Annotated in this window: 53 protein-coding genes (2 of these 53 running past the window's edge); 26 read left to right on the top strand and 27 right to left on the bottom strand. The window is 71.7% G+C overall.

Going from position 1 to position 57671, the window contains the following annotated elements:
* From QSK31_RS00995 to QSK31_RS00980, 4 genes are all read right to left on the bottom strand, one after another.
* Positions 1-697, bottom strand: partial view of an FIST N-terminal domain-containing protein gene (locus tag QSK31_RS00995; protein ID WP_285680057.1) — the 5' portion only. The gene continues 398 nt to the left of window position 1, outside the view; 697 of the gene's 1095 nt are visible here — the first part of the coding sequence; it begins with the start codon at positions 695-697; its stop codon lies beyond the left edge, outside the window.
* 123 nt (positions 698-820) lie between these two features.
* Positions 821-2503 (bottom strand): peptidase M16 family protein, encoded by a 1683-nt coding sequence (locus tag QSK31_RS00990; protein WP_285680055.1) that lies wholly within the window; start codon positions 2501-2503, stop codon positions 821-823.
* On the bottom strand, positions 2503-3429 hold the full coding sequence (locus tag QSK31_RS00985) for a hypothetical protein (protein ID WP_285680053.1): 927 nt from the start codon (positions 3427-3429) through the stop codon (positions 2503-2505). Before QSK31_RS00985 ends, QSK31_RS00990 begins: the two co-directional genes overlap by 1 nt.
* Before the next feature lie 44 nt (positions 3430-3473).
* The gene (locus tag QSK31_RS00980; RefSeq protein ID WP_285680051.1) at positions 3474-4754 is read right to left on the bottom strand and encodes an alpha-amylase family glycosyl hydrolase; all 1281 of its coding nucleotides are present in this window, start codon (positions 4752-4754) and stop codon (positions 3474-3476) included.
* Between the two features lie 98 nt (positions 4755-4852).
* On the opposite strand from QSK31_RS00980, the gene QSK31_RS00975 reads away from it, so the two are divergent.
* Entirely contained in the window at positions 4853-5881 is a 1029-nt protein-coding gene (locus tag QSK31_RS00975; RefSeq protein WP_285680049.1) for a hypothetical protein, read from the top strand.
* 7 nt (positions 5882-5888) lie between these two features.
* Here the strand turns inward: QSK31_RS00975 and QSK31_RS00970 are convergent, their stop codons facing one another.
* Complete coding sequence (locus QSK31_RS00970) at positions 5889-6278, bottom strand: SRPBCC family protein (RefSeq protein WP_285680047.1); 390 nt, start codon at positions 6276-6278, stop codon at positions 5889-5891.
* 34 nt (positions 6279-6312) lie between these two features.
* Positions 6313-7188 (bottom strand): Sco1979 family transcriptional regulator, encoded by an 876-nt coding sequence (locus QSK31_RS00965; RefSeq protein ID WP_502872882.1) that lies wholly within the window; start codon positions 7186-7188, stop codon positions 6313-6315.
* Positions 7189-7360: 172 nt separating this feature from the next.
* On the opposite strand from QSK31_RS00965, the gene QSK31_RS00960 reads away from it, so the two are divergent.
* The gene (locus QSK31_RS00960; protein WP_285680043.1) at positions 7361-8245 is read left to right on the top strand and encodes a hypothetical protein; all 885 of its coding nucleotides are present in this window, start codon (positions 7361-7363) and stop codon (positions 8243-8245) included.
* Here QSK31_RS00960 and QSK31_RS00955 read toward each other — a convergent pair.
* Entirely contained in the window at positions 8223-9167 is a 945-nt protein-coding gene (locus tag QSK31_RS00955; protein WP_285680041.1) for a trypsin-like peptidase domain-containing protein, read from the bottom strand. The genes QSK31_RS00960 and QSK31_RS00955 overlap by 23 nt on opposite strands.
* On the opposite strand from QSK31_RS00955, the gene QSK31_RS00950 reads away from it, so the two are divergent.
* Genes QSK31_RS00950 through QSK31_RS00935 form a run of 4 tightly spaced genes read left to right on the top strand, consistent with a single transcriptional unit; the run spans position 9098 to position 15336 of the window.
* Complete coding sequence (locus QSK31_RS00950) at positions 9098-10168, top strand: effector-associated domain EAD1-containing protein (RefSeq protein ID WP_285680039.1); 1071 nt, start codon at positions 9098-9100, stop codon at positions 10166-10168. The genes QSK31_RS00955 and QSK31_RS00950 overlap by 70 nt on opposite strands.
* Position 10169: 1 nt before the next feature.
* Positions 10170-11117: an AAA family ATPase gene (locus QSK31_RS00945; protein WP_285680036.1), complete on the top strand. Its 948-nt coding sequence runs from the start codon at positions 10170-10172 to the stop codon at positions 11115-11117.
* Positions 11114-12271: a VWA domain-containing protein gene (locus QSK31_RS00940; protein WP_285680034.1), complete on the top strand. Its 1158-nt coding sequence runs from the start codon at positions 11114-11116 to the stop codon at positions 12269-12271. Before QSK31_RS00945 ends, QSK31_RS00940 begins: the two co-directional genes overlap by 4 nt.
* A complete protein-coding gene (locus tag QSK31_RS00935; RefSeq protein ID WP_285680032.1) occupies positions 12268-15336 on the top strand; it encodes an FtsK/SpoIIIE domain-containing protein in 3069 nt (1022 codons plus the stop codon). The genes QSK31_RS00940 and QSK31_RS00935 overlap by 4 nt, the downstream gene beginning before the upstream one ends.
* Here QSK31_RS00935 and QSK31_RS00930 read toward each other — a convergent pair.
* The 8 genes from QSK31_RS00930 to QSK31_RS00895 all read right to left on the bottom strand — a co-directional run bounded on the left by QSK31_RS00930 (position 15312) and on the right by QSK31_RS00895 (position 23473).
* A complete protein-coding gene (locus QSK31_RS00930) occupies positions 15312-15821 on the bottom strand; it encodes a DUF402 domain-containing protein (RefSeq protein WP_285680030.1) in 510 nt (169 codons plus the stop codon). The two genes, QSK31_RS00935 and QSK31_RS00930, sit on opposite strands and share 25 nt — an antisense overlap.
* Positions 15822-15885: 64 nt before the next feature.
* Positions 15886-17895, bottom strand: coding sequence for a PQQ-dependent sugar dehydrogenase (locus QSK31_RS00925; protein ID WP_285680028.1), 2010 nt, complete (start codon positions 17893-17895; stop codon positions 15886-15888).
* Positions 17896-17952: 57 nt separating this feature from the next.
* Positions 17953-18879 carry a LamG-like jellyroll fold domain-containing protein gene (locus tag QSK31_RS00920; RefSeq protein ID WP_285680026.1) on the bottom strand — a complete coding sequence of 309 codons (927 nt, stop codon included), beginning with the start codon at positions 18877-18879 and terminating at the stop codon, positions 17953-17955.
* Positions 18879-19622 carry an ABC transporter ATP-binding protein gene (locus QSK31_RS00915; protein ID WP_285680024.1) on the bottom strand — a complete coding sequence of 248 codons (744 nt, stop codon included), beginning with the start codon at positions 19620-19622 and terminating at the stop codon, positions 18879-18881. Before QSK31_RS00915 ends, QSK31_RS00920 begins: the two co-directional genes overlap by 1 nt.
* Positions 19612-20346, bottom strand: a complete 735-nt coding sequence (locus QSK31_RS00910; RefSeq protein ID WP_285680022.1) for an ABC transporter ATP-binding protein — start codon at positions 20344-20346, stop codon at positions 19612-19614. The genes QSK31_RS00915 and QSK31_RS00910 overlap by 11 nt, the downstream gene beginning before the upstream one ends.
* Positions 20343-21380: a branched-chain amino acid ABC transporter permease gene (locus tag QSK31_RS00905; RefSeq protein ID WP_285680020.1), complete on the bottom strand. Its 1038-nt coding sequence runs from the start codon at positions 21378-21380 to the stop codon at positions 20343-20345. Before QSK31_RS00905 ends, QSK31_RS00910 begins: the two co-directional genes overlap by 4 nt.
* Positions 21364-22248, bottom strand: a complete 885-nt coding sequence (locus tag QSK31_RS00900) for a branched-chain amino acid ABC transporter permease (RefSeq protein ID WP_285680018.1) — start codon at positions 22246-22248, stop codon at positions 21364-21366. Before QSK31_RS00900 ends, QSK31_RS00905 begins: the two co-directional genes overlap by 17 nt.
* 4 nt (positions 22249-22252) lie before the next feature.
* The gene (locus QSK31_RS00895; RefSeq protein ID WP_285680016.1) at positions 22253-23473 is read right to left on the bottom strand and encodes an amino acid ABC transporter substrate-binding protein; all 1221 of its coding nucleotides are present in this window, start codon (positions 23471-23473) and stop codon (positions 22253-22255) included.
* A gap of 117 nt (positions 23474-23590) precedes the next feature.
* Between QSK31_RS00895 and QSK31_RS00890 the strand changes: the two genes are divergently transcribed.
* The 6 genes from QSK31_RS00890 to QSK31_RS00865 all read left to right on the top strand — a co-directional run bounded on the left by QSK31_RS00890 (position 23591) and on the right by QSK31_RS00865 (position 28124).
* Positions 23591-24646, top strand: coding sequence for a LacI family DNA-binding transcriptional regulator (locus QSK31_RS00890; protein ID WP_285680014.1), 1056 nt, complete (start codon positions 23591-23593; stop codon positions 24644-24646).
* 74 nt (positions 24647-24720) lie between these two features.
* On the top strand, positions 24721-25239 hold the full coding sequence (locus tag QSK31_RS00885; protein ID WP_285680012.1) for a SigE family RNA polymerase sigma factor: 519 nt from the start codon (positions 24721-24723) through the stop codon (positions 25237-25239).
* Positions 25236-25898 (top strand): hypothetical protein, encoded by a 663-nt coding sequence (locus QSK31_RS00880; RefSeq protein ID WP_285680011.1) that lies wholly within the window; start codon positions 25236-25238, stop codon positions 25896-25898. Before QSK31_RS00885 ends, QSK31_RS00880 begins: the two co-directional genes overlap by 4 nt.
* A complete protein-coding gene (locus QSK31_RS00875) occupies positions 25895-26959 on the top strand; it encodes an amidoligase family protein (RefSeq protein WP_285680009.1) in 1065 nt (354 codons plus the stop codon). The genes QSK31_RS00880 and QSK31_RS00875 overlap by 4 nt, the downstream gene beginning before the upstream one ends.
* 17 nt (positions 26960-26976) lie before the next feature.
* On the top strand, positions 26977-27471 hold the full coding sequence (locus QSK31_RS00870) for a DUF1877 family protein (RefSeq protein ID WP_285680455.1): 495 nt from the start codon (positions 26977-26979) through the stop codon (positions 27469-27471).
* Positions 27472-27536: 65 nt separating this feature from the next.
* Positions 27537-28124 (top strand): hypothetical protein, encoded by a 588-nt coding sequence (locus tag QSK31_RS00865; RefSeq protein WP_285680007.1) that lies wholly within the window; start codon positions 27537-27539, stop codon positions 28122-28124.
* Positions 28125-28222: 98 nt separating this feature from the next.
* On the opposite strand, the gene QSK31_RS00860 is transcribed toward QSK31_RS00865, so the two are convergent.
* The 3 genes from QSK31_RS00860 to QSK31_RS00850 are packed head-to-tail and all read right to left on the bottom strand — an operon-like array spanning position 28223 to position 31322.
* Positions 28223-29029 (bottom strand): sugar phosphate isomerase/epimerase family protein, encoded by an 807-nt coding sequence (locus tag QSK31_RS00860; protein ID WP_285680005.1) that lies wholly within the window; start codon positions 29027-29029, stop codon positions 28223-28225.
* Positions 29026-30177 carry a dihydrodipicolinate synthase family protein gene (locus tag QSK31_RS00855; RefSeq protein ID WP_285680003.1) on the bottom strand — a complete coding sequence of 384 codons (1152 nt, stop codon included), beginning with the start codon at positions 30175-30177 and terminating at the stop codon, positions 29026-29028. Before QSK31_RS00855 ends, QSK31_RS00860 begins: the two co-directional genes overlap by 4 nt.
* On the bottom strand, positions 30174-31322 hold the full coding sequence (locus QSK31_RS00850) for a Gfo/Idh/MocA family protein (protein WP_285680001.1): 1149 nt from the start codon (positions 31320-31322) through the stop codon (positions 30174-30176). The genes QSK31_RS00855 and QSK31_RS00850 overlap by 4 nt, the downstream gene beginning before the upstream one ends.
* Before the next feature lie 74 nt (positions 31323-31396).
* Here QSK31_RS00850 and QSK31_RS00845 point away from each other — a divergent pair, with 74 nt between their 5' ends.
* From QSK31_RS00845 to QSK31_RS00795, 11 genes are all read left to right on the top strand, one after another.
* The gene (locus tag QSK31_RS00845) at positions 31397-32419 is read left to right on the top strand and encodes a LacI family DNA-binding transcriptional regulator (RefSeq protein WP_285680000.1); all 1023 of its coding nucleotides are present in this window, start codon (positions 31397-31399) and stop codon (positions 32417-32419) included.
* A 31-nt stretch (positions 32420-32450) separates the two neighbouring features.
* Positions 32451-32765 carry a PadR family transcriptional regulator gene (locus tag QSK31_RS00840; RefSeq protein ID WP_285679999.1) on the top strand — a complete coding sequence of 105 codons (315 nt, stop codon included), beginning with the start codon at positions 32451-32453 and terminating at the stop codon, positions 32763-32765.
* The gene (locus QSK31_RS00835; RefSeq protein ID WP_285679997.1) at positions 32762-33712 is read left to right on the top strand and encodes a hypothetical protein; all 951 of its coding nucleotides are present in this window, start codon (positions 32762-32764) and stop codon (positions 33710-33712) included. Before QSK31_RS00840 ends, QSK31_RS00835 begins: the two co-directional genes overlap by 4 nt.
* Positions 33713-34174: 462 nt before the next feature.
* A complete protein-coding gene (locus tag QSK31_RS00830) occupies positions 34175-34948 on the top strand; it encodes an alpha/beta hydrolase (RefSeq protein WP_285679995.1) in 774 nt (257 codons plus the stop codon).
* Positions 34948-35154 carry a hypothetical protein gene (locus QSK31_RS00825; protein ID WP_285679994.1) on the top strand — a complete coding sequence of 69 codons (207 nt, stop codon included), beginning with the start codon at positions 34948-34950 and terminating at the stop codon, positions 35152-35154. Before QSK31_RS00830 ends, QSK31_RS00825 begins: the two co-directional genes overlap by 1 nt.
* Positions 35155-35264: 110 nt before the next feature.
* Positions 35265-35813, top strand: a complete 549-nt coding sequence (locus QSK31_RS00820) for an RNA polymerase sigma factor (protein WP_285679993.1) — start codon at positions 35265-35267, stop codon at positions 35811-35813.
* Positions 35810-36604 carry a cupin domain-containing protein gene (locus QSK31_RS00815; RefSeq protein WP_285679992.1) on the top strand — a complete coding sequence of 265 codons (795 nt, stop codon included), beginning with the start codon at positions 35810-35812 and terminating at the stop codon, positions 36602-36604. Before QSK31_RS00820 ends, QSK31_RS00815 begins: the two co-directional genes overlap by 4 nt.
* Positions 36605-36646: 42 nt before the next feature.
* Positions 36647-37444: an ATP-binding cassette domain-containing protein gene (locus QSK31_RS00810; RefSeq protein ID WP_285679991.1), complete on the top strand. Its 798-nt coding sequence runs from the start codon at positions 36647-36649 to the stop codon at positions 37442-37444.
* Positions 37441-38817, top strand: coding sequence for a hypothetical protein (locus tag QSK31_RS00805; protein ID WP_285679989.1), 1377 nt, complete (start codon positions 37441-37443; stop codon positions 38815-38817). Before QSK31_RS00810 ends, QSK31_RS00805 begins: the two co-directional genes overlap by 4 nt.
* Positions 38814-39431 (top strand): hypothetical protein, encoded by a 618-nt coding sequence (locus QSK31_RS00800; protein ID WP_285679987.1) that lies wholly within the window; start codon positions 38814-38816, stop codon positions 39429-39431. Before QSK31_RS00805 ends, QSK31_RS00800 begins: the two co-directional genes overlap by 4 nt.
* Positions 39432-39500: 69 nt before the next feature.
* Entirely contained in the window at positions 39501-39881 is a 381-nt protein-coding gene (locus QSK31_RS00795) for a multicopper oxidase domain-containing protein (RefSeq protein WP_285680453.1), read from the top strand.
* Between the two features lie 3 nt (positions 39882-39884).
* On the opposite strand, the gene QSK31_RS00790 is transcribed toward QSK31_RS00795, so the two are convergent.
* The 6 genes from QSK31_RS00790 to QSK31_RS00765 all read right to left on the bottom strand — a co-directional run bounded on the left by QSK31_RS00790 (position 39885) and on the right by QSK31_RS00765 (position 48880).
* Positions 39885-40658, bottom strand: a complete 774-nt coding sequence (locus QSK31_RS00790; protein WP_285679986.1) for an SAM-dependent methyltransferase — start codon at positions 40656-40658, stop codon at positions 39885-39887.
* A gap of 237 nt (positions 40659-40895) precedes the next feature.
* Complete coding sequence (locus tag QSK31_RS00785) at positions 40896-44519, bottom strand: DUF4132 domain-containing protein (protein WP_285679985.1); 3624 nt, start codon at positions 44517-44519, stop codon at positions 40896-40898.
* Positions 44520-44710: 191 nt separating this feature from the next.
* Complete coding sequence (locus tag QSK31_RS00780; protein WP_352244334.1) at positions 44711-45526, bottom strand: ABC transporter permease; 816 nt, start codon at positions 45524-45526, stop codon at positions 44711-44713.
* A 70-nt stretch (positions 45527-45596) separates the two neighbouring features.
* Complete coding sequence (locus tag QSK31_RS00775) at positions 45597-46508, bottom strand: ABC transporter ATP-binding protein (RefSeq protein WP_285679982.1); 912 nt, start codon at positions 46506-46508, stop codon at positions 45597-45599.
* Positions 46505-47623, bottom strand: coding sequence for a hypothetical protein (locus tag QSK31_RS00770; RefSeq protein ID WP_285679980.1), 1119 nt, complete (start codon positions 47621-47623; stop codon positions 46505-46507). The genes QSK31_RS00775 and QSK31_RS00770 overlap by 4 nt, the downstream gene beginning before the upstream one ends.
* Before the next feature lie 36 nt (positions 47624-47659).
* Positions 47660-48880 carry a serpin family protein gene (locus QSK31_RS00765; RefSeq protein WP_285679979.1) on the bottom strand — a complete coding sequence of 407 codons (1221 nt, stop codon included), beginning with the start codon at positions 48878-48880 and terminating at the stop codon, positions 47660-47662.
* Between the two features lie 168 nt (positions 48881-49048).
* Here QSK31_RS00765 and QSK31_RS00760 point away from each other — a divergent pair, with 168 nt between their 5' ends.
* The 3 genes from QSK31_RS00760 (at position 49049) to QSK31_RS00750 (ending at position 53910) form a co-directional block, all read left to right on the top strand.
* Complete coding sequence (locus QSK31_RS00760; protein WP_285679977.1) at positions 49049-50191, top strand: hypothetical protein; 1143 nt, start codon at positions 49049-49051, stop codon at positions 50189-50191.
* Positions 50192-50431: 240 nt separating this feature from the next.
* Positions 50432-52630 (top strand): glycoside hydrolase family 3 protein, encoded by a 2199-nt coding sequence (locus QSK31_RS00755; RefSeq protein WP_285679976.1) that lies wholly within the window; start codon positions 50432-50434, stop codon positions 52628-52630.
* Positions 52627-53910, top strand: a complete 1284-nt coding sequence (locus tag QSK31_RS00750; RefSeq protein WP_285679974.1) for a ricin-type beta-trefoil lectin domain protein — start codon at positions 52627-52629, stop codon at positions 53908-53910. Before QSK31_RS00755 ends, QSK31_RS00750 begins: the two co-directional genes overlap by 4 nt.
* 160 nt (positions 53911-54070) lie before the next feature.
* Here the strand turns inward: QSK31_RS00750 and QSK31_RS00745 are convergent, their stop codons facing one another.
* From QSK31_RS00745 to QSK31_RS00735, 3 genes are all read right to left on the bottom strand, one after another.
* Positions 54071-56104 carry a DUF7933 domain-containing protein gene (locus QSK31_RS00745; RefSeq protein WP_285679972.1) on the bottom strand — a complete coding sequence of 678 codons (2034 nt, stop codon included), beginning with the start codon at positions 56102-56104 and terminating at the stop codon, positions 54071-54073.
* A gap of 182 nt (positions 56105-56286) precedes the next feature.
* Positions 56287-56994, bottom strand: a complete 708-nt coding sequence (locus QSK31_RS00740) for an alpha/beta hydrolase family protein (protein WP_285679971.1) — start codon at positions 56992-56994, stop codon at positions 56287-56289.
* A 110-nt stretch (positions 56995-57104) separates the two neighbouring features.
* Positions 57105-57671, bottom strand: the 3' portion of a protein-coding gene (locus QSK31_RS00735; RefSeq protein ID WP_285679970.1) for a P1 family peptidase. Its footprint extends 270 nt past the window's final position; 567 of the gene's 837 nt are visible here — the last part of the coding sequence; its start codon lies beyond the right edge, outside the window; its stop codon occupies positions 57105-57107.

Below are 57671 nucleotides of genomic sequence, written 5' to 3'. Positions count from 1 at the left end.
GGTCGGCCCCCACTGCCTCCGCGTACGCCGAGGCCGCCGGCCTGCCGTTGAACGTCCGGATGATCCGCCGCTCGGGCTCGACGTCGGTGGCCACCAGAACCGTGTCGCCGGCCTCGTGATGCTGGAGCCGCAGGAGTTGGAACGGCGCGTCCAGCCGGACGACCGTCACCGTCGCGTAGTTCGGGTGGAAGGCGCCGTCGTGATAGACGGCGGCGCTCCGGAACTCCAGGCCGTCGCCGGCCGACCCGCCGATGACCGGCACGTCGCCGAGAGTGGCCATCAGGCTGGCCGCGAGCAGATCCTCATTACGGGCGAGACCGTCGGTCAGCAGGATGGCGAATCCGTCATGGCCGTCGAGTCCTGCCCGGAGCGCAGCCAGTCGCCCACTCGCCTCGTCGACCGCGGCGGGCGCGTCATCGAGGGGTCCGACGACGGTCGTCCGGGCCTCCAGCCCGCCACCGGTCAGGGCGAGGGCCGTGATGCCGCGGCCGTCGTAGCCGTACGCGCAGATGTTACCCGAACTGGTACATCCGATCACCCGATCGCCGAAATGCTCCCTGAGCGCGGACCCCAGTGTGGTGAGCTCGTATCCCGGGGCCACGAACACGGCATACAGATCGGCGTGCGGGCCCAGCGCCGTGGCCAGGTCCGCGACGGCGGCCGCCGGCTCGGCGCGGTGCGACACCGCTGAGGCCACGGCAACACGGCGACCGCTCCGGACCTCTGACAACATCGACATGCCACCCGCCCCCACATCTCGGGTTCCCATCTCCCCGTTCGACCTGTCCCGAGTCGAATTGAGGGCGCGGCGGCGCCTATTTCAGCCGGTCCGGGGCCCGCGCAGTCCCTGGACGCCCCAGCGGACCAGGAAGCCGGCGCCCGCCGTTGCGCCCAGGCAGATCAGCAGCAGGACGATCAGGATCGCCGTCTCCTCGCCGCTCGCCACGGCGACCACCACGATCAGGTCGAGGATCAGCAGGCCGAGCGCCGCCGGGATGCCCAGCACCAAGGCGATGATCCGGCCGGGCGACGACGTGGCCGGCGTGGCTGCCCGCTTCTCCGGGACCGGGATGGACTGCGGGTCGCGGGGCCGCTGGTACACCCGGGCGGCCGGGTGGACACGGGCGTCGATGGCCGGGATCGCGGCGGCCGACCCGGCGTAGAGGGTGGGCTCCACCCGCACCGAGATGCCGTCCGCGCCGATCAGCAGGCGGCCTCCGTCCGGCCAGGCGAGCATCGCGGCGATGGTGTCGAAGCGGACCGTGGCGACGTCGGTGTCCTCCACGACGCTGACGCCCTCCTCGCCGACGATCAGCCGGGCGGCCGGCGTTTCCAGGCTGCGGTGGGTATGGCCCTGGACGGCGGCGTGCGAGCCGGTCGGAGCCGGTGCCAGGCCGGTCCAGTCCGCGGAGCGGCCGGCGGGGGTCATCAGCAGGCCGGTCGACCACGCCTCGGCGGCCACCTCGGTCAGGGCGTCGGGGGTGACCGCCCGGATGCCGGCGACGATCTCGTCCAGGGTCTCGATCGGGCGACCGGACACCAGGTTGAGCGCCTGACCGGGCAGCCGGCCGCCACGCTCCTCGGCCTGGGTGAGCTCGTCGCAGCGGTGGCCGATGACGGTGGCGACGTCCTTCTCGTCCACCCGGCCGTATCGTAGTGCCGCCAATCCGTCGACGAATCCGCCGAGCACGGCGCCGCGTTTCTCCGGCAACGCGTCGGCCGCCGCGGTGATCAGGGCGCTGCCGTCCGTACGCGGGTCGTAGTCGGTGTTGACCGAGTAGGAGAGGCCCTGCTCCTGGCGCAGCGACCGCATCAGCGCGCGTTCCAGCACGCCGGTGAACACGCCGCTGGCCGCCGCGCGGGGCACGACCGCGTCCCAGACCACGGAGCCGGCCGAGCCGCGGAACCACGCCGGGGTCCGGGGCAGCGCCGACGACGGCCGGGGCACCGGGCGGCGCGGGCCGTCCGGCAGGTCCAGTCGCAGGCCGGGCGGGATCTCGTCGGCGGCGATCCAGAGGGCGGCGTTGCCTCGGGTGAAGTAGGTGGCGACCCAGGCACGCAGTTCCTCCGGGCCGATCGCGGGCAGGCCGAACTCCGGGTAGGCGGTCAGGCCGAAGTCGCGGGCGCCGTACCGCCACAGCGCCATCGAGTCGGCCAGGCCGCTCTGCCGGCCGCCGTACTCCGTACGCAACAGCTCTTTCTCCACCTCGAGCCGGTGCATCGGCAGGTCGCGGAGCGACGCGCACACCCCGGTCAGGAAGACGGCGATCTCCTCGGCGGTGCCCTGCGTGTGGAAGTAGGTGAATTCTGGTGTGGTGGTGCCGTTGTAGTGGTGGTCGGCCACCCCGAAGGAGTGCAGTGCCAGGTGCTCGACGAGGTGCGTGACGCCGCGCCGGGCCAGCGTCTCGTCGGCCTGCCCGACCCGGAAGACCAGCCCGGCGTGCATCGGCCCGGCGCCGGCACCGATCATCGCGGGCACGCCGTCGACCTCGACCTGCCGCATCACTTCTCCCCCGCCCAGATCCGTGCCGCGTGCAGCGCCGTCGAGCCGCCGTCGAAATACATGTCCCACGGGTCCAGGGCGGCGCGCCTGCCCATCACGCCGAAGACCCGAGCCGTGAACTCCCGGTCGCCGAACCGGCGGAAGATCGCCGCGAAGTCGCCCAGCGCCAGGTCGGCCGTGTAGTCGCCGGCGACGAAGGCCGGGTGCAGCACCGACCGCTCGGCGGCCGCCCGCAGGTCGGGCAGCGCGTGCTCGAGGTACTGCCGCTGCTCGCCGCCGCTCAGCTCCATCGCATGCTCGATGTGCGCCTCGGCCACCAGCACTCCCTGCGGGGCGCCGGGCGGCGCGGCGAGCATCCGCTCCCGGGCGAACGCGTGCGCCGCCTCGAAGGTGCCGCTCCACTTCGGAAGTAGCTGCTGGAGGTGCTGGACCTGGGCCGGCAGGTGGTGCTCGTCGATCTGGGCCAGGCGGGCGTACCGGCGGGTCTCCTCGTCGAGCCCGAGCGAGATGCCGCGGGCGGAGAGCAGCCGAGCGGTCCAGACGGCCGGGTCGGACGGGTGCCGCGCGGCGCCCTCGATGAGCACCTGCTCGGCGAGGTTGAGCCAGTGGTAGAAGGCGCGCCACTGCTCCTTGCTCACGTGCTGGGCGCGGGCGGCCGTGCGGATGTTCCAGCCGGTGGTGATCAGGAACCGGCCGAGCAGGGCGAACGCCGCCGGGTCGCCGGGGTTCTGGCGGACGAGGCCCCGCAGGAAGTCCTCCGGCACGCGCTCCTCGGCCCCGTAGGAGATCAGCCTGGTCCGATCGGGCGCCGCGGCGACGTCGAGCACGGCGTGGCAGGCCGACCAGTCCAGCCGGCGCAGGGCGTCGCGGAAGGCGGCCCACTGCGGCCAGAGCGCGGCCTTGTCGGTCTCGAACGTGAGTGGCACCGCAGCATCGTAGTGACCGGGCGATCATCCTGTATGGATGGGGTTTACCCGAGGACCGCCCAGTCGGAGAACAGGCACTCGTCCTGGCCCAAGAGGTCGGCGTGGCCGGCGAGCACCTCGCTCGCGCCGGGCGCGGGCACGGTCACCGGGGTGCCGGCGGTGGAAAGCGCCACGAGCAGGCGGTGGTCGCCGTCGGTCTGCTCGTAGACGAGCGTCTCGTTGGCCACGTGGTGCACCGTGGTGCGGGCGCGGTGCAGCCAGGAGTGCCGGCGGCGCAGGGCCAGGAGTTCCTGGTGCAGGTGGAAGGTGGGCAGGCCCAAGGGCGACAGATCCTCGGGTAGGGGCGGGAACGGCGGCCGTACCTCGTCGTCGCCGCCGGCCCGGTCCTCCTTGACGCCGCGGAAGGCGTGCTCGTCGCCGTAGTACACCGCCGGGGTGCCGCCGACCGTCGCCAGCACCGCCACGGCCAGGGCCAGGTGCCTCTCGTCGGTCAGCTTGCTGGCGATCCGGGTGACGTCGTGGTTGCCGAGGAAGGTCCACGGCGCGAAGTGCTCGACGAAGCCGTCGTGCCGGCCCAGGGCGTGGGCCAGCTCGAAGAGGTTGCCGTCGTTGAGGGACGACCAGATCGCCTTCCACAGCTCGTACTGGGTGACCGAGTCCAGGTGGGCGTCGGCGACGAACGCGGTGTAGTCGCCGTGGATGACCTCGCCCATCAGGTACGCGCCGGGATGCGCGGCACGGACCCGGTCGGCGACCCGTGCCCAGAACGCGGCCGGGACGGCGTACGCGGCATCGAGCCGGAAGCCCGCGGCCCCGCGGCCGAGCCAGTGTTCGATCACCTCGGCGACGTGGTCGGCGACCGCCGGGTTGTCGTGGTCGAGCGCGACCAGGTCGTGGTGGCCCTCGAAGTCGTCGTACTCCGGTTCCGGGCCGCCGGTCCAGCGCAGCCGGAACCAGCCGGCGTACGGCGACGACGCGCCGTTGCGCAGCACGTCCTGGAAGGCCCAGTGATCCCGGCCCACGTGGTTGAAGACGCCGTCGAGCAGGATCCGCACCCCGCGCTCCCCGGCCGCGCTGACCAGCGCCGCGAAGTCCTCGTCGTCGCCGAGACGCGGGTCGACCCGGAAGTGGTCGATGGTGTCGTACCCGTGCGTGCTCGACGCGAAGATCGGGCCGAGCGCCAGTCCGTTCGCGCCCAGGGCGAGCAGGTGGTCCAGCCACGGGTGCAACCGCCCCAGCCGATGAGGCGCTCCCTCTTCCTTCAGCGCCCCGGTGAAGCCGAGCGGGTAGACGTGCCACCAGATCGCGTGCTCTCGCCAGTCCACCGGGCGACTCTATCCCTGTCGCGATCTGTGTACCCGGCGGTAGCCAACCGGCCATCCGAACCGCTTAAATTCACATCGGTCTATCGATGGAGGAACAGATGCGAGGTCGCAGCAGAATCGCCCTGGTCGTCGCCGGGGTGCTGGTGGGCGCGTTCGCCGCGGCGCCGGCCCAGGCGGCGGTCAGCCGGGAGCAGCTGGCGCTGCGCTGGGCGCCGATCCACTACCAGGACGTGGACGCCACCGGCGACCACGCCGTGGGTGGCAAGTCCGACTACATCACCGCGTACGACTTCGACGGCGACCTGGACGGCCGGAACAACTGGGACCGGACCGGCACCGGGTCGATGGCCGCCACCGCCTACTACTCGGTGGTGGAGACGAGCAGCCACTGGTACCTCACCTACTTCTTCTTCCACCCGCGGGACTGGGTGGACCACCCGTTCTTCGAGACCGAGCACGAGAACGACGGCGAGGGCCTGCTGCTCGCGGTCGAGCGGGACGGCTCGGACTACGGGGTGCTGCGCTCGGCCGTGACGGTGGCGCACACCGACTTCTACTCGTACACGCCGGCCGGCAGCACCTGGACGAGCGGGCGCGAGTCGGTGGACGGGACGCTGCAGCTGCAGAGCTCGCCGCACGACTCCTTCCAGCACCCGGTGACCGCGCAGGAGGCCAAGGGGCACGGGCTGAAGGCGTTCCCGCAGTACAACATCGTGGGCGACGGCATCGTCTACTACCCGTCGTCGGTCGCCGAGACGCCCGCGAACGGCGACGACCGGGATGTGCGGTACAAGCTGGTGGACATCTTCGCGGCCGGTGGCCTGTGGGCGGAGCGCGGCAACGCGAACCTCTTCGCCGCGCTGGGCACCTTCGCCGGCGACACCAGCGGCGGCTGCGGGCAGGGCACCTACTCCTGCGGCACCAACTCGGCGAACGCGCCGTGGGGCTGGGACGACGGCAACGACGTCCCGGCGCGCGGTGAGCTGGCGTCGGACCCGGCGAGGCTGGTCACCGAGTACTTCGCGATCCCGGTGGCGGTGTCCCGGACCTACACCTACAACCCGTACCGCAGTGAGCTGGCCGAGCTGGCCCGCCTGCACAAGGTCGCGCCGCGCCCGGTCGACTGACCCACGACTAGCCCTCGACGATGCGTTTGATGGCGACGAGGTCCTCGAGCACGGCTTTCCAGTCGCGTTCGAAGTCCTCGTCGCTCATCTCCGGCCGGCGGCGGACCGTGAAGACGAGCTCACACCCGTCGCCGTCCGGGATCACCCGCATCGGGTTGTGGAAGGTCTCCCCCGACGCCGTGGTGACGTCGTGGTCGAGGACGCCGTACTCGTTGCGCGGCGTGAAGACGAGCTCGATCCGCCCCATCGGCGACTCCGCGACCCAGTGGTCGCCGTCCCGCTCGATCGAGCTCAGCAGGCCCGGCGCCCACGCCGGCAGGTTCGCCGGGTCCGACGCGTACTCGTAGACCGCCTCCAGCGGACGGTCGATGTGGGTGCTGACGTGCTTGGATTCCATGCCCGCGACGCTATCCGACCGACCAGACCGGCCCTCACTCGTCGGTCAGGTCGGCCAGCACCTGGCGAAGGATCTCCGGGGTGCGCTGCGGGGGCTCCGCCTCGATGGACAGCCGGCCCATCGCCTCGGCGTACTGGTCGACGTCCTCCCGCTTGTCCAGGTAGAGGCCGCTGGTCAGGTGCTCGATGTACACCACGTCCGGCACGTCGGAGTGACCGAAACGCAGGATGGAGAATGCACCGCCCGCGGCCGCGTGGCCCCCCGAGGCAAAGGGCATGACCTGCAGGCGTACGTTGCGGAGCTTGCTGACCTCGAGAAGGTATTCGACCTGCTCGCGCAGCACCGCAACCCCGCCGATCGGGCGGCGCAGCACGGCCTCGTCGAGCACCGCCCACACCCGCGGCGGATCCGGCCGGGTGAGCAGCTGCTTGCGGGCCATCCGGAACTCGGCGCGGCGGGCGATCTCGGCCTGCGCCTTGCTGCCGTGGCCGAGCATGATGACGGCCCGGGCGTACGCGTCGGTCTGCAGCAGGCCCGGCACGAACTGGATCTCGTAGGTGCGGATCAGCTCGGCGGCCTGCTCCAGGTCGAGGTAGTTCTGGAACCAGGTGGTGAGCACGTCGCCGTACGCGTGCCACCAGCCCGGGGTGTTCGCCTCCCGGGCGAGCGCCAGCAGCCGGGCGTGCTCGCTCTCGTCCTCGATGCCGTAGAGCCGCAGCAGGTCGGTGACGTCCCGTTCCTTGAACGCGACCCGGCCGAGCTCCATCCGGCTGATCTTCGACTCCGAGCCGCGGATGGCCCAGCCGGCCTGGTCCCGGGTGATCCCCTTGGCCTGGCGCAGGCTACGCAGGCGGGCGCCCAGCTGCATCCGCCGGACGGTGGGCCCGCCGTTCTGTTGTGTACCTGTCACGTCAGCCCTAACGTCCGCCCAGGCGGAGGTGGTCCACCATGGATGGCAGGTCCACCTCTGGACCATGCAAGGAGGCGTCGGCCACGGCAGCATCCCTCGATCGGGTGAAGAGAAGATCGCGGCAAGCATAGACCGGTCAACCGTGCAAGTTGCACCGGCCGGAGGGGGAGACATGACCGACCAGGTGTACCAGGTATCCAGCGCACAGCTCGCGCGGTGGGGCGGGCAGCGTTCGGGCTCCACGTTGCGGCTGGCGGGCCCCTGCCCGGCCTGCGGACGCGACACCACGGCCGTCGTCTCGGGCAGCATCGACGGCCTGGAGACCCTGGACTCCTCCGCGCCGGAGAGCCTGACCGTGTCGATCGCCTGCTCAGCGGGGTGCGGGCGGCGCTGGACGGCGATGGCCGAGATCGACGCCGACGGCCGCGCCCGGCTCGTCCCGTCGGCCGACACGCGGCTGGAGGCGGCGGCCGAGGCGTGGCGGGTCGCCGACACCGAGCAGGAGAGCCGGTTGCGGACCGCGGCGGAGAAGTGGATCGCGGGGATCGCCGCTCTGCTCGGCATACTCACGGTGGCCGGTCTCGGGCTGGCCGCGGAACCGATGCGCAAGCTCGCGCTCGGCGGACGGATCGCGGTGGCGGTCGTGGTCGCGGTGGCGGTGATCGCGGCCGGGCGGGCGATCGTGCTGGCCTACCGCGCCGCGTACGGCTGGCCGGTCTCCCGGTCCGGAGAAGATGATGCCGCCCTGCTGGAGTGGGACGCGGCCCGGCGAAAACTGCCCGGCCGGATCGCCGGCCGGCTGCGGAGAGCGGCGACGTCGGCCGGGGTCGCGCTCGGGGCCCTGGTGGTGGCGGCCGCCATGACCTGGTTCCTGCCCGCCGCGAAGCCACCGGCGCCCTTGGTCAGGGCCACGATGCGGGACGACACGACGGTGTGCGGGACACTGCTCGCCACGAGCACGGACGGCTCGTTGCGGCTGCGCCGGGCCGACGACGGCGAGGTCGCGGTGCTGTCCGGCGCCCTCCTGCGGCGGCTCAGCCCCGTGGAACGCTGCTGATCGGGATCGCCCGGTTGTGCTCCGGCCGCCGCCACGACTCGTGCACCGGCTCGCCACCTTGATGGATGCCCACGAGCGTCCAGTCCAGCGTGAAGCAGGGCGACCCCGAGGAGCCTGCCTCGGTGTCCGCGGTGTGCCGCAGCAGCCCGTCGACCAGTCCCGCCACCTGCCCGAAGCGCATCTGCACCGGCCCACCGGCGAGATGCTGAAGCACCACGAGGTGGTCCCCTTGCACGGCCGCGGCCGGCTTGACCTCGATCCAGCCCCTGGTCGCGGCGGACGGCTCTCCCACCTCGCCGATCGGCTCCTCCCCGACCGGCCGGTCCAACCGGAACAGGGCGACGTCGTCCGCCACCTGCTCGAAGGCGACCACGCGCACCGTGACCCCGGCGAAGACCGCCAGGCCGGTGGCGTCCGCCCGGTAGTCCAGCCGCAGCCGGGCGTCCTCGGGCGCGACCCGCCGGATCACATGGTGGCAGGTCAGGCCGAGGTCCGGCCCGATCAGGAAGCCGGTGCCGAGCGGCCGGCCGCCGGTCTCCAGCCGGCCGACCTGTCCCTCGAGCTCGCCGAGGCGGGCACGCCACCGGACCGGGTGAATGTCGGGCATCCGATCGCTGAGGATGCTCTCCAGACCGCCGGGCTCGGCCCCCACGAGCTCGCGACCGGACGCGACCGCCCGCAGACCGTCGTGAGCGGGCCGGGACTGGCGGGCGGCGACGATCAGGCGGTCCAGCCAGCCCTCACTGTCGGCCGCCCTGATCAGGTCGAACACGATCGACTCGTAGTTGCCGGCCATGGTGATCCGGGCCCGGTCCTTGGACAGCCGGTAGAACAGCAATTCGTCCAGCCGCTGTGGACCGAAGGCGTCCAGCAGAGCATCACTCAGCCGTTTCGCCGTACGCCCGTCGAGCACGCGGCCCATCCTCCCATCGCGACCCTCTGTTCTATAGTCGGGACCCTGAGTGGAGGAGGAGTCCGATCACGCTGACCGGCCCACAGCTGCGCGGCCTGGCCGACGCCCTGCTGGACGCCTACTCCCAGCGTGAGGACCTGGAGCACCTGTTCTTCTACGAACTCGATCTGCGGCTCAACGACTACGTCGGCGACGAGGGCATGCGCGTCGTGGTGATGCGCGTCCTCCAGGCCGCCCATGACGAGGCCTGGCTGGACCGCTTCGTCGACGCGGCGCTGGCGGACCGGCAGGACAACCCCGGGTTGCGCCGCTGGGCACGGGCGAGCGGATGGACCGCCGGCCCCGAGCCTGAGCCACCGGCCGATCAGCGGATGCTCGACAGCAAGTTCTTCGACCTGCGTGAACTGCGACAGAGCATCCGCGAGGCGCACGGGCGAGCCACCGGCGGCGTGCTCGCCCTCGGCCTGCCGGACGCCGAGGCGATCGTGATCCGCAAGATCTGCGACTGGCTGCCGTACTGCCTCGGCGAGGTCGTGGTGAAGGACGCGCTCGCCCTGCGACCCGACCTGGGCTCGGTGGACGCCCGGATCAAGCAGGCGTTGTGGTACCTGCCGGAGCTCGACGACGTCAACGTCGTCTGTCCGATCCAGACCCAGGGCGTCGCCGCGTCCGTGGTCGGGGCGTTCTGGGACGGGCTCCGGCAACAGCTCGGCGCCCACCGCCGGCTCTTCGTGGCGATTTTCTCCGGCGGCCCCGAGCTGCCGACCGGCGTCACCCCGCTCCCGTCGCCGGTGCCCCGCCACCACGACGTGGCCGAGTGGACCGAGCAGATGGTCGACCGGCTGAGCTGGGATCCACCGCTCGCCGCACGGTGGAGCAACCGGATCCTGGTCGACTGCGGCGGCGAGCCGATCGACACCCGCCGCATGTTCGAGGTGATGGACCGATCCATCCGCGACGTGCTGCACGAACGAGAGGCGTTCCGGCGCCGGCTGGAGGAATCGATCTAGCGTGCAGACCCGACATCACGTCGACACGTCCACCTGGTACGACGCGTTCGCCGAACAGCCCCCCAGCCGGCGGATCGAGGACCCGAGGGCCGACATCACCCCGTCGCCTCCGCTGCGGACGCTCGGGCCCGAGCCCTATCGAGCCACCGAGGGCCTTCAGTCGGCGGTCAACCTGGCCATCGGCCTCGGACGGCCGCTGCTGCTGCAGGGCGACCCCGGCGTCGGCAAGACGCGGCTGGCGCACGCCGTGGCGTACGCGCTGGGTCTGCCGTTGGAGATCGCCCCGATCAAGTCGACGAGCCGCGGACGGGACCTGCTCTACACCTACGACGCGGTGCGCCGGCTGCACGACGCGCAACTCCGCCGCCGTGCCCACGACGAGGACGTGCGGCGCTATATCCGGCTGGGCCCGCTCGGCCGGGTGATCGCGCGCGCCGAGCAGGGCCGGCGCTCGGTGCTGCTGATCGACGAGATCGACAAGGCCGATCTGGATTTCCCGAACGACCTGCTGCACGAGCTGGATTCGCTGGCCTTCACCATCGACGAGCTCCCCGACGGTGAGCACCGGGTGCCGGCCGACCGCCCGGATCTGCGGCCGATCATCGTGGTCACCAACAACGAGGAGAAGGCGTTGCCCGGCGCCTTCCTGCGGCGCTGCATCTTCCACTACATCGAGTTCCCGGGCTCGCGCGCCGACCTGGACGAGATTCTCACCATGCACGGCGTCGCCCGGCCCGAGCTGCGCGCCGCGGTGATCGACATGATCGGCCGGCTACGTGAGCTCGACCTGGCCAAGAAGCCCGGCGTGAGCGAACTGCTCGACTGGGCCGGCTTCCTGCAGGCCGTCGACACTCCGCCGGACCAGGTCGCGACGCTGCCCTATCCCGAGGCGTTGCTCAAGCAGCGCGGCGACCAGCAGCGCGCCGTGGATCGGCTCGCCCGCCCGTGACCGGCACCCCGGCCTTCGTGTACGACCTGGTGGAGCGCCTGCGCCGCCGGGGACTGCCGATCGGGGTGGACGACTGCGCGACCTTACGCTCGGCGCTCGGCGCGGGGTTCGGGCTGGGCTCGTCGAACGACTTGCGTGACCTGTGCGTCGCGCTCTGGGCGACCTCGGTGGCCGAGCAGGAGATGATCGCCGCGGCTTTCGCCTCGGAGGCCCCCGACTGGCACGCGGCGCCGGCCGCGCCGGCCGCCGAGACGCCTCCGACGCCGGAGGAGGAGGCACGTACCCCGGCGGATCCGATCCCCGCCGCAGTCCCACCTCTGCCGTCGTCCCCGCCGCCCCCGCCGCCCTCGGTCCGCGCGTACACCGCCGTCACCGGCCAGCCGCCCGCCACCGGTGAGTGGGACCCGGCCCTGGTGCTGGCGCCGCAGCATCCGCTGACGGCGCGAGAAATCGCCCAGGCCTGGCGACGCCTCCGCCGCCCGGTCCGCCACGGCCCACCGTCCGAGCTGGACGTCGGCGCCACCATCGACCGGTACGCCCGCAGCGGCGTCGCGTCCGGGCCGGTACTGCTCCCACCACGGCGCAACACCGCACGGCTACTCCTCCTGGTCGACCGGCAGGGGTCGATGACGCCCTACCACGCGTTCACCGACCATCTGCTCCGCGAGATCCGCAACGCCGCGCGGCTGGAGGCGATCCGGGTCGCGTACTTCCGCAATCTCCCCGGCCGAGCCGAGGACGCGCTGGCCGACCGCCCCGACCCGTTCTCGCCGGAGATCGACGCCGTACTCAGCCGGATCCGCCCGCTGACAGGCGGCCGGTTCTACGCCGATCCCGCCCTGACCGAGCCGCTCACCGCGGTCCTGGACCGCACCTCGCCCGGCACGGCCGCCGCGATCATCAGCGATGCCGGAGCCACCCGCGGCACCTTCCAGGCAGGCCGCCTGACGAGCACGATCGCCCTGGTCAAGGCGCTGCTCACCGCCGGCTGCACGGTGGCGTGGCTCAACCCGGCCCCACCGGAACGCTGGCCCGGCACCACGGCGGCCCAGATCGCCCGCCACGTGCCGATGTTCCCGCTGACCGCCGAGGGCATGTACCGCGCGGTCGACGTCCTCCGCGGCCGTCCCCGCGACACGGAGCGCCCGGCATGACAACGCCCGGTGTGACCCCCCTCGGCGTCCTGCACGAGGCCCGGTTGTACCTGCCCGCCGGCTCGGTCGAGCTGGCCTGCCACGCCGCCGTGCCGGTGGCGCTCGACACCGGTTTCCTGCACCTGCTGCGGATCAACTTCTTCCAGGACCCGCCCGAGGTCCTTCCGTACGAGGCCGAGGCCGCCCTTCTGACGTCGCCTCTCTTCCAGGAACTGGGCGACGGTCTCTTCGAGGTCGATCCGGTACTGCGCGACCGTCTGCTCGCCGGTTTGACGGCGGCCTACGGTCACGACCGGCTGACCGGGGTCGCGGTGCTCCTGGAGCAGTACACCAACCGCGCCGACCCGTGGCCGCTGCGGGAGCTCGACCACGCCCAGCGCCTGACCGCCCTGAGCGTCGTCCACCCCGACCGTGCGGCCACCTGGCTCGCCGAGGCCGCCTCCACGTCGGCCGCGGCCACGGATCCACTGGCCAAGGAATGGTTCGTCGCAATGCAGGCCCGCCTCGAGCGCCGGCCGCCCGATCTGGAAGCCGAGATCCGGCCGCTGCTCGACGCCAACGATCCCCGGCAGCTCGGCGAGCTGGCCATGGTCCCAGGTGCGGACGTGCTTGCCATCGCCCGGCACCTCGAGGCCCGCAGCTTCCGCAGCGAGGCCGCCGAGGTGCTGCGCCAGGTCCTCGCCGCGGTCCCGCCGCCGCGCAGCGTCCGGCACGACCCGGTCCCGCAGCACCTGCCGCTGCTGCGCATGCTGAACGCCCACGACCTCGGCGACGCCGACCTGGCTCAGCTCCGCGAACGGACCGGACGCGACGAACTGCGCGTCCCGATCGGCATCGACCGCGGATCGCTCGTGGAACTCGACATCAAAGAGCCCGCGCAGGGCGGCATGGGTCCGCACGGCATGCTCATCGGCGCCACCGGCTCGGGAAAGACCGAGCTGCTGCGGACCCTGGTACTGGCCCTGGCCATCACGCATCCCCCGGCGACTCTGACGTTCGCATTCGTTGACATCATGGGTGGCAGCGGTTTCCGAACCTTCGACCGGCTCCCGCACACGGTGGCCCTGATGACCGGGTTGAACGTTCCGGACCCCGGCTACCTGGTCCGGTCGGTCCTCACGGCCGAGATCACCCGCCGACAGGGGGTGCTGGCCCGGTCCCGCCAGGCCACCCAGCGCGAGCACCAGCGTGTCGCCAGGGCGGACCCCACGCTGGAGCCGCTGCCGACTCTGCTGATCGTCATCGACGAGTACGCCGAACTGCTCACGGCCATGCCCGACTTCGTCAACATGCTCGTCTCGATCGGCCGCGTCGGGCGTTCTCTCGGTGTGCATCTGCTGCTCAGCGGCCAGCGCCTCGACGCGGGCCGGTTGCGTGGACTGGACACCTACCTCTCCTACCGCATCGCGTTGCGGATGTTCAGCGCGGAGGAGTCCCGGACCTTCCTCGGCGACGGCCGCGCCGCCGAGCTGCCCGCCGAGCCGGGGCACGGCATCCTTCGCGTGTCGTGGAACAACCAGATCCCGTTCCGGGCGGCTTATATCTCCGCTCCACGCGGCCCGGGTCCGACCTGGGACGAGTTGCTGGAGCACACGCCCAGGGAGACGGAAGCGGAGTGGGTGGTGGACCGGCTGACCGCTCACGACCGGCCCGCACCCCGCATCCACCCTCTGCCGACCTCGATGCCGAATTCCCTCGGCGACGTCCTGGGCCCCGCCGGCCGGGTGGACGAGCGCGGCTTCCAGCTCCTCGACCATCACCTGTGGCGGATCAACGAGCTTCCCGTCGCGGTCTCAAAGCATGACCGGTCACCGGCTGAGGCGGTACGCCGGGTACGAACCGACAGTAGCGCCGCGATCGTCGGGCCACCGTCGAGCGGCCGGCGGACCGCGTTGCAGACCCTGGTGTGCGGGCTGGCCCTGACCCGCACTCCGGACGAGGCCGAGATCCACCTCATCGACCTGAACGACACCGGGTTGACCACCCTGGGAGGTCTACCGCACGTCCGCACCGCCGCCCGGAAGATGGACGTGGTCGCCATCTATCGCGCTTTCGCCGAGATCGACGCGCTCATGGGGCGGCGAAGCCAGCTGGAGAGCCGGACGCGAAGCCGCACCTATCTGGTGATCAGCGGCGTGCACGAACTGCACAGCCGCTTCCCGGATCTCAGTCTCGTCCTCAACGAGATTCAGTCTTCTCGGTCGGGCGGCGTCCACACCATCACCACCTACGAGGACAGGCTTCCCGTCGGCAGGGGCTTCCCCGCCGGGGCGAACTCGATCAGGCTCACCGGCGAGCAACTCGTCGGCCTGGACGAGGTCGTACCCCTCCTGCCGCAGGTCACGACGTCGGCCGGCCCGACCAGCATCGGTACCGTACGTATATCCGAACTGGCGCGGCAGCACTGGCGGGGTTCGGTGGCCCCGGCGCCGCGCATGCCCCCCGAGATCGTCGACTACGAGAGCGTCACCGCGGAACCCGGTGAGGGCCTGAACATCCCGGTCGGCCTGGACCTCCTCGACCCCGACCTCGCCGTCGCGTCGGTGGCGCTCGACAAGGGGCCGGGTTTGGTGATCTCGGGTGACCGCGGCAGTGGACGGACCTCGTTGCTCCGATCGCTGATGAAGACGATCGACCAGCGCTTCACCGCCGCGACGGCCGTCACCTACACGCTCGGCAAGCACGGCGTCTTCAAGGATGTCCGGGACACCATCCGTCGATTCGACCGGTCCCCCGGTCGGCAGATCTTCATTGTCGCGGACGACTATGCCGACGACGAGGCGGGCGGCCTGATGCAATTCCTCGAGCTCCTCCCCCGAGCGGCCGAGCTCCACTTTCGCCTCGTCATTACACGCGGCGCAGGGGAACCAGTGGGCCCGGTGATCGGCGCGATGAAGGAGTTGCGCTGCGCCCAGATGGTGATGTCGGGCAGCCGGTCCGGCGGCCTCACACCAGTGACCCTGCCGTCTGGTGTCGGCCGGTTGTTGCAGGCCGACCCGCGCGGCGTCGGCCCGAGGCCGGTGCGAACCCTTCAGCTCGGTTATCTGCCTGCGGCGGAGGCGTAGCGGGCGAGCCACGCCCGGCCGACCTCGCCGAACGGCTCGGCGCCGGCCGTCACCTCGGCCATCAGGCGGTCCGCCTCCGTCTGCGCCGCCGCGATGACGTGCGCGGGGTAGGCGTAGAGGACCTGGTGCTCGGCGAACTCGTCCTCGTCGTCGAGGATGATCCGGCCGTCGCGGGCTCGGATCACGTCGAGGTCGAGGTCGACGGCCTCGATCAGGGCGCCGCTGATGGTCGGCGGGGTGCTGATGTCGATGTAGAGCTCCGCGCCGTGGTCGCTCTCGCCGTTGAAGGAGGCCACGTACCAGCCGTCGGCCGGGACCAGGGTGACGAAGTCGTGGGGCTGTACCACCGGCGGCTCGTCGCCGCGCTGCATGGCGACGCCGGCGCGGGTGCCGAACCAGGTGCCCCACTCGTCGACGCCGAGCGGTTCCAGCGGGTAGTGCCAGTGGAGGCGGCCGCCCCACTTGGTGAAACGGAACTCGGCCATCAGGTCAAGCTAACGGGAGGGGCGGCGTCCGGCGCGACGCCACCCCTCCGGGGTGGAAGGAAAATCAGGCGGCGGGCGTGCCGGTCACCTGGAAGGAGTTCGTCCGGCCGACGTTGTCGAACGAGCCGAAGCCGACCCGTCCGGAACCGAACGTGGTGTCGCGGGCCGTCATCAGCGGGTCCTTGGAACCGTCCAGGTAGACGGCGATCTCGCCGGTGGCGGGCAGATGCTTGACCCGGACCTGGTGGTAGTCGCTGTCGGTGATGGCGGGGTTGGCGCCCCGGCTGCGGCCGTTCCACTGGTAGTCGAGGCGTTCCCGGTCGGCGTTGTTGACCTTGAAGATGCCGTTGTGCGGGAGGATCGTGTTGTCGGTCGAGACGTGCGCGTAGTAGAACTCCGTGTCCGAGCGGTAGCCGAACACGATGATCACGTCACGGTTGGTGATCTCGACCGGGGTGTCCAGGCGTACGTTCGCCTTGATCTCCACCGACGACAGCACCGGGCCGGCGGTCAGGATGGCGTACTCGAACGGGCGCCGCGGGCCGGGACGCTCGACGCCGGCCTCGGCCAGGATGACCTCGCGGCCGGTGAACTGCCACTTCGACGGCGTGACCGGGCGCCAGTTGGTGGGCCGCAGGGTGTCCTTGCCCCTGGTCGTGCCGACCGGGCCGGCGGCGAACGTCCGGGTGCCGGTGACCTTCCAGATCCTGCCGTTCGCCTTGGCGAGGATGTAGAGCTCGCCTGAGCGGTCGGTGCCGAACCGCAGGTCGACCCGGTTGGGGTCGCCGACCGAGCCGGGGCCGGAGATGTCCTGCATCCGGATCGGCGTGCCGGGCGCGGTGAACAGGTTGAGGCGGTGGATGGTGGCTGGCGCCTGGCCGCGCTTCATCTCGGACGCCTCGGTGTAGAAGACCCAGCCGCTGACCAGGTCGCCGAAGATGTACTTGCCCTTCAGGGCGGGAATGGCGCTGCCGCGGTAGACGAAGCCACCGGCGACGGCCACGCCGACGTCCGACGTGCAGTTCCAGCCGGGCGCCGGGTTGTGGTCGTACTCGGCGACCGGGTACTGGTAGCCGGCGTCGTCGGCGGGCAGCGGGAAGAGCCGGTCGCACGGGGTGGCCGGCGTTCGGTCGAAGACGTACCGGCCTTCGCGGTCGCTCCAGCCGAAGTTGTCGCCGGGGCGCACCTCGTAGATCGACTCGACCGCGTGCTCGCCGATGTGGCCCAGGTAGAGCGCGCCGGTCGCCTTGTCCCAGCTGAACCGGTGCGGGTCGCGGAAGCCGTACGCGTAGATCTCGCCCCGCTTGCCGGCCTGCCCGACGAACGGGTTGCCGACCGGGATGCCGTACTTGCCGTTCGGGGCGTTGGTGCCGCGCGGGTCGATGCGCAGGAGTTTGCCGTGCGGGATGGCGAGGTTCTGCGGGTCGGTGTTGCCCACGCCGACGCCACCGTCGCCGACGGCGAGGTAGAGCAGGCCGTAGTCGGCGTCGCCGCGCTTGGCGTACGGGTTGAAGTTGATTTCCTGGATGCCGTGGATCCGGCCGCCGAAGCCGATGCGGAGGATCTCCCGGTGGGTGCCGCTGAACGTGCCGGCGGCCGGGTCGGTGGCCGTCCATTCGTTGATGACGCCGTGGTACTGCACGTTGGGCTGGGCGTAGTCGGGGACGGCGCCGGTCAGCAGCGGGTCCTCGGTGTGGATCGTGTAGAAGACGCCGTTGCGCTTGAAGTCCGGGTGGAAGGTGACGTACCCGAAGCCCTGGCCGAGTCCCTTGCCGGAGAAGAACGGAGCGCCGAAGGTCGCGCGCACGTCGAGGTAGACGTGCGGGACGCCGTTCTCGACGAGGTAGAGGTTGCCGTTCAGATCAGGAACGGCCCGGCGCCCGGAGCCGTCGGGCAGTTCCATGATCGTGTTGATCCGGGCGATCCGGTTGAGCCGCTGGTCCTCCAGCGGCGGCTGGGTGAACGACTGCGGGAACCGCGCGTACTCCGACAGCACGAGGCCGAGCTTGGACGCGACCGGCTCGGTGGGAACCGGGTCGTAGACGGCGCCGTCCGCGGCCTGCGCGGCGGGCACACCAACCAGTGTGGACAAAAGGAGCGTGGCTGCGAGAGCGACTAGGCGGCGCACGGTTTACCCCCGGATCATGTAGCGGTATTGGTTCGCGACCTCACGCGAGGACAGCGATCGGTCGAGGAACATGAGCGCGTCCATCCGGCAGTCGCACGGATTGCGGTCCGCGGAGCCCTGCCACGGGAAGCTGCCGCCGATCTTGATCCCGCGCGGATCGGTGGCCGTGGTGACGTGCGGGCCCGGGCCGTCGACCAGCCACGGGTCGTCGTTGCGGGTGTAGGCGCCCGGCACCGGCTGCCCGTTGCGGTAGAGCGCCATGGTGCCGTTGGAGAAGTCGAACGTGGCGCTCAGGTGCACCCACTCACCCTTGGGCAGCAGGGTGCGCCAGTCCTCGGTCGCGGCGAAGGTCTGCGAGTTGCCGCCGTCGAGTCGCCGGCCGAGCGCGACCAGCCGCAGCGTGCCGTTGACGTCGATCAGCTCGAGCAGCGCGCGGACGGCGTGCCCGTCGGAGTCGCCGGTGAGCACGCCGGTCAGCCCGATCGCGTTGAACCCGGCGGCCGGGCCGTCCGTCTCGCGCTTGAACCAGCCCATCGTGGTGGCGCCCGCGGCCGCGTTGTAGGCGCGGAGGGTGCGCACGCCGCTGGCCGACCAGATGCCGGCCTTCCAGTCGTCGGTCCCGCCAGGGACGCCCGGGTTGATCTGGCCGGTCTGCAGGACCTTTCGACCACCGGGGTACGCGCGGTCGGCGACGCGCTGCGCCACGCCCCCGTTGATCAGTTCGATCTCGGTGCCGGAGCGTCCCTGGTCGCGTTCCAGGGCCGGGTCGCCGGGCACGGGATGGTCGAAGTCGTAGAAGGCGACAAGGTCACCCCGTAAGGACGGATGGACGTCGCTGGGCCCCGTGGGATCAGCGTTGACGGGTGCCGCAGCGCCGGTGACCGCGAGGACCGCGGCGACGGCGACTACGACACGTCCGGCTCTGTTCATCAGTGAGACTCCTTAGTGGTGGGACGGCCACCCAGGTAGAGCTCCCCCAACTGCGGGTCGGCGAGAAGATCAGCGGCAGGACCCGAGATGTGTACGCGGCCCAGGTCCAGCACACAGCCCAGGTCGGCGGTCTCCAGCGCGCGCCGGGCGTTCTGCTCGACCAGCAGCACCGCGGTGCCGGCGTCGCGCATCCGCACGACCTGCTCGAAGACGGTGCTGGTGGCCTTGGGGTCGAGGCCCATGGACGGCTCGTCGAGCAGCACCACGGACGGGTCGACCATCAGCGAGCGGGCGAACTCGACCTGTTTCTGCTGGCCGCCGGAGAGCAGCCCGGCCAGCGCGCCCCAGCGGTCGGCGACCACCGGGAAGATCTCCTTGACGAAGGCGACCCGCTCGGCGATCTTCGCCTTGTCGGTGATGGTGTACGCGCCCAGGCGCACGTTCTCCTCCACGGTCATCTCGCGGAAGACGCTGTGCCCCTGCAGCACCAGCGACACGCCGGAGGAGAGCATCCGCTGCGGGCCCAGGCCGGTGACGTCCTCGCCGTTGATCAGCACCCGGCCCTCACGCGGCTCGAGCAGCCCGCTGGCGATCTTGAGCACGGTGGACTTGCCGGCGCCGTTCGGCCCGACCAGGCAGACGATGGATCCGGCGGGCACCGACACGCTGAACCCGCGGAGCACCGGCGCCGCCCGGCCGTAACCGGCGACGACACCGTCCAGGGTGAAGAGGTCAGACGCCAAGGTAGGCCCCCAGCACGCGCTCGTCGGACCGGATGGCGGCCGGCGTCCCCTCGGCGATCGGGCGGCCGCGGTCGAACACCACGATGTGGTCGCTGATGCTCATCACGAGGTCCATGTTGTGTTCGACGATGACGAAGGTCCGTCCTTCGGCGTTGAGCTCACGAACCAGGGAGCCGATCCGGTCGAGCAGCGCCGGGTTGACGCCGCCGGCCGGCTCGTCGAGCAGGATCGTCTCCGGCCCGGCGTTGAGCACCCCGGCGAGTTCGAGCAGTTTCTGCTGGCCCCAGGACATGTTCCGGGCCTCGACGCCGGCCAGGTGCTCGATGCCGAGCCGGGTCAGCCAGCTCCGCGCCCGGTCCACCTCGGAGGGGTGCCGGGCGCCGAGCAGCGCCCGGGTGATGCCGCCCGGCCGGACCGCGGCGAGCACGTTGTCCAGCGCGGTCATCCGCGGGAACACCCGGCACAGCTGGAACGTGCGCCCGATGCCGGCCCGGACGATCGCGTGCGGCGTCTTCCGGGTGATGTCCTGACCCTGGTAGGTCGTCGTTCCGCTGTCCGGCCGGATCATCCCCGTCACGCAGTTGAAGAACGTGGTCTTGCCGGAGCCGTTCGGCCCGATCAGCGCGTTGACGCGGCCGTGCCGGAATTTCACGGTCGCGCCGTCCAGGGCGGTCACGCCCCCGAACGTCTTCCGCAGCTCGTGGGTCTCCAGGCTCTTCGTCATCGCTTGTCCCCCGCATTGGCGAGCCGCCGATCGCGCAGCTCCTCAGCCGTCTCCTCGCGGATGGTCGCGCTGTCGTCCGGCCGCAGCCGCTTGACCAGCGCGGCGAGCGCGGGCAGCACACCGTCCGGCATGAACATCACGACCAGCCCGAGCAGCACGCCGGTCGCGACCAGGTGCAGCTGGGTGTCGCCGAAGGACACCTTGAAGTACTCCAGCGCCACCCCGACCACGACCGCGCCGACGACCGGCCCGAACAGGTTGCGCACCCCGCCGAGCAGCGCCATCAGCACCAGGTAGGAGCCGCTCAGGATGGAGAACTGGAACACCGGGTCCAGGTCGCCGAACCACAGCGCGTAAAGGCCACCGCCCAGCGCCGTGAAGAAGGCCGAGACCACGAAGACGATCATCTTGTACGCGAAGGTGGGCGTACCCAATGCCTCTGCCTTGTCCTCGTCCTCCCGGACGGCCTTCAGGCCCAGCCCGAAGCGGGACCGGTCGACCAGCCACCAGGCGAGCAGGGCGAGCGCCAGCAGACCGGAGTAGAGGTACCAGAACGCGCGGTGGTGCTCGGGGCGGGACAGGTCGGGGAACGGCCGCGGGACCACCAGGCCACGCGAGCCGCCGGTGAACGAGGCCCAGCTCTGGAACACCAGCAGCAGGATCAGCACGATCGCGATGGAGACGATCACGAAGGACGCCCCGCGTACCCGCAACGCGGCGAAGCCGACCGGCACCGCGACCAACCCGACCAGCACGGCCGCGGCGAAGAGCGCGAGGAACGAGCTCAGACCGGCCTTGACCACCAGCAGGCCGGTGGCGTAGCCGCCGAGGCCGGCCAGCGCGCCGTGGCCGAGCGAGATGTAGCCGGTGAAGCCGCCGACGAAGTTCCACGACGTGGAGAGCACCGCGTAGTTGAGGACGACGATGCCTGCCGACAGGACATACGGGTTCGGCGCCACCGACGGGAACAGCAGAAGCGCCGCAACGAGCAGAACAGCGCCGCCTGAGGTCGCCCACCTAGAAACGTTGCGCAAGGCGGCCTCCGAAGAATCCCTGCGGCCGGAAGGCCAGCGTGGCGAAGAGCGCCAGGTAGAACACGGTCTGCGCCCAGGTGGTGCCCATCGGGATCTGGAGCACGCTCTGCGCCAGGCCGAGGATCAGCGCCGCCGCCGCAGCGCCCGGCACGCTGCCCAGCCCGCCGACCACGATGATCGCCATCAGCGGGCCGATCCAGTGCCAGTGCAGCGACGGGTAGATGGTGGTGTCCAGCGACAGCGCGGTGCCGCCGACCGCCGCGGTGGCCAGGCCCAGCCCGAACCCGTACCCGGCGATCCTGGCGGTGTCGATGCCGACCAGCCGCGCCGCGTCCTGGTGCTGGATCGTGGCCCGCAGCGCCCAGCCGAACCGGGTCCGCTTCATCAGCAGGTAGAGCCCGCCGAGCGCGACCGCGGCCAGGCCGAACGCGATCAGTTTGACCACCGCGATCCGGGCGCCGAAGAGCCCGAAGCTGGCTGAGCCGTAGCCGAGCTGGATGCGCCGCTGGGTGCCGGTGAACGCGTACCCGAGCAGGCCCTCGATGGTCACCGCGATGGCGAAGGTGAGCAGCACCGACATCATCGTCAGCGTCATCGGGCGCAGCCGGGACAGCAGGCCGCGCTGCAGCAGCACCCCGGCCCCGAAGAACAGCGGGACCGTGACGATCATCGACAGCAGCGGGTCGATGCCCAGCTCGGTGTGCGTCCACCAGGCCAGGTACGCGGCCAGGATGAGGAACGCCGAGTGGGCGATCATGACGACCCGCATGATGCCGAAGTAGAGCGTCAGGCCGGCCGCCAGGAGCGCGTAGAGCCCGCCCAGCAGCAGGCCGAGCACGACGCTCTGGAACAGCAGCGCGCCATCCATCAGGTCACCAGGCCGGCTTCGGGTAGCTGAAGTCGGCTTCCTTCGTCTCGGCCGGCAGCACGATCTTGATCTCGCCGCCGACCCACTGCTGGATCATGTGGGCGCCCTGCGGCTTGCCGGTCGCGTCCCAGGTGAGCGGGCCGACCACCGTCTCGATCTTGTTCTTGCGGACGAAGTCGACCAGTTTCTTCTGGCACTCGCCCTGCTCGGCGCAGTTCGCCGCCTTGACCGCCGCCTCGACGACCTGGCCGGTGGTGTACGCGTTGGCCTGGTCCTCCTCCGGGTCCTTGCCGAACTGTGCCTTGAACTTCTCGACGAACTCCTTGTTACTGGCGTACGGCGCGTCCTGGCTGTACCCGGTCGGCGAGAGCACGCCCTCGGTCTTGTTGCCGATGGCCTTGGCGAACTCGGGCTCGGTCGGCGCGGTGGAGAAGGCGGCCAGTTTCGGCTGGTACCGCAGCTGCTGCAGGGCGATGATCAGGTTCACGCCGTCCTGGTACTGCGAGCCGCCGATCAGGACGTCCGCCTTGGTCGCCGCGATCTTCGCCGCGATCTGGCTGAAGTCGGTGGTGTTCGGCGGGTAGACCTCGTCGGCCACGATGCTCAGGCCACCGGCCTTCAGCTTGTCGCGCAGGCCGTACGCGGTGCCCTGGGCGAACGGGTCGTCCATCGAGGCCACCGCGACCGTCTTGGGCCGCTTGTCGGCGGGCATCGCGAGGATCGCGTCGGCCAGGTGGTTGTAGTGGTCGTCGGCGACCGCGGGAGCGGCGTAGAACAGGTTCTTGAAGCCCTGCTCGAAGACCGCCTTGGCGGCGCCGGCAGGCTCGACGAAGAGCATGTCGTACTCCTCGGCGACCCGCGCGGCGGGCACCACCAGGCGGGTGGAGAACGGGCCGACCACCAGGTCGACCTGGTCCTTGCCGATGAGCTGCTCGTAGTCGGCGACGACCCGGTCGGCGTTGGACTGGTCGTCCAGGATCTTCAGCTCGACCTGGCGGCCGAGCAGCCCGCCCTTGTCGTTCACGATCTTGGCCCAGGCCTGGTAGCCCTGCTGGACGCCCTTGCCCGGCTCGGAGAAGTCGCCGGTCAGCGGCAGCGAGATGCCGACGACGATCTTTTTTGACGAGGCGTCGCCTCCGCCGTCGTCGCCCCCGCTTGAACAGCCACTGATCAGAACTATGGAGGCGGCACCAACCGCTGCTGCCTGCCTAAAAGTCTTGTACATCCTCGAACGCTCCTCGTGTCCCGGGAACGAAAGCGCTTACGAAAGCGCTTTCGCAATCTATGCTGTGCGGTGCGTGACTGGCAATAGGCGTACAGCGATGTTTCCGGGGAGTGAACGATGCCCAAGCCCGGCCCGAGGTTGCGGCTCGTTGACGTGGCCGAACGCGCCGGCGTCTCGCTGGCCACCGCGTCCCGCGCGCTGGCCGGCCGGGACGGCGTGAGCGAGGAGGTGGCCGACCGCGTCCGCCAGGTGTCCCGCGAGTTGGGATACGTGGCGAACCCGTTCGCCCGGACCCTGGCCGGCGGCGCCAGCACCACCGTGGGACTGGTCGTGCACCAGGTGGACGACCCGTACTTCTCGGAGATCGCCGGCGGTGTCATCCAGCTCGCCGACCAGCAGAACCTGCTCGTGCAGATCTGCCACTCCGGCCGCGACCCCGACCACGAGCTGCGGCAGATCCGGCACCTCATCGCCCAGCGGGTCGGGATCATCATCATCGCCGGGTCCGGATACAGCGACCCCCGGCTGGAGGCCGAGGCGAAGGCGGAGCTCGGCGCCTACCAGCAGGCGGGCGGGCGGGTCGCGGTCATCGGGCGGCACTCGCTCGGCGCCGACGCGGTGCTGCCCGACAACGAGGCCGGCGGCCTGGCGCTGGGCTCGCACCTGCTGCAGCTGGGACACACCCGGATCGCGGTCGTCGCCGGCACCGAGGCGCTCACCACGGTCGCCGACCGGCTGGCCGGGGTGGCCGCCGCGCTGCACGGGCACGGGCTCTCCCTGGCCGGCCTGCCGGTGGTGCACACCGACTTCATCCGGGAGGGCGGGCGGGAGGCGGCCGAGCGGATCCTGCGCGACCACCCGGACACCACGGCGATCATCGCGCTGAACGACGCCATGGCGATGGGCGTACTGTCGGTGCTGCGCGAACGGCGGATCCCGGTGCCGGGCCGGATGTCGGTGGTCGGCTTCGACGACGTGTCCGTGGCCGCCGACCTGGCGCCGGCCCTGACCACGGTCCGGCTGCCGATGACCGACATGGGGCGGATGGCCCTGGAACTGGCCCTCAAGCCCCGGGCGGCCCGGTCCCGCCGGCGCTCCACCGGGCATCGGCTGATCGTGCGCGACTCGACCGCCGCTCCTGGTCACCTTCCGCCATATTCGCCCCACTCCTAGCAACATCCTCATCAGTTCCAGGAAAGTTCTTCAGAGGAGTGCACAGAATCGGGTTGCGAGGTGTCATAGGGGACGTGACCTTCGAGAATTTCGCGGTGGCCCGGCTTCCCAGCCTGCTGCGGTACGCGATCGTCCTCACGGGCAATCGTGATCTTGCACAGGATGTCGTGCAGGAGGTGCTGGCCCGTGCGCAGGTCAAGTGGCGGCGGATCAGTGAGGCCGACTCGCCCGAGGCCTACGTACGCCGCATGGTGCTGAACGAGTACCTCTCCTGGCGGCGCAGCTGGGCGGCCCGCAACGTGCACGCGGTCGGCGAGCGGCTGATCGAGCTGGACGACGCGCGGGGCGGCGTGAGCGACCACGCCAACCACGTCGTCGAGGCCGACGAGCTGTGGAACAGGCTCGCCGTGCTCGGTCGCAAACAACGGGCGGTGCTCGTGCTGCGTTACTACGAGCAGCTGGACGACGACGCCATCGCCGACCTGCTCGGCTGCTCGCCCGCGACGGTCCGCAGCAACGCGTCGAGGGCCCTGAAGACGCTGAGGCTGTCGTCGGAAAAAAATGAGAGAGTTCCCGTCGAGGAGAAGTCGTGATGAACCACCCAGACCAGCTGCGTCAGGCCATGCAGGCCCATGAGCACCTGGCGCCGGAGCCCGCGGTGGTCTACGCCCGCGTGCAGGAGCTGGCCAAGTCGTACCGTCGCCGCCGCCTGATCGCTCAGACGGCCGGTGGCGCGGTGCTCGGGGTCGCGGTCATCACCGGCGCGTTCCAGGTCCCCCACCTGTTCCCCGGCGAGACCGCGCCCAGCGGTGGCACTGCCGTCGTCCAGCCGGCCGCCTCCCCCACCGCCAAGGCGCCGGCGCCGTCGGAGGAGCCCGAGGCGCCCGAGGCCGAGGACCCGATGTTCACGCCCGCCGAGCAGAAGGCCCGCGACAAGTACTTCGCCGAGGGTTACAGCCTCGACGAGGCCGAGAAGCTGTCCAAGCTCTGGAAGATGAAGGACATCGACGACGTCAAGACCAAGGCCGGACAGCTGCTGCTGAACGGCAAGAAGCTGCCGGTCAGGCCGCCCGCGTCCTCGGTGAGCTCCACCGCCGCGGAGGCACAGGCCGAGGCGTTCTTCGCCGAGGGCTACGACTACGACGACGCGGCCGAACTCGCCAAGCTGTGGAAGCTGCCCACGCCGTACGACGCGAAGGTCGCCGCGGGGAAGAAGATCCTGGCCGGCGAGACCCTTCCGATCCAGCCGTGACACCTGAACTGCACCGGCGCACCGGGTTCGAGATCGAGCTGCTGGCACCCTCCGGCCGCAGCCGGCTCGCCCTCGCGCAGGACCTGGCCGCGCGTCACGGCGGCCAGGTCCGGCCGGTGTGGCACCAGGACACCGAGCCGTCCCTGGTCCCCGAGCTGGGCCGGTTCCGCCACCTCACCCAGGGTTTCGAGGTGAGCCGGTCGGACGGCACGCAACTGTGCACCCTGGTCGACGACGTCACCCTGCTCGCCGACGTCGACCCGCGCGTCCCACCGGCGCCCGGCTGGTTCCGGATCCTCACCGACGACCCGCGGCTGCTGCGCCTGATCGCCCTGCACACCGACCCCGGGGTCACCGCCGCCACGGCACTCGACGCCACCGCCGCGCTCTGGCGGACCGAGGTCACCCAGCACGGCGACGTCTTCCGGCTGGACGACGAGCGGGGCGCCACGATCGCGATGGCCGCACCGCAGGGCGGCGAACGGGAACGCCCCTGCGAGATCGTCACGCCACCGCTGGCCACCGATCACCATGCCGCGCTCGAGGAACTGCTCGGCCCCGCGCGGGAGATGGGGTTCACGGTGCCCCGCGAGGCGGCGGTGCACCTGCACGTCGACGGTGGCCCGTTCCGGGCGCCACGCGCGCTGGCCAACCTGGTCCGGCTGTTCGCACACTGGCGCGAACCCCTGCGGACGCTCCTGCAGACCAACCCGAACTGCCGGCGCCTCGCGCCCCTGCCCGACCAGCTGGTCAAGGTCGCGGACGGCGACAGCCCGGCCGAGGCCGCGCTGCGGCAGGCGGCCGACGAGGGCGAGCTCACGAAGTACTTCGACGTGAACCTCACCCAGCTGCTGACCGACACCCCGGTCCGCGACACGGTGGAGATCCGCATCCTGCCCGGCGCGATCACGGCCGACGAGATCCTGGCCCGGGCCGGCCTGGTCGAGCTGCTGCTGGACCGCTGCGCCACGGACGCGCCCTTCCCCTACCCGCCGGGCGACCCTGCGGAGGCCGCCGAGTCCCTGATGCACCTGGCGGCGAGCACCCTCGGCGACCGCTAACCTCTTCGCCCGTGGGCATGAGCGGAAACTGGGTGCGCTTCACACCGGACGAGCTGTCAAGAGCGGTCGAAAACCTTGATGAGGCGTACGACCGGGCCAAGGAGCTCGAGGCGGCGAACGACGGGCGCTGGGCGAGCACCGACAAGAACTGGGCCGCGTTCGACTGGTTGCTGCGCCGGCGGGGCGTCGAGGTCAACGTGGTCCTGGGCGAGGAGACCTTCCCCGGCACCGAGCCGGGCAACGAGTTCAGCGAGGGCTCGTGGGGTTACGGCCCACCCGAATACCTCACGCCCACCCGGGTGGCGACGGCCGCCGCGGCGCTGGCGTCGTTGTCCGAGGCCGACCTGATCCGCGACCTGACCCCGGCCGAGGCCCTGGCGGCGGACGTCTACTCGTTCTATCCGGAGACCGAGACGGACTTCGCCGAGTACACAGCCGAGCTTCCCGCCGCCCAGCACTTCTTCGAGGCCGCCGCCGCATCCGGCGACGCGGTCCTCTGCTGGCTGAACTGAAATCCGAGGTGTGACTGCGGTCACATGAGGTCGGCGGTCGGACGGCGGTGCCGATCGTCACCGTCATGGTGTTTCTGGCTGGTGATCGGGACAAAATCGTCGTCTCGGACGAGCGTCTCGTCGTGCCCGGGGGCGCCGTGACCTGGCACGGGCCGATCGAGGAAGCACGCGCCCGGGGACGGGACCAGGTCGACGTGCCCGGCTCTTCGTTCCGCGCGTACCTGGTCGCCGTGGCCGTCACCGGGCTGACCTGCGCGGTCGCCCTGAGCCTCGACGCCCTGACGGCGGCACGCGTCTGCGGCCTGCTGCTCCTGGCCGCGACCGTCCGGGCGGCCCTGATCCATCGGCACACCAGCCAGATCGCGGCTCGGCTGCGCGACGGCAGCGCCTACGCGATCAGCGACCCGGAGGACCGGGCCACGTTCACTTCCGCGCTCACGGTCCTGCCGGCCGCGCAGGTCGAGGAGATCGGGGCGCTGCTCCGCAGGCGGCAGCGGCTCCGGGAGATCCGCGCCGAGCTCGACGCCCGCGGCACGGCCGGCCTGCCACCCGGCTGCCTCGAGGCGGACCGCGAGCACCGGGCACGGACCGACGAGCTGTGGGCCGAGACCGAACACGCCCTCGGTGAACGGCTGACTGCCGTCTCACGGTAGATCCCACCAAGGCCATCGTGGTGCCTGAAGTCCTGGTTCCGCCGCGAGATCGCTGAGCGGCTGCCGTCCTGCCGCATCCTCTACCGGACGTGAGCCCTCTACCGGACGTGAGCCCGGAACGCGGCCAGGGTGTCGGCGAGAATGTCGGGGCCCGGGCGTGCCCACAGCTCCTCGTCGAAGACCTCGACCTCGATCGGGCCGGTGAAGCCGGTCGCGTCGACGGCCTCGCGGAAGCGGCGCGTCTCGACCACGCCGGTGCCGGGCAGGCCTCGGCCCAGCAGGACGCCCGCCGGCAGGGGCGTGACCCAGTCGGCGACCTGGAAGCAGGCGATCCGGTCCTCCCGGCCGGCCCTCTCGATCTGCGCCCAGATGGTGTCGTCCCACCACAGGTGGTAGGTGTCCAGGGCCACACCGACCGCGGCCGGCGGATAGGGCGCGGCCAGGTCGAGGGCCTGCGCCAGGGTCGACACCACGCAGCGGTCGGAGGCGAACATCGGGTGCAGCGGCTCGATCGCCAGCCGGACGCCCGCGGCCAGGGCGTGCGGGACCAGGTCGCCGATGCGTTCGCCGACGCGGGCGCGGGCGCCGTCGATGTCGCGGCTGCCGGCGGGGAGGCCACCGGAGACGAGCAGCAGCACCGGAGCGCCGACGGTCACGGCCTCGTCGACGGCCCGCTTGTTCTCGTCCAGCCAGCCGTCGGTGTGGAAGAAGCCGCCGCGGCACAGCGACGTCACGGTCAGGCCGTGGTCGTCCATCAGGCGGCGGGACTTCTCCACCCCGTACGCCTGAATGTCCTCCCGCCAGAGCCCGACGCGCGTCACCCCGGCCTCGACGCACCCGGCCGCGAGGGACGGCAGCGGCCAGTACTTCGTGGTGGCCTGGTTGAGCGAGAACCGGCCGGTCACTGGGACACCCCCGCGGTGGTGAAGAAGGCGCGTGCCCGATGGGCGGCGAGCTCGGCGCCGGGCAGCAGGCCGGAGGCGTCGGCGAGGCGCAACAGCTCGGCCAGGTGGGCGGGCGAGCGACCGCTCTGTGCACCGGCCACCATCGTGAAGTGCTCCTGCCGTCCCGCCAGCCAGGACAGGAAGACGATGCCGGTCTTGTAGAACCAGGTGGGACGCCCGAAGAGGTGGCGGGCGAAGGTCACGGTGGGTTCAAAAATCCTCTGGTACGCGGTGAGATCACGCTCATCGAGCGCACGGAGGGCAGCGGCGGCCGGAGCGGCGACGGCGGCGAAGACCCCGAGCAGCGCGTCCGAATACCCCTGGTCGTCGCCCTGGATCAGCGCCGGGTAGTTGAAGTCGTCGCCGGTGTAGAGGCGCACCCCGGCGGGCAGGCGGCGGCGCAGGGCCACCTCGAAGTCGTGGTCGAGCAGCGAGAGCTTGATGCCGTCCACCTTGGACGGATGCGCGGCGATCAGCTCGACGACCGTGTCGGCGGCGTGCACGGGATCGCCGGAACCCCAGTATCCGGCCAGCGCCGGGTCGAACGCGGGGCCCAGCCAGTGCAGGATCACCGGCCGGCCGGCATCGGCGAGCAGCCCGCCGTACAGCTGGAGGTAGTCCTTCGCCTCCGAGGTCGAGGCGGCCAGGTTGCGGCTGCACATCAGCACCGGCAGCGCCCCGGCCTCCTGGACGTCGGCGAGCTGCTCCGCGTAGGCCTTGCGGATGTCGTCGAGCGGGTGCGGGCCGGGCGCGAGCTGGTCGGTGGCCACCCCGGCGCAGATCCGGCCGCCGGCGCTCCGTGCCTCGGCGCAGGAGCGGCGGATCAGCTCGCGGGCCTGCGGGTAGTCCAGGCCCATGCCGCGCTGGGCGGTGTCCATCGCCTCGGCCACCCCGAAGCCGTACGACCACAGGTGCCGGCGGGCGGCCAGGGTGGCGTCCCAGTCGAGGACGGGCGGGGCGCCGGGCACGTTCTCCGCCGCCGGATCGGCGACCACGTGCGCCGCGGCGTACGCGATCCTGCTCTGAAAGGGTGAAGCGGGAGTGGCCCACTCGGCGCCCGAACCGCTCAGGGTGAAGGACCCGCCCGGGAGGTTGACGGTGGCGCTCACAGCGAGGGCACCTCGATGCGGCGGCCCTCGCGGGCCGACTGCAGACCCAGCTCGGCCAGTTGCACCCCGCGCGCTCCGGCCCACAGATCCCACGTGTACGGAGCGTCCTCGGCGACGTGGCGCAGGAACATCTCCCACTGCGCCTTGAAACCGTTGTCGAACTCCTCGTTGTCCGGCACCTCGGTCCACTGCTCGCGGAAACGCTCGGTGGCCGGGAGGTCGGGATTCCACACCGGCTTGGGCGTGGCCGACCGGTGCTGCGCCCGGCACCGGCGCAACCCGGCGACGGCGCTGCCCTCGGTGCCGTCCACCTGGAACTCGACGAGTTCGTCGCGGAAGACGCGAACCGCCCACGACGAGTTGATCTGGGCGACGATGCCGCTCTCCAGCTCGAAGATCCCGTACGCGGCGTCGTCGGCGGTCGCCTCGTACCGCTCCCCCGCCTCGTCCCACCGCTCGCCGATGTGGGTGGTCACGTGCGCGGTGACGGCGCGGACGTGACCGAAGATCTGCTCGAGCACGTAGTGCCAGTGCGGGAACATGTCGACCGTGATGCCGCCACCGTCCTGCGACCGGTAGTTCCAGCTCGGGCGCTGCGCGTCCTGCCAGTCGCCCTCGAACACCCAGTAGCCGAACTCGCCGCGCACCGACAGCACCCGCCCGAAGAAGCCGCCGTCGACCAGCCGTTTCAGCTTGAGCAGCCCGGGCAGGAACAGCTTGTCCTGCACGACGCCGTGCTTCACGCCGGCCGCGTCGGCCTTGCGGGCGAGCTCGACCGCGCCGGACAGCGTGGTGGCCGTCGGCTTCTCGGTGTAGATGTGCTTGCCGGCGGCGATCGCGGCGGTGATCGCCTTCTCCCGCTCGCTGGTCACCTGCGAGTCGAAGTAGATCGACACGTCGTCGCGGGCGAGTGCCGCGTCCAGGTCGGTGGCCACCTCGCTGAGCCCGTGCCGGTCGGCGATGTCGCGCAGCTTCGCCTCGTTGCGCCCGGCCAGGATGATCTCCGGCCACAGGACGGTGCCGTCGCGCAGCGGGACGCCGCCCTGCTCGCGGATGGCGAGCAGGGACCGGACCAGATGTTGGCGATAGCCCATCCGGCCGGTCACACCGTTCAGCAGGATTCCGATCGGTACGCGCGTCGCCATCGGCCGAACCTCCAGAGGTAAGCGCTTTCCTGGCACGTTACCGGTTTTTTCGGGAAGTTCGCTAGGGTGCAACCGTGGCAACTCTCGCGGACGTGGCGCGGCGGGCCGGCGTGTCCACCGCGACCGTCTCGCGCATCATCAACAACAGTCCCAAGCCGGTCGGCGAGGCACTGCGCGAGCGGGTCCTGGCGGCCGTCGCCGAGCTCCAGTTCGTGCCCAACGCCAACGCGCAGCAGCTCGCCCGGGCCGACCGGACCGCGGTCGGGGTGGTCGTCCACGACGTGTCCGACCCCTACTTCGCCGAGATCACCCGCGGGCTGCAACGGGTCGCCACCGAGCACGGCCGCCTGGTCATCATCTGCAACAGCTACCGCGATCCGGAGCGCGAACTCGCGTACGTCGACCTGCTGCACGCCCACCAGACGGCGGCGATCGTGCTGGCCGGGTCCGGTTACCACGACGCACCGATCACCGCCCGGCTGGACCGCAAGCTGCGCCTCTACGAGGACACCGGCGGCCGGGTCGCGGTCATCGGCCGCCACCAGCACGCGGGCGACGCGATCGTGCCGGAGAACGAGCACGGCGGCTGGCTGGCGGCCGACGCCCTCTACCGCCTCGGGCACACCACGATCGGGGTGATCGCCGGCCCGCGCCACCTGACCACGACCACCGACCGGCTGTCCGGCCTGCGCCGGGCGGCGCGCGACCACGGTCACCGCCTGACGACCAGGCACATCGAGTACGCCGACTTCGGCCGCGACGGGGGCATGGCGGCCACGTCGACGCTGCTCGACCGGATCCCGGGACTGACCGCGATCGCGGCGCTGAACGACTCGATGGCCGTCGGGGCGCTGGCCTGCCTGCGGGCCCGCGGGATCGACGTGCCCGGCCGGGTGAGCCTGATCGGCTTCGACGACATGCCGATCTCCGTCGACGTCACGCCGGCGCTCAGCACCGTACGGCTGCCTCTGGAAGAGATCGGCGTCCGCGCGATGTCGCTGGTGCTGCGCTCCCCCGCGACCGACGGGCCGCAGGTCGAGCACGCGGAGGCCACCCTCGTCCTCCGCGACAGCACCGCCGGACCATACTCCGCTTGACGTTATATAACGCCGCACGTAGTGTGTCGCCGTGCAAGAAGCCACCTTCCTCATCCTGACCGCGCTCGCGGCCGAGCCGCTGCACGGCTACGGGATCATCCAGTCCGTACAGACCCTCTCCGACGGGGAGGTGAACCTGCGACCCGGGACGCTCTACGGCGCTCTCGACCGGCTCGCCGACCAAGGCCTGATCACGGCCGACCGGGAAGAAACCGTCGACGGGCGGCTGCGTCGGTACTACCGGCTCAGCGACAGCGGGGCCGGCGCCCTCACCGCCCAGGCGGCACGACTCCGCAAGCGGGTCGCCGCCGCCGAGACCCAGCTCGGCCGATGGGGGCTCGCATGAGCCGCCTTCTGCTGGCCGCCTACCCGGCCCGGATGCGCCGCCGCCACGGGCCCGAGCTCGTCAGCACCCTCGCCGACGTGACCGGCGGGCATCCCTCCTCCGCCGACCATCTGCGCCTGGCGATCGACGGCCTGCGCGAGCGGTTCCGGCTCCCGGCGGTGCGGCCGATCGGCGTGGTCACCGCGGTCCTGGCCATGGTGGTCGGCGGCGCGCTGGGCCTGCTCGGCGGATCATGGGCGGGCGAACAGGCCCATTCCCCGGTGCCGGCCGTCGGCCCGCTGATGCCGCAGATCCTCGGTCCGGACGCGCGGCCCACGCAGACCACGCACGAGCGCTTCGCCCTGTCGATCACGTCGCCCATCGGCGCGGCCGGCCTCGAGCCGTCGGTGCGGGAGATCCACACCCGGCTCACCGCGGCCGGCTGGGACGTCACCGCCATCAAGCAGGACCGCGGCCAGCCCGGCTTCTCGGCTCGGACCGGTGACCTGCGCGTCTCGGTGCAGGGCTACACCGACCTGACCGTGTCGGTGATGGGTTATCCGGTACGCCCCGCCGCCTACCTGCCGCTGCTCCTCGGCGGCCTGGCGATCGGGTTGCTCGCCGGCTGGCTGATCGGCGCGGCCCTCGCCCACCGGCTGGCGGCCTCCCCGCACCGATTCCCGGCACTCGTCACGGGCGCCCTCGGCGCGGCGCTCCTGCTCGTGCCGGCCGGGCGGCTCTACCAGGGCCTCTACCTCTACCTCAGTGACGACGACGGCAACGGGGTCGGCAAGCTCGCGCACGACGCGCTCGCCTGGATGCCCTGGCCCCTCCGCGACACGTCCGCGTTCCCCGACACCCTCGGGCCCGGGCTGCGCACGCTCGCGATCGGGCTCGCCGTGATCGGGCTCGCGGCGGTCTTCGCCCGGCCACCACACCAGGTCCGCGGCGAGGCCGTCACACCATGAGGTGAACCGGCAGTCCACCTTCCGCCCGGATGGCGACCCGCCCAGAAACGCGGGTCGCCATCCGGCGCCAGCCCCGGCCGGGCAGCTCGCCGACCAGGGGGCGCGCGAAGATCCGCGACACGCGGGCCGCCACCTCCCCCGCCCCTGCTCGCGACACGCGGGCCGCCGCCACCGCGCCCCCGCTCGCGACACGCGGGCCGCCGCCACCGCGCCCCCGCTCGCGACACGCGGGCCGCCGCCACCCCGCCCTCGCTCGCGACACGCGGGCCGCCGCCACCGCGCCCCCGCTCGCGACACGCGGGCCGCCGCCACCGCGCCCCCGCTCGCGACACGCGGGCCGCCGCCACCGCGCCCCCGCTCGCGACACGCGGGCCGCCGCCACCCCCACCCCTGTTGGGTGGGCAGGAATGTAGCGGGTGGGTACGACACTTTCGCACGGTTGTCCACAGGCATGATGGGTGCGTGTCTCCGCGCCGGCGTCTTCTGGTCGTGGCTGCCGGCGTACTCGTCGCGGCGGTCTTGATCTTTGTGGGTGTGCGCCTGGTCCTGGGCCGGAGCGGCGACTCCGGCGAGCGGCCCGACCAGGGCACGCCGGGCACGGTCATCCTGGTTCCCGGGTACGGCGGCAGCCAGGTCTCGCTGACCCGCCTGGCCCAGGTGCTGACCGCCGCCGGCCGGACCGCGACCGTCGTCACGCTGCCCGAGGGCGGCACCGGTGACCTGCTCAAACAGTCCGACACCCTGGACACGGTGGTCCGCGCGGCCCTGGACGGTGGCGCGCCCTCGGTCGACGTGATCGGCTACTCGGCCGGCGGCGTCGTCACCCGCCTCTGGGTGGACCGGCACGCCGGCGCGACCGTGGCCCGCCGCATCATCACGCTCGGCTCTCCCCTGCACGGCGCGAACCTCGCCGGCGCCGGAGCCGCGCTCGCCCCGGGCGCCTGTCCGCGGGCCTGCCGCCAGCTCGCCCCGGGCAGCGACGTGCTCGACCGCATCGACGACGAGGACCTGCCCGACGGCCTGCCCTGGCTGAGCATCTGGACGTCGGACGACGAGACGGTCCAGCCGCCCGAGTCCGCCGTCCTCGACGGGGCCGTCAACCTGCGGATCCAGAGCATCTGCCCGTCGGCGACGGTCTCGCACGGCGCCCTGCCCACCGACCCGGCGGTGACCGCCGTGGTCCTCGCCGCCTTGGGCACCGCGCCCCTGGCAGCGCCGGTAAGCTGCCCGGTCTGATGACCGTGCTGCTGCTGGAACCGATGAGCCGGGCCGAGTCCGACGCGTGGCGGGGCGACGTCGTCCGGGCCTACGCCGCCGAGCAGATGGCGGCCGGCGCGTGGCCGGCGGACGAGGCGGTCGAGCAGGCGGCGCGGTCGAACGACGCCCTGCTGCCCGGCGGCTTCGACACCGAGGGCATGAGACCTCCGGCTTCGAGGTCGTGACGCGGCAGATGCGCAAGCCGGTCAGCTGACATCCGTTCCGGAGCGAACTTTGTGACCCACCACATAGGGCTTCGTGATCCGTCGCCGGCCTCCGCAGCGATCAACCGTTTGTGAGAGCGAACGTGCCGGACGAGGAGCGCCTGCTGCGCCTCGTCGCCAAGGGTGACCTGGCGGCGTTCGACGAGCTGTACCGCAGGACGTCCCCGGCGGTCGCGGTCCGGCTGCGGCGGCGCTGTTCCGACGACGGGCTCGTCGCCGAGGTCCTGCAGGACACCTATCTCACCGTCTGGCGGGCCGCCGGGTCGTTCGCCGATCTGCGGCCGCGTGGCGGTGGGGCGGCCGGCTGGCTCTGGACGATCGCCGCCCGCCGGCTGGTCGACGCCCTGCGCCGGCAGTCCCGGCGGCTGGAGACGCCCGCCGAGGAGCTGCCCGCGGTCAGCACGCCGGCCGCCGAGGACGAGGCGCTGGCCCGCACGGTCGGCGGCGAGCTCGGCGCCGCTCTGGCCCAGCTCGCGCCCGAGTTGCGGGCGGTGCTGCGGGCCATGGTGCTGGACGGGCTCACCGTCCGCGAGACATCGGTCCTGCTGGGGCTGCCCGAGGGCACGGTCAAGAGCCGGGCGCGGCGGGCCCGCAACGCGATGAAGGAGGCACTCTCATGACCGCACATGTGCCGGTCGCGGTGCTGACGGCGTACGCCACCGGGGAGCTCGGCGCCGACGATGCGATGGCCTGGCCGGTGGAGGCGCATCTGGAGACGTGCGCCCAGTGCCAGGACAGGCTGGCCGGGCTGATCCCCGCGCCGGTGGGCGAGATGCTCGCCGAGACCCGGACCGCCATCCTGGCGCGGGCCCGCAACGGCCCGAAACCCGCCCGGCGCCGGCGCCTGCGCCGGCTGACGCACCGATGGGCCGCGTGGTCGGTGTTCCCGTGGGCGCTGGTGACGCTGATGGCGGTCATCGCCGCGTTCCTGCTCGACGCGGCGTTCCCGGTGCGGTCGGCGGTGGTGCTGTTGCTGGCCCCGGTCGCACCCCTGGGCGGGCTCGCGGTGGCGTGGTCGCGGCGCTGGGATCCGGCGTGGGAGACCGTCGCCGGTACGGCCCGGGCCGGCCTCGAGCTGCTGCTGCGGCGCACGGTGGTGGTCCTGGCGACCGTGCTGCCACTGCTCGCCGCGGTGGGCTGGCGCCTCGGCACGAATCCGGCTCTGTGGCTGCTGCCCTGCCTGACGTTCACCGCCGCGGCGCTGCTGCTCGGCGGCCTGATCGGGGTGAGCCGGGCGGCCGTGCTGCTCGGCGGCGCCTGGGTGCTGGCGATCGTCCTCCCCGCGCTCGTCACGGTCCGCATGCCGGTGTTCGTCCAGACGGAGAGCCTGCCCGGGTGGGCGGTGACCGCGGTGGCTCTCATCGGCTTGACCATTCTCCGCGCCGGCGACCACCGGCACCTGAGCAAGTAACAGCGATCACCGGCACCTGTGCCCGTGACAGAAGGAGCATTCATGGTTCGCGCAGTCAGCGCCGGCGAAGTGGCGCCGTCGACCCAGGCCTGGCAGGTCGAGGCCACCGGCCTGCGGGTCAAGGCGGGCTCCCGGCTCGCCGTCGACGGGCTCGACCTCATGCTGGCCCCCGGCGTGCACGGGCTGCTCGGCCCCAACGGCGCCGGCAAGACCACCCTCATGCGGGCGCTGGCGACCGTGATCAAGCCGAAGGACGGCCGGCTGCGGCTGCTCGGCCACGACGTCAGGGACCGCCGTTCGCTGCGGGCGTTGCGGTCCCGGCTCGGCTATCTGCCCCAGCAGTTCGGCTTCTACCCGAAGTTCACCGTCCGCGACTACGTCGAGTACATGGCCTGGCTGCGCGAGGTGCCCGCCGCGGACGTCCCGGCCGCCACCCAGCGCGCCATCGACCGGGTCGGGCTGACCGACCGCGCCGGCTCGCGGCTCAAGTCGTTGTCCGGCGGGATGCTGCGCCGGGCCGGCATCGCCCAGGCGATCGTCAACGAGCCCGACCTGCTGCTGCTCGACGAGCCGACGGTCGGCCTCGACCCCGAGCAACGGGTCGAGTTCCGGGAGCTGTTGCGCGACCTCGGCGACGCGTCGTGCGTGCTGGTCTCCACCCATCTGGTCGAGGACGTGGTGGCCGCCTGCAGCGACGTCCTGCTCCTCGACCAGGGGCGGCTGGCCTTCCGCGGGCTGCCCGCCGACCTGGCCCGGGCCGGCGCGAGCGACGGTGTCGGCGACAGTGCCGCCGAGCGGGGCTACTCGGTGCTCCTGCGTGACCACCGGAGCGCCGCATGATCCGCGTCATCCGCACCGAGCTGCGCCGGTCCAACGCCATCCCGCTCGTCATCCTGCTGATTCTGGCGAGTGCGCTGGTGCTCGCCGCGACGATGCACCAGTGGAACCGGCAGTTGCTGCTCTTCTCCTACCAGCAGGCGGCCTCGCTGTTGCTGCTCGTACCGCTGGCACTGGCCGGCGGCGCCACGCTCGGCCGGCGGGAGAGGCGCACCCGGGCCACCGAACTGATGGACAGCACCGGGCGGCCGCGCTGGCAGAAGGTCACCCCGCCCGCGGCCGCGCTGGCCGTGGCCGTGGCCGGGGTGCACCTGCTGACCCTCGCCGTCGGCGCCACCATGATCGGCACGACCGGCGGTCTCCTCAACGCCACCGCCGCACTGCCGGCCCTGGTGGACATCACCGTCCTCGTCGGCGCCGTGTGGCTGGGCTTCGCCGCCGCACGGGCCTGGCCGACGCCGGCGCTGCCCGCGGCGCTGGCCGCACTCATCCTCGTCGCGCAGGTCGCCGTGGAGTCCACCGCCGAGGACAGCAGGCTGCGCAGCCTCACGCTCAACCTGCCGCCGCCGGGAAACACCTGGGAGTCGTTCACCACCGAGGCGCTGCTGGGACGTCTGGCGCTCGGTGCCGGCCTGCTCCTGGGCGGTCTGCTGCTCGGCGCCGGCGCGTCCCGGCTGCTACGCGCCGCGGGCCTCGCCGTGGCCGCCGCGGGGGTGGTGCTCACCGTCGTCATCACACCCCTCGGACCGGGCAGCCGGTACCAGGTGGACGCCGCCGCGCAACGCCTGGTCTGCGCCGACGGCACACCGCAGGTGTGTGTGACCGCGGTGTACGCCTACGAACTGCCCACCGTCACCCCGGCGGTGCGCCGGGCACTCACCCTGCTCGCCAAACTGCCCGGCGCACCCTCCCGCGCGGTCCAGTGGCGTGCCGACGCCGCCTCCACCTTCGACCCCGCACAGTTCCGGGGCACCACACCGAAGGTCGAACCCGGCACGGTCCTGTTCCGCATCGCCCCCGGCAACCGCCTCTTGGGCACCGGCGACCTGTTCCGCACGAAGGCGCTGGACCCTGTGGCCCTCACCGCGAACATCGTCAACGGCGCCGGCACCACGATGAACGGCTGCCGGCTCGGCGACGAGGTGGCGCTGGGTGCCGCGGGCGCCTGGCTGATGGACGTCGACGTGCTGCCCCTGACCGACAACCAGTTCACCTACGACGACGGCGCCCGCGCCGAGATTGCGGCGACCGTCAGAGCCCTGCGGGAACTCCCGCCCCAGGAGCAGGTGCGTCGGGTGACCGCCCTGCGGGACGCGGCCAACGCCTGCCGGAACGACGACCTGCGCAGCATCCTGGCCGGGGAGCCGACCGCGTGATCACCCGCTGGCTGCCGCTCTACCTGCGCTCGCGGCGTGTCCCGCTGACCGCGACGATCTCGCTCGCCGCGGTGGCCCTCGTCGCGGTGCTCTGGTCGGCCGGGGCGGACCGGCCCGAGGTGGACCCGAGCCTCGCCGCCCTCACGGTCGTGCTCGGTCTCGCCCCGCTGATCACCACACTGGCCGGCGACGACGACGCGCTGGAGAAGACGGCGGCGCTGCCCTGGCCGCCGAGGCGCGTGCTGCATCTGATCGGCGCCGGCGCGTTCGTCGCCGTCATGCTGCTCAGCGCCCGGGCGGCCGGCGCCGACTTCGGGCCCGCCTGGCAGATCATCCGCAACAGCGCCGGCCTGGCCGGGCTGATCGGGCTCGGCGTCGCGCTGGTCGGCACCCGGCTCGCCTGGACCGTCCCGATCGTCTGGACGGCACTGCAGGCGATGCTCGCCGCCCCGGGCGGGCCGGGCTGGCGGCAGTGCCTGTTCTGGCTGATCCAGCCGGTGAGCAGCGTCCCGGCAGCGGTCACGGCGGCGGCGTTGCTGGTGGCGGGGCTTCTGACGTACGCGGTGCGGGTCAGCCCGCCCACCCCGCCGACCGAAGCCGAGTCCGGCGGATAACGCGTCAGTCCAGCAGTTCGCCGCAGGTGACGTTGGTGATCGCGCCGGCGATGGCACTCGCGTGGTCGGATCGCGCACGCCCTCGACGCGGTCGTCACGCGCAGGTTCGGCTTCCGGACCGGCGACGGCACCTGGCTCGTCTCCGGCGAGCCGTTCAGCCCGGACACCGTCGCGGCCCGGGTGAAACTCGGGACCACCGAACTGTGGCAGCTCAACGCCGACTTCCACCATCCGGTCCACATCCACCTGAGCCCGTTCCAGGTCCTCGCCCGAGGCAGCGGCGGGCCTGGACCCTACGACGCCGGGTGGAAGGACACGATCGACCTGCGGCCCGGCGAACAGGCCAAGATCCTCATCCACTTCGACGGCTACCCGGGCAAGTACGTGTTCCACTGCCACAACCTCGAGCACGAGGACATGGCCATGATGGCCAACTTCACCGCCACCTGAGTGTCAGGACTTGCGGGCCACCCCGCAGTACTGGTCGATCCCCCGGCCATCGGTGTCCGGCCGCCAGCTGGTCACCGAGACCAGGCCGGGTGCGACGTACTCCAGGCCGTCGAAGAACCGGGCCAGGCGAGCCGGCCCGCGCAGGTGGTACGGCAGGGCCGCGGACTGGTTCCAGATCCGGGCCGCCTCGACCACCGCCGGGGTCAGGTCGGTGCCGTCGTACAGGGCGAGGTAACTGCCCGCCGGCACCGCGGCCATCGCCTGGCGCACGAGCCCCTGCGCGACGGCGTCGTCCTCGACGTGCCCGAGCACACCCATGAACAGCACGGCGACCGGCCGGGAGAAGTCGAGGGTCTTGGCGGCCTCGGCCACCACGGCGTCGATGTCGTAGAGGTTCGCGTCGAGGTAGGCCGTCGCACCCTCCGGGCTGCTGGTGAGCAGCTTGCGGGCGTGCGTGAGCACCAGCGGGTCGTTGTCCACGTAGACGACCCGGCTCTCCGGCGCGACGGCCTGGGCGACCTCGTGGGTGTTGTTAACCGCGGGCAGGCCGCTGCCGATGTCCAGGAACTGCCGCACACCGGCCTCGCCGGCCAGATAGCGCACCGCCCGGACGAGGAAGGCGCGGCTCAGCCGGGCGTGCTCGGCGAGCTCCGGCTGCCCCGCCAGGATCTGATCACCGACGGCCCGGTCGGCCTCGAAGTTCTCCGTCCCGCCCAGCAGGTAGTTCCAGATCCGCGCGGTCTGCGGAACGGTCGTGTCCACTTCGTCATTCGCCACCCGGCCATGATCCTATGTAGACCCGCGAAGGTCCAGGCCCGGGGCGATTGTGCAGGTCGCGGGCCTGGACCCCCGCACGTCCGAGGCATCGCGCGGTGATCTCACGCGGAGAGGAAGCGGGCAGCGCGCAGAGAAAGCCGGCGGCGTGGAGAGGTACCTGCCCGCCGCCGTTGGAAGTTCCGAACCGGCCCGGCCCCCGACGCCGGCCGACCGGCGTCGCGGGAGAGACCGTGCTCGTTACCGCATCGCTCCGCCGTGCACGAGATAGTGCAGGTCACACAGCAGTTCCGAGAGGATCACGGGATCCAGGGCCGCGAAGTTCGGCGCCCCGGAGAGGCGCGCGTCACGGAAGGTCTGCACCGGATCCTCGTTCGGGAACTGGACGCTGATCCCCGGGTCGAGGGGAAAGGTCAGTCCGCCCCGGCCCGGCAGGTAACACTCCACGGTGTCCTGGATGCCCGCGTCCATCGGCGTGCTTCGCTCCCACCATCCGCGCCGCTCCAGCTTCAGCAGCCGGTCGACCGCGACGTCTGCCCCGACGAACTCGGTCAGTCGCTGCTGGGCTGCCTGTTCCGCGGTCAGCCGCCGCATCGGCCGACGGAGCTGCGGGAACGGCTGGAGGATCTCGTAGTCGAAGAACAACCGCGTCCAGGTGGTCAGGTCGGACTCGATGTGCAGCGGGTGCGCGACACCGATCGAGGCGTCGTCGGCCAGGGTGAACTCCTTGTCGTCGACGTCTGCCGGGCTGCCGTCCTCGGCCACCCGGAACGCGGTGCCCACCGTCCCCTTCGCGGTGAACGTCGCCCACACCAGGCGCGACACCACGTGCCGCATCAGCGGGTGCTCGACGAGCAGCCGACGGAACTCGTCGGCGGTCCACCGCCGCTGGACCACCATCGCCGTCTCCAGCCGGTGGATCAGGTCCGCAGCCACCGTGCGGACGTCCTTCTTCAGCCCGGCGAACGTCCTGTAGGCCGCCGTGGCGAGCGCCTCGTCGTCTCGGGCCCCCGGCTTGGGCAGGTCCTTGCGCCGCACGCCGTCGTCGTCCACCACGTAGGGTCTGAGCTGCTCGTCGAAGCCCACCACGAAGCGGCGCGGCCCGTAGTCGAGGGTGAGCCGGCCCCGGGCGTCCAACCCGAAATCGGGAACCAGCCGGTCAGCCAGTTGCTCGGCGGTGAAGCCCAATTCGCCGGCGACGACGTCGATCCGCTCCTGCGCCTCGTACTTCAGCCCGGCGAACTTCACCTTCTGCGCGATGCTGTGCAGGTGCATGAGCGCCACCTCGGATCCGATCTCCCGGAGCACGTCGAGCCCGGTCACGGCCCGAGCGTGACCGCCTTCGCCGGGCCAGGCGCGGATGATCGGCGCGAGCCGGCGGACCGTGTCGTCGTCACCGGTCAGCGCCAGCGCCTCCAAGGCCCAGCTCTGCTTCGACGGGCGTCCGGCCGACTCCCAGCTCTGGAACAGCGACCAGCCGAACTCAGCCAGCGAGGCCCGGTCAAGGGTCTCCCGTACGATCGCGACGCCCGGGTACGGCGTGCCGATGCGGGACAACGCCAGCATGGTGCACAGGTGCCGCACGGCCGCCGCAGGCAACGCATGGGAGCGACCACGCAACAAGATCGGGGCCGGCGCCGAGGCGTCACCGGCCCACGCCGGCAGGTCCGGCATCCGCTTCGGCAGGATCTCGACCGGGTCGATCGACAGTAGTGCCTCCACGGCGGTGGCGGCGGCGGGACCGTAGGAGACCGCGGCAGCGCGGACGATGTCCTCGTGACCCGCCGCCGCCACCGCCCGCAACGCCTGCTCCGCCGCGCGGCGTGCCGTACCGGCCGGACCGACCGCGGCGGGCACCAGCTCGCGGGCCGCCGACTCCGGGTGCCGGCGCAGCCAGGACACTGCGATCCGCCGCACCGATTTCCCGCCGCCCAGCCATTCCGCCATCAGGGTCGCGACGTCGAGGCCTTCGACGGGAAGCAGCAGGGAGCCGTAGAGGTCCGACAGGTCTGTGGGGCGGGCGCAATGCACCAGCACCGGTACGGCGTCCACATCGAAGCGGGCGAGCAGGCGGGGCATGGTCCACCTCGGGGACCAGAAATCCGTGGGCCGCCAGCCCGCCAGAAACTCGTCCGTCATCGACCGCGGCGCATCGGTGAAGAACCTCTCCTCGTCGGCCGGATGCTGCGTGCGTCCTTCGCGCAGGTTCGCCGCCGCACGCTCCCAGTGCTCCGGGCCGCTCAGCGGCGCTTCCTTCTCGAACTGGGTCAGCTCCGCCGCACGCTCGCCGGGAAGCCAGCACACCCGGGTCACGTCCGGCGGGGTGAGGCCGTCGACCACGATCGGCTTGACCACCTTGCGCACCCTGGTCCACGGCGGCGTCGCCAGCAGCGGATGCAGCATCTCGGCCGGTGCGGACGGCAGCGTGGACAGCGACGCGAGGATCGGCTCGATCTGTCGGCGGGAAGCTTCCGGCAGCACGGGCAGCGCCGCGCGTGCGATCTCCGGGTTCGCGGTGACGCGCCGGTGCAGCAGCTCGGTGATGCGCCGGTGGCTGCCCGGGGCGTCGGCCGCGAGCCCGAGCAGACGCAGGGCACGCACCGGGAACCGCTCCGCGGCCTCCATCAGCGCGGGTTCCGTCAGGTCGTCGTCGACATGGCGCGCCAGCACCTCGAACGCCTCGTCGGTGGGAATCAGCGTCAGGCCGTTGAACACCGCACGCCGCTCCTCGGAATAGCCGTCTTTACCTACCAGTTCGAGCAGACGCGCCCCCACCGCCGGCCCGATCACATCGAGGACCGTGGCCAGCAGGCCGAGCGACGGCGCCAGGTCGAATGCGCGGACGCGGTGGCTGATTCGCTCCCACTCCTGTGGGGTGGACACCACGAACGCGGCCAGCGAGTCGTCGCGCAGCTCTGCCGGACAGTCTTCGCCGAGCCACCCGGGTTCGGTGGGGAGCAAGAACGCCGCAAGCATGTGCTGTTTCGTGGACCTGTAGGCCTCGATCGCCTGCCGAGCTTGCGCGTATGCCGCATCGTCGGCGACGGCGAGGCGGGCCCGTACGCGCTCCGCCGCCAGCCGCCACGGGGCGCCCAGCCAGTATGAGATGCGCTCATTGCGGCCGAGGTGGCCGCCACTTCCGTTCTGCAGACCGCTCAACTCCAGGACCGCCTGCGCCGCGAAGGCCAGCCCGTGCGCTGCGATCCATCCGTCGGCGACCGCCGCCTTGATGTGCTGATAGGCGAAGACGTCCCAGGAGGCCCACGCGGTCGCCGCCGCGCCGAGTGGGGTGATCCGGCTCCCGTCGAGGAACGCACGGGCGGCGGCCACCAGTTCCGGTTCGCTGTGCCTCTCCGCCAGCACCTGTTCACGGTGACCGCGTGTCTCCGTCAGGATGTCGTCGGCCTTGGCCACCGCGCCGGCAAGCGAGGGCGGCCGGGCACCCGGCCGTCCGCCGCGCCGCGGCCGGATCCTGCGCACCCACGCGTCGGGAAGGACGAACGTATCCTCGTCCGGAAGCTCGACCGGCCCGTCCTGCACCGGCCCGTCCTGCACCAGCTCGTCGTGGATCGGCGCGTCGTGGATCGGCGCGTCGTGCACCGCCCCGGCCGCGCGTGCAGGATCGGCCGCAGTGGACGGTGTGGCCGGCTCGGCGGCGGAGGTCACCTCCAGGTAGCCCTTCTTGACCTTTTCCGTGATCAGACCGGCCACGTGCAGGCTCGCCGCCTCGTCGGTGGCGAGTTCTTTCACCCGTGTCTGTCCGGCCGTGCCGATGCGCCCGAATCGGACTGTGACGGCGTCACCCTCCTGCGACACCTGCCAGAACTTCGCGGATTCCGCGCTCCGGTGCTCGAAACTGCGCACCCTGTCCCCCTATCTCGATGGACGATGGGCGGCACAGTATCGATGGGTTACGACAGAACAGACTCGACCCTCGTCACCGGCAAGGATCGGGGCGGGGCAGGAAACCACCGGTCGCCCGCTTCGAATGAACACTGGAGATCCGTGTGTCAGGGACCGTATCGCCGGGGTACGACGTCTCGGCTGTCCTCTGATCAGTTGGTGATGTCGCGGGTCATGAAGTTGGCCCAGGCGGCGCCCAGCAGGACCACCAGGAAGACCAGCTGGATGCCGGCGCCCCGCTCGACGTCGCGCAGCAGCATCGGGTCGCGGAAGAAATCTATCCAGGCCAGCCAGTAGCGGGTCGGCAGGTAGGGGCGGATCGCCGCGGCCGCGTCCAGGGTGACCAGGACCTGGCTGGTCACCAGGACGGCCAGCGCGCCCATCGCGGCGCCCAGGCCGGAGTCGGTGAGCGTGGACAGGAAAAGGGCGATCGCCGCCACCGAGAGCATCGAGATCACGATGTACACAACCGTGGCGAGCAGGCGCAGGACCAGGCCGAACGGCGTGATCGTGACGCCGGACAGGGACGTCACGTCGGCGGGGATGGCCACGCCTGCCGCGGGCTCGCCGCCGAACATCGTGATGCCGGTCAAGAAGCTGGTGAGCAGGACCGCGCCGATCGCGAACAGGACGAAGACGATCAGCGCGACCAGCTTCGCGACCAGCAGGCGGGTCCGGCCGACGGGGCGGATCAGCAGGTAGCGCAGCGTGCCCTGGGACGCCTCGCCGGCCACCGAGTCGCCGGCCAGCACCGCCACCGACACCGGCAGGAAGACCGGCATGACCAGGGCCATCGCCGCCGCGGGATAGAGGGCGCCGTTGCTCAGCACCGCCGACAGGAACGCGCCGCCCTGGCCGGGTGGGGGCGGGATCCGCGTGGTCGCGAGGAACACCGCCACCACGAAGGGCAGAGCACAGAGCAGACCCGCGATGACGTACGTGCGGGGCCGCCGGAACAACTTGGCCATCTCGACCCTGATCATTGCTTGCCCGGCCACAACACGAAAAGACCGCGATCATGATGCTCGCTTCGCTCGGTCATGACGACCCCTCCACACGATCTGAGCTGGTGGTGGTGGCTTCGAGCACCACCTGTTCGAGGGTTCGCCGTTCGGCGCCGAGGGCGGTCACCCGGATGCCGGCCTTGATCAGCTCGGCGTTGAGGTCGCCGGGGTCGGGGTGCCGCACCGTAAGGCGCTCGCCGTCGCGCTGCTCGACCCGGCCGTCCAGCAGGGCGATCACGCGCTCCGGCTCCGGCGTACCCACCAGAACTCTGCCTGTCTCCGCGCGCAGCGCGGCAAGCTCGTCCTGCAGCACCAGGCGGCCGCGGTCCATCACCCCGACCCGCGTGCACAGCGCGTCGATCTCGCCGAGCAGGTGGCTGGAGAGGAAGACCGTCGTGCCCTCGGCGTTGAGCCCGGCCAGCAGCTCGCGGATCTCGCGGATGCCGCGCGGGTCGAGGCCGTTGGTCGGCTCGTCCAGGATCAGGAGCTGGGGTCGCCGCAGGAGCGCGGCGGCCAGGCCGAGGCGCTGACGCATGCCGAGCGAGTACGCCTTGACGGGCCGCTTGTCGATGCCGGCCAGCCCGACCCGCTCGAGGGCCTCGCCGATCCGCCGTTTCCGGTCGGCGCGCCCACCACCCGGACCGGCGGCGTCCATCAGCGTCAGGTTGGCCCGGCCGTTGAGGTGCGGGTACATGCCCGGCCCCTCGACCATCGCGCCGATCCGCGGCAGCGCGTCGTGCACCCGTTTCGGCACCGGAACGCCCAGCACCTCGATCGTGCCGCGGGTGGCGAAGACCAGGCCGAGCAGCATCCGGACCAGCGTGGTCTTGCCGGAGCCGTTCGGGCCGAGCAGCCCGTACCGGTCGCCCTCGCGCACGGCCAGGTCGACGCCGTCCACGGCGGTGACCTGCCCGTACGTCTTGACCAGGCCATTGGTCGTGATCATCGCTCGAGCCTTCCGAGGTCGGCGGCGACGCGGCGCAGCACGGCGGGCTGGACGAAACCGGCGACCAGGTAGATGCGCTCGGCGCGGACGGCGAGGATGGTCAGCAGGCCGGTGGCGAGGACGGCGCCGTGGCCACCGTCGAGGTGCACGTCGGCGCCGTACGTGGCGATCCGGTCGTACGCCTCGTTCCCGAACCGTCCGGGCAGCCGGAGCACGACGAACTGGGCGAGCCCGTCACCGTACGTGCCGGCCGAGGTGAGTCCGGCGACCTCGGTGTTCCGCTGCTCGCCACCCAGCGTGGCCGGCAGCTGACCGCCGCGCCGCCGCGCCGAGATCTGACTGAGCAGGTCGGGCGCGTCGGTGACCTGGACGTCGTCGAGCGACGGCGGGGTGATCGTCTTGGCGTCCGGCCTGGTCATCTCCACGGACAGGAAGCGCGACGTGAAGACGGGACGTTCGCCGCCCTTCGCCGTCACCTCGGCCTGTACGGGCAGGCCGGAGGACGGGTCGGCCCAGACGTCGACGTGGTCGATGGTGGTGTCCGGCGAGACCGGCCGCAGGCGTAGCCCGGCGGCGTCGATGCCGGCCACCCGTTTGCCGGTGATCGGCTCGGCCCGGTCGCCGGCGGCCAGCGAGAGCAGCCGCCGCACCAGGTCGGGCGGCACCAGGTCGGCCGGGCGGGGCAGGCGCACCGGCTGCTCGCCGATCACCTGGGTGAGCCGGGTGTCGCCGAAGTCCCAGATGAACTGGCTGCCCCGGTACTGGTAGGTGTCCCGCTCGGTGGCGCCGTCGATGACGTCGACCCGCCAGCTGTCCCGGTCGGCGTACCAGACCCGCATCTCGGTGCGGCTGGACAGCGGGCGGGTGATCTCGGTCAGGTTGGGCAGGGACGGCAACGGCAGCAGGCCGCTGCTCTGCGCGTACCCCTGGAAGGCGAGACCGGCGGACGCTGCCATCCGTGCGCGCAGCGTGGCGGGGTCGGCGGTGGTCGCGGCAGGTGCGGGCCGCAGACCGAGCACGATGGGTACGCTGCAGAGCACGCCGACGATGACGATCACCACGACCCATCGCCGCCACGCCTGCCCGCTGACCACCGTGCTTGGTTGCATAGTCAAGCAAAGGTACCTCGCTGATCAGGCAGGATCGCCTGTTCAGCCGCGCGGATCGGTGACCGCGCCGAGGAAGAGGATCGTCCCGGTCGTGCGGTCGGAGACGGTGAAGGCGAACGGCCGGTCGACCTGGAAGATCTCACTCTCGGCCGGGCCCGACGCGGTCATCACGCCGCCGGAGACGGCGGCCGCCTCGGTGCCCTTCTCGTCCACCCGGATGTACGTCTTGTGGATGACCCGGTCCAGGCCGGGCCCCGCCGGCGACATCGGCCGGAAGTCGTCACCGCCCTGGAAGGCGGACTTGATGCCGAGCCGCTGGAGCGGTTCGTTCATGTTCCCGTCCCAGCGCAGCTCGAAGCGCGGCAGCGTCAGGGTCTTGAAGTCGTGCTCGGCCAGACCGGCGGTGGCGGCGTGCCACTCCGCGACGTCCAGCTTGCCGACCAATGCGGGCAGCGAGCTGTCCCGGTCCGGCAGCATGATCTCCATGCCGTACCGGCCGTCCTCGCCGTAGGGCAGGCGCAGCATCCGGTAACCGTCGCGCTGCACGTGCTCGAAGCGCTCGCCGAGCATCATCATCGTGGGCACCTGTCCGATTCCCGCGAACTCGGAGGGCCGGGTGCCGGCCGGGTCGAACGGCGTCGTCCACTCGCCGAGGAAGTAGACCGCGTTGAGCAGCACCAGGACCGCGTTGCCGGACGGCAGCCCGAGGTCCTTGGCGACATCCTCGATCAGGCCGTTGGTGTTCTCGTCGACCCAGTCGTCGATCTTCGCCGCGGTCTCCGGCGCGCCGAGGTCGCCCTCCTCCGCGGTGGCGCCGAAGGTGCGGTGCAGGAAGTCCCGATAGTCCTTCTCGACCGGAAAGCCCTCGTCCGCCCAGACCGAGTCGGCCACCGACAGCTTCACGTCCTCGGTGTCGGCCACCTGCCGCAGCAGCGCGCCGACCCGCACGTCCCGCGAGTCGTTCAGATGCAGCGCCTTGCCGAGCTCCGCAGCGGTGTCACCCTCGGCGCCGGCCAGCAGCATCGCGAGCAGCACGGCCATCGAGAGCGGCGAGGTGACCGTGTTCTGCTTACCGTCGCCCACCTGCTTGAACAACTCGAACCCGAACGCGTCGACCGCCTGCCCGACCGCGGCCGCGTCACCGGGCTTCAGGTCGGCGACCAGCTTGGCGTCGATCCGGCCCGCATCCCCCGGCGGGCCACCGCATCCGGCGAGCACCAGCACAACGGCCACCAACCCCGCGACAACCTTCGACGTACGCATGGTGCCTTCGACGTCACCCGGAGCTTCCCGGTTCCGAGGCGAAATGGCGGCAAGGTCAGGATCGGCGGCGGGTGCCAGTCGGGACCATTCCCTGCGGCGCGGTGGTGGGGCATACACAACGGACATCGGAGGCTCGGGCGCGGGCCATCGAAACGGCACGATGTCGCAGTGGATCGGACGGGGGCTCGGGAAGGCCGGCAGCGGGTCGCGGCGCTCCTCCGGCGTACCCATCAAGGGCTTGAGGTGGAGGTCACCGAGTCGATCGTGGCGTGGCACGGCGGGCCCGGCACCTCCCGCGCGGCCGACCTGATCGCCGACCGGCTCGGCCTCACCGTGAGTCACCCGGTAGCGCATCGCCGCAGTTTCACGGTCCACGACGGCGAACACTTCGTGTGCACGGCCGTCCGGCGCCTCACCCAGCGTGAGCAGATCATCGGCCTGATTCGCGGCGGCGACGACACCGAGCAGGCCGTCACCGGTCTGTGGGCGACCACGGGCGCCGCCACCATGCGCCCCGACCCGACCGAGGCGGCCGCCGTCACCCTGGTCCTCGAACAGATGGCCGCCGGCGCCGCGGGCGACCTGACCGGCGACCGGGCGCTGCACCGCTTCATCCGGGAGACGTTCGGCGGCACCGCGGCGCTCCTCGACGCGGCCGACCGGGTGCGCTCGGGCCCGTCGTGGCCGCACACGGCGGAGCCGGCGCCCTTCCCCGCGTCGCCGATCCGGCCGGGACTGGAGCTGCGCAGCCTCCGCCAGCTCGACGCGGCGTTCGAGGACCTCGGTGTGATCATCGACGAACACCCCGGCCGGTGGATCTCCTGGACCGACGGCCCGACTCCCGGCCGGGTCGCGGCAGCCCTGGCCGCCGACGGGTTCCCGGTGAGCGACACGATCGGCGAGACCCGCCATCCCACGCTGTTCTTCCGGCTCGCACCCGACGGCGACCCGCACGACGACGGCTTCTTCCCCGCCGTCCGCCCGCCCACCGGCCCGGTCCGCCCGGCCCGCCTCACCCGGGCGTTCCGCCGGATCCGCCCGCGCACCGCCGCGCTGGCCCTGCTCCGCGGCCTCGGCGCCGAGGACCACCTGGAGACCACCGAGCTGCCCGCCGACGGCCTGCGCCCGGGCACGCTCACCGAGGCCATCGCGGCCCGCCTCCTGATCGACCAGGTGACCCCCGACCTGACGACCTTCAGATTCGGGTACGCGACCACCGCGGCCGCCGCGGCGCTGCTGGGCGGCATCGACACCATCCACCGGGTCGCCGAGCGCATCGCCGCCGAAGTCAGCTCCCGGGGATCCATCTAGGACACTCGGTGTGAGATTTATCCCCGTCTCTCTTTTGTGCACCGTGACGTGCGCGTTCTCTCCGATCGTGTTTCGCGTCGCACCGAGTGACCACATCGGAGCCAATACAGTCCACTCGCCCATTACCCGTCGGTAACCGCCGGGCTCATCCGCGAGCTGAGGACGTCTGTGCCAGCACTCCGTCGATCAACCACCGCTGCCGTAGCCATAGCACTGTGTGCCGGCATCTCGGCCTTCGCCGTGCACGGCACCGCGTGGGCCGCCGATCCTCCGTACAAGGATCCGTCCCAGCCCGTCGAGGTCCGGGTCACCGACCTGCTGGGCCGCATGTCCCTGGACGAGAAGATCGGCCAGATGACCCAGGCCGAGCGGAAGTTCATCAGCGGCGCCGGCCTGCGTGATCTGCGCATCGGTTCGGTGATGGCCGGCGGCGGCGAGGGCCCGTCGCCGCAGTCGCCACAGGTCTGGGCCGACCTGTACGACGGTTTCCAGGGCGCGGCGCTGTCCACGCCGCTGGGCATCCCGATGATGTTCGGTATCGACGCGGTGCACGGCGCCAACCACATCCGCAACGCCACGATCTTCCCGCACAACGTCGGGCTCGGCGCCACCCGCGACCCGGCCCTGGTCGAGCGGATCGGCCGGGTGACCGCCACCGAGGTGGTCTCGACCGGGGTCGACTGGACCTACTCGCCGTGCGTGTGCGTCGCCCGCGACGACCACTGGGGGCGGGTCTACGAGTCGTTCGGCGAGACTCCGGAAAACCCGAACGCGATGACCAGCCTCATCACCGGGCTGCAGGGTGCCTCCCTGAACTCGCCGACGTCGATCATGGCGACGGCCAAGCACTTCGTCGGCGACGGCGGCACGGTCGGCGGCGACGACCAGGGGAACACCGCCGTCGCCGAGGCGGAGCTGCGCGCGATCCACCTTCCGCCGTTCCGTGAGGCGGTGCAGCGCAACGTCGCCAGCGTGATGGTGTCGTACTCCAGCTGGAACGGCGCGAAGCTGCACGGCAACCGCTACCTGCTCACCGACGTGCTGAAAGGCGAGCTGGGCTTCGGCGGCATCGTGACGACCGACTGGGACGGCATCGAGCGGGTCGACGGCGAGTACGGGTTCACGCCCGAGGACGTGCGGACCGCGGTCAACGCGGGCATCGACTCCTTCATGATCACCGAGCAGTACGCCACCTTCATCGGGCTGCTGCGCGCGGAGGTCCAGGCCGGTCGGGTGCCGATGTCGCGCATCGACGACGCCAACCGCCGGATCCTGCGGAAGAAGTTCGAGCTGGGCCTGTTCGAGCGGCCCTACGCCGACCGGAGCACGGCATCCACTGTGGGCAGCCGGGAACACCGCGCGGTGGCTCGGGAAGCGGTGCAGAAATCTCAGGTCGTACTCAAGAACTCCGGCATTTTGCCTCTCCCGCAGTCGCCCGGGAAGCTCTTCGTGGCGGGCAAATCGGCCGACAACATCGGGTTCCAGAGCGGTGGCTGGACAATGAAGTGGCAGGGCGCGGACGGGCCGATCACGTCGGGGACCACCGTGCTGCAGGGCATCCGGAACACGGTCGCGTCCGGCACGACCGTCGCCTACGACAAGGACGGCAACGGCATCGACGGCTCCTACCGGGCGGCGATCGCCGTGATCGGGGAGAAGCCGTACGCCGAGTACGAGGGTGACCGCGAGGACGACCTGCGGCTCGACGCCGAGGACCGGGCCGTTCTCGCCAGGCTCAAGGCGTCCGGCGTGCCGGTCGTCACCGTGGTGCTGTCCGGCCGCCCGCTGGACGTCACCGCCGAACTGCCGGACCTCTCGGCGCTGGTGGCCGGGTGGCTGCCGGGCACCGAGGGCCAGGGCGTCGCGGACGTGCTGTTCGGCGCGGCCCGGCCGACCGGGAAGCTGCCGGTGAGCTGGGCGCGGGACGTCTCGCAGCAGCCGATCAACGCCGGCGACGGCAAGACGGCGCTGTTCCCGTACGGACATGGTCTGACCTACGACCAGGTCATCCCGCTGCCGGAGCCGCCGCTGCCGGGCAACGGCTGGAACGCGCGCGACACCATCCGGGCGGAGAGCTACACCGGTGAGTCCGGCACGCAGCTCGAGGACTGCGGCGACGCGGGCTGCGGCCGGGCGGTCGCCTACATCTCGCCCGGTGACCACGTCTACTTCGACAACGTCGACTTCGGCGGCACGTCGCCGGGCTCGGTGACGGCGCGGATCGCGTCGGGCGCCTCGTCCGGAAGCATCGAGTACCGGCTGGACAGCGTCACCGGCCCGGTCGTCGCGACCGCCCCGGTCACGCCGACCGGCGGCTGGGAGACGTGGACGGACCGGACCGTGCCGGTCACCGGCGCGACCGGCAAGCACCGCCTCTACCTGGTGTTCACCGGTCCGGGCGGAGATTTCCTCAACGTCAACTGGGTGAGGTTCCAATGATCCGCAGACTGATCACGGCCGCCGTTCTGCCGGTCATCGTGGCAGGGCTGGCCTTGTCCGGGCCGGGTTCGCCGGCGGCCGCGGCGGCGCCGTGTTCCGTGCAGATCGTCGCCCACGAGGACGACGACCTGCTGTTCATGAACCCCGACATCCAGCGGGACATCCGAGCCGACCGGTGCGTGCGGACCGTCTACCTGACCGCGGGCGACGCCGGCCGCGACGCCGGGTACTGGTCCGCGCGGGAGACCGGCGAGAAGACGGCCTACGCGACCATGGCGGGCCGTCCGAACGACTGGTCCGACACGGTGACCAGCGTCCAGGGCCGGGAGGTGCGGCTGTCGCGGCTGGCCGGCACGCGTGTCGAGCTGGCCTTCCTGCGCCTGCCCGACGGCTTCGACGGCCGCGGCTCCGACCGGTACGGCGCCCAGAGCCTGCAGAAGCTGTGGGAGGGCCACCTCGGGCGGCTCACCACCGTGGACGGCGCGGCGTCCTATTCGCGTGCGGAACTCATCGGCGTTCTGCACGGCCTGCTGGCCGAGGCCGGCGCCGACATCGTCCGGCTGCAGGACCACCGGGGCGACAGCGGCCCGATCGGGGTCAACGGCGGCGACGGCGACCACCACGATCACCACGTGGCCGCCTACTTCGCCTACGCCGCGGCGCGTCTCCTCGCCACGCCGCACCAGACGAACACCTACCGCGGCTACTCGATCAGCGACCTGCCGGCCAACGTGACCGGCGCCGACCTGGACCTGAAGAAAGCAACCTTCTACGCGTACGCCGCGCACGACGAACTGCTCGGGTGCAAGGACGACCGCACATGTGACGCCGACCCGACGGACGGCGGCCGGCCCTCGGTCTACCGGCCGTGGCTGGAACGGCAGTACCCGCTGCCCGGACCGGCCGCGGACGGCTCGGTGGAACTCCGCGCCCTGAGCATCCGCTGCCTGGACGTGCGGGACTTCGACAGCAGCAACGGCGCCCTGGTGCAGCTGTGGGACTGCGCGGGGTCGCCGAACCAGCAGTGGACCTTCACCGCGGACGGCACGCTGCGCGGGTTCGCCGGCAAATGCCTCGACGCCGACCCGGCCGGCCCGGCCGTGCGGATCTGGGACTGCGCCGGCGACGCGCGCCAGCGGTGGACGCTCACCGGCGAGGGCGAACTGCGCGACCCGGCCGGCCGCTGCCTCGACCTGCGCGACGCCGACCTGCCCAACGGCACGCCGGCCGAGATGCGGCCGTGCACGGGCGAACCCCGCCAGAAATGGCGCGTGGTCTAGCCGATAGCCGACGCCATGGTCCTGGGCGCACGGGCGCGAAGGCGCCATGAGGGCGACGCCGGGTCCGGTTCGCTGGTGTCCGCGGCGCAGTGCCGCGGACACCAGGTCGATCCGGCGTGCGCCCCGGCAGTTGCCGGAGCGCACGCCGGAGGTGTGGTGGTCACCTGGCCAGGCGCCTGCGGGGACGGCCGGCCAGCATCAGGCCGGCGCCGGCGACGACCGCGCCGGCACCCATCAGCAGCAGCGTCGCGACGCCGGGACCGGTGACCGGCAGACCGTCCACGCTGACGGTGATGTCCAGCGCCATCGCGCGGGGCGAGCCGTCGGGGGCCACCCCCTGGGCGACGGCGGTGTGCGCGCCGGCGGCCAGGTCCGATGGCACGGTGACGAGCTTGCGGAAGTCACCGTTCGCGTCGGTGATCGCGGTGCCGAGAATCGTCGGCTTGGAGTAGATCGTGATGACCACGGTGGAGAACGGCGCGAAGCCGGTGCCGACGAACGTGATCTCCTGACCCGGCTCGGCCTCGGTGATCCGGCCGTCGGTGGTGGTCAGGTCGAGGTCGGTCTCCGGCGGCGCCTGCGGGACGATCGGCGCGCTCGCGGTCACCGTCCCCGTGCTCGTGGTGACGGTGGAGACGCCGTTCGGGCCGCGGGACACCACCATCATCGTGTACGGCCGGCCGGCTACCGCCCCCAGCACACAGGTCAGCGTGGCGCTGGTGCAGGACGACACGATGTCGCCGCTGCGCGCGGAAGCGACATAGTCCACGATGGCGTCGGTCTCCGCCGGTGCCGTCCAGCTCACCGTGATCGACGACTGGCCGGGCACGCCGTCGACCGTCGGCGGCGCCGGCGGCCGGGGCAGGATCTCGATGGTGCGCTGCTCCGAGTGCGCCGAGGTGTACACGCCATTGCCGTTCTGCACGGCGGTGACCTTGCAGACGCCTTCCGTCTTGACCCGGAGCGTGTTGCCCACGACGGTGCAGACGTCGGACGTGCTGGACGTGAACCCCGCCGGCAGCCCGGACGACGCCGTGGCGGTCAGCGTGCTGTCGCCGACCTTGCGGGGCACGGGCTGCGCGAACGTGACCGTCTGGGTGAGTTTCTCGACGTCCACGGTCGGGACGCAAGTCGCATCGGCGCCGGGCGCGTCGTCGGGCGCGTCGTCGGGCACTGAGCCGATGCAGGCGCCGAACGCGGTCTCGATCTTCTTCAGACCGGTCACCGTCCCCGACTGCAGCTCGAACCTGCCGCCCGCGGTGGCGCGCACCTCGACCGTCGCCTCACAGGAGCCGTCTCCTGCCCCGAGCAGCCCGCCGGTGACCGTGAAGATCCGGCTGCCGACCGTGCCGGTCGCCGTGCCGCCGCAGGTGTTGTTGCCCGTCGCGGCGACCACCAGCCCGGCCGGCAGGGTCAGCCGCCACGCGATGCCGGAGGTCACTGTGCCCGGGTTCTCGTCGGATCGGTACAGGCGGAACGTGAGGTCGGTCGTCTCACCGACCTTGATGTCGTCGTCGTCGAAGTAGGCGGTGAGCCGCGGCGGCGCCGGGGTCACGATCAGGTCGTCCGAGGTGATCTCGGCGCCGATGTCGCCGTTCGTGTCGGTCACGGCGGCGTCGTTGATCGTGTACGTGCCGGAGCGCCCCGACGTGACGGCAACGCCGAGGGTGCACTGAGCCTGCGAGGAGGCCATCTCGATGCCGGACACGACCAGCTGCTCGTCGCCGAAGTCCGGGGTGAACGTGGCCTGGGTGCAGGTGTTGTCGACGTCGTTGGAGTCGACGATCACGTACTGCGGCAGGTCGATGGTGAACCCGATGCCGGTGAGATCGCCGGGGGTCAGGTTCGGGTCGCGCTTCACGGTCAGGATCAGGCCGGAGGTGCCGTGGTCGCGGATCGTGGTCTCGACGAACTCGGCGTCCAGATGCGTCGCGTATCCGTTGCGCGCGAGCCGCCGGGTCTCACCACTCGTCTTCACCTTGGCCGGCTTGGCCTTTGCCGGCTTGGCCTTCGCCGGCTTGGCGCTCGCCGTCTCCCTGGCCGTCGGCGCGTCCGGCGTACCGGCCCGCGCCCGCCCGGACGCGGAATCGCCGGCGGCCACAGCCGGCGTGCCACCGACACTCAGGCTCGCCAGCAGGGCGAGGGCGGTCACCGCCCCCAGCACCGCCGCCCTCTTCCGCCTGCTCTGGTCCATCTGCACGCCTTCCCTCGACCACGGGTACCAGGCGCACGATATGCACAATCCAAAATGCATTTGTCCGATTCGAGAATTTCTGACCCGACGGGGCATCGCGGCCGCCTTGACGAGGCGTGATCAAAGTCCTCAGGCGACGAGGACGAGTCCGGTGACCGTGGAGGCGTGCACCCGCTCGGGACCTATCCGACCTCGGCCAGCACGAGGTCCAAGGCCCGGGTGATGGCGGCGCGGGAGTCATCGTCGTCGTCCAGGTAGTCGAAGCCGTGCCGGCCCAGCGGGACGTCGATGATCTGCAGCCGTGCCTTCGCCGCCGCGGTCACGAACTGCTCGACGCCGGCCGCCACGTCCGGCTTCTCCAGGCCGGCCCGGGTGAGCACGATCGGCAGGTCGCCCGCGCCAGCCACCGCCTCGACCGGGCGGAACGACGCGTCCACCGGCCAGCCCTCCCGCGGCGCCAGCAGCGGGTAGGTCAGCGCGACGCAGCGCAGCCAGGACGGGGGTTCGCGCAGCCACGGCGCGGACAGCAGGCCGCCGCCCGAGAAGAACCACAACGCCACCCGGTCGGCGTCCACCCTCGGGTCGGTGCGGAGCGTCTCGACCGCCGCGGCGATGTCGGCGGCGGCCGCCGGGCAGTCGGCCGGGGAGTACAGCCCGTGGTCGACCGTGGCTCCCATCGCGCCCCGGGCGGCGAGCAACGACCCGTAGCTGCGGAACACCGGCCAGTCGCGCGGGCGCGGCCGGACCTCCGCCGGCAGGGGCCCGCCGTGCACGACGAGGATCGCGGGCACCGGATCGGTGACGTCGTCGGGGACGTAGAAGTCCATCGGGTCGCGGCGCTCGGCGTCACGAAGGTCGACCGGGAGTACCAACGGTGGCATGGCGTCCATGCCGGGAGGCTATCGGCGACAGCGGCCGGAGGCAGCCGCTTTTCCACCCAGGACGAATCCGTCCCCGGCCGGGCCCAGCCCGACGAGGCGGATCACCAGGAGCACGCGGCTCATGACGCGACGGCGGCGCGGATGGCCTCGGCGACCGTCTCGGTGGTGACCGCGCGGAGCAGTTCCAGGTCGGCGGGCTCGGTGGCCTCGCCCGTCGCCAGGGCGACCAGGGCGTCGCCGTCGTAGCGGGAGTGGGCCGGGTGGATCGCCCGGGCGTACCCGCTGTGGCCGCTCTGCGCGAGCAGGAAGCAGTCGGTCTTGGTGAGACGGGCGGTGGTCAGAACGACGCCGATCGTCGTGTTCTGCATGTCGAAACCCCTGGCCGGTACGGCCGGGAAGACCGGGACACCGCCGGGTGGCAGCACGTCGCCCCACGCGTTGACGGCGATCAGCGCCGCCACCTGGACTCCACCTGCGTCGCGGACGGCCAGGCCGATGCCGCCGGGGTCGAGGCGGTTGCGCCACTTGCCGGTCGTCGCGCCCGTGCCGGCGCCGGCGCGGCCGGTCGTCAGGGGCTCCCCCGCCAGGGCCGACTCCGCGGCGAGGCGACCGTCACCGGCGGACGGCGGGGTGCCGCCCGCGGATGGGTCGAAGAGGGACATACCGACCACGATCGGCACCGGGCC

It is taken from the genome of Actinoplanes sp. NBRC 103695, assembly GCF_030269485.1.
Classification (GTDB): Bacteria; Actinomycetota; Actinomycetes; order Mycobacteriales; family Micromonosporaceae; genus Actinoplanes.
The sequence above is the reverse complement of the archived record's forward strand: the minus strand, read 5'-3'. Positions and strand labels throughout refer to the sequence as shown.

Bases quoted from the DNA above. Each gene is read 5' to 3' on its own strand.
- QSK31_RS00990 (WP_285680055.1), bottom strand. From the start codon at position 2,503: ATGCGGCAGGTCGAGGTCGACGGCGTGCCCGCGATGATCGGTGCCGGC.
- QSK31_RS00975 (WP_285680049.1), top strand. From the start codon at position 4,853: ATGCGAGGTCGCAGCAGAATCGCCCTGGTCGTCGCCGGGGTGCTGGTG.
- QSK31_RS00970 (WP_285680047.1), bottom strand. From the start codon at position 6,278: ATGGAATCCAAGCACGTCAGCACCCACATCGACCGTCCGCTGGAGGCG.
- QSK31_RS00960 (WP_285680043.1), top strand. From the start codon at position 7,361: ATGACCGACCAGGTGTACCAGGTATCCAGCGCACAGCTCGCGCGGTGG.
- QSK31_RS00955 (WP_285680041.1), bottom strand. From the start codon at position 9,167: ATGGGCCGCGTGCTCGACGGGCGTACGGCGAAACGGCTGAGTGATGCT.
- QSK31_RS00935 (WP_285680032.1), top strand. From the start codon at position 12,268: ATGACAACGCCCGGTGTGACCCCCCTCGGCGTCCTGCACGAGGCCCGG.
- QSK31_RS00930 (WP_285680030.1), bottom strand. From the start codon at position 15,821: ATGGCCGAGTTCCGTTTCACCAAGTGGGGCGGCCGCCTCCACTGGCAC.
- QSK31_RS00920 (WP_285680026.1), bottom strand. From the start codon at position 18,879: ATGAACAGAGCCGGACGTGTCGTAGTCGCCGTCGCCGCGGTCCTCGCG.
- QSK31_RS00910 (WP_285680022.1), bottom strand. From the start codon at position 20,346: ATGACGAAGAGCCTGGAGACCCACGAGCTGCGGAAGACGTTCGGGGGC.
- QSK31_RS00900 (WP_285680018.1), bottom strand. From the start codon at position 22,248: ATGGATGGCGCGCTGCTGTTCCAGAGCGTCGTGCTCGGCCTGCTGCTG.
- QSK31_RS00895 (WP_285680016.1), bottom strand. From the start codon at position 23,473: ATGTACAAGACTTTTAGGCAGGCAGCAGCGGTTGGTGCCGCCTCCATA.
- QSK31_RS00890 (WP_285680014.1), top strand. From the start codon at position 23,591: ATGCCCAAGCCCGGCCCGAGGTTGCGGCTCGTTGACGTGGCCGAACGC.
- QSK31_RS00870 (WP_285680455.1), top strand. From the start codon at position 26,977: ATGAGCGGAAACTGGGTGCGCTTCACACCGGACGAGCTGTCAAGAGCG.
- QSK31_RS00865 (WP_285680007.1), top strand. From the start codon at position 27,537: ATGGTGTTTCTGGCTGGTGATCGGGACAAAATCGTCGTCTCGGACGAG.
- QSK31_RS00850 (WP_285680001.1), bottom strand. From the start codon at position 31,322: ATGGCGACGCGCGTACCGATCGGAATCCTGCTGAACGGTGTGACCGGC.
- QSK31_RS00835 (WP_285679997.1), top strand. From the start codon at position 32,762: ATGAGCCGCCTTCTGCTGGCCGCCTACCCGGCCCGGATGCGCCGCCGC.
- QSK31_RS00825 (WP_285679994.1), top strand. From the start codon at position 34,948: ATGACCGTGCTGCTGCTGGAACCGATGAGCCGGGCCGAGTCCGACGCG.
- QSK31_RS00815 (WP_285679992.1), top strand. From the start codon at position 35,810: ATGACCGCACATGTGCCGGTCGCGGTGCTGACGGCGTACGCCACCGGG.
- QSK31_RS00810 (WP_285679991.1), top strand. From the start codon at position 36,647: ATGGTTCGCGCAGTCAGCGCCGGCGAAGTGGCGCCGTCGACCCAGGCC.
- QSK31_RS00805 (WP_285679989.1), top strand. From the start codon at position 37,441: ATGATCCGCGTCATCCGCACCGAGCTGCGCCGGTCCAACGCCATCCCG.
- QSK31_RS00780 (WP_352244334.1), bottom strand. From the start codon at position 45,526: ATGGCCAAGTTGTTCCGGCGGCCCCGCACGTACGTCATCGCGGGTCTG.
- QSK31_RS00775 (WP_285679982.1), bottom strand. From the start codon at position 46,508: ATGATCACGACCAATGGCCTGGTCAAGACGTACGGGCAGGTCACCGCC.
- QSK31_RS00765 (WP_285679979.1), bottom strand. From the start codon at position 48,880: ATGCGTACGTCGAAGGTTGTCGCGGGGTTGGTGGCCGTTGTGCTGGTG.
- QSK31_RS00750 (WP_285679974.1), top strand. From the start codon at position 52,627: ATGATCCGCAGACTGATCACGGCCGCCGTTCTGCCGGTCATCGTGGCA.
- QSK31_RS00745 (WP_285679972.1), bottom strand. From the start codon at position 56,104: ATGGACCAGAGCAGGCGGAAGAGGGCGGCGGTGCTGGGGGCGGTGACC.
- QSK31_RS00740 (WP_285679971.1), bottom strand. From the start codon at position 56,994: ATGGACGCCATGCCACCGTTGGTACTCCCGGTCGACCTTCGTGACGCC.